This window comes from Flexivirga alba (genome assembly GCF_042661025.1).
GTDB classification, from domain to species: Bacteria; Actinomycetota; Actinomycetes; order Actinomycetales; family Dermatophilaceae; genus Flexivirga; species Flexivirga alba.
Genome location: NZ_JBHSWH010000001.1, coordinates 1 through 57,671, shown reverse-complemented (window position 1 = coordinate 57,671; position 57,671 = coordinate 1). Strand labels below are relative to the sequence as shown.

The window sequence follows — 57,671 nt, the reverse complement described above, 5'->3', positions numbered from 1 at the left end:
CGGTCCGGGCTGCGCTCGCGGGCACCGGCGTCCCGGGTCCCACGGGCTCGTCGGTCGGGTTGCTCGCGACTGGGCTGGCAGCCAGGTTCTCGGCGGCGGCCGATCCGATCAGTGTCGTCAGCTGCGACAACCTGCCGGGCAATGGGACCCAACTCGGTCGGCTCGTCCGCGAACTCGCTGACGCCGCGGGAGACGACGATTTCGCCGGCTGGCTCCGCCAGGACGTGACTTTCCCCTCGACGATGGTCGACCGCATCGTCCCGGCAACGACCGATCAGGATCGGGCCGAAGCGGCCGAGTTGCTCCGGTTGTATGACGCAGGCCTGGTCGTCGCCGAGCCTTTCGGGCAGTGGGTCATCGAGGACCGCTTCGCCGCAGATCGGCCGGCCTGGGAGCAGGCGGGAGCCACGCTCGCAACGGAGGTGGCGCCATACGAGAAGGCAAAGTTGCGGATGCTCAACGGGACCCACTCGTTACTCGCCTACCTCGGAGCGCTGCACGGGCACCGGACGATCGCCGACGCGATCGCCGACGAGCGGTTGTATGACGCCGCGCGCGGTCTGCAGCGCGAAGATGCGATCCCGACCCTCGAGGCGCCGCCGGGAGTGGACCTCGAGGCGTATGGCGAGCAGGTCCTGGCCCGCTTCGGCAATCCGTACCTGCGGCATACGACCGTGCAGGTCGCGATGGATGGTTCGCAGAAGTTGCCGATCCGACTGCTCGACACGGCCAAGGACCGCCTGCGGGCGGGTGCGACACCGCATCATTGCGCACTGGCGGTCGCGGCCTGGATCGTCTACGTCTCTCGTGGCCGAGACACCCACGGTCACGAGTTGCCGCTGAACGATCCGCTCGCGTCCGTCCTGCGGGATCGGGCCGCCGGGTCCGAGGAGGGTCTGGTGGACCGGATGCTCGGGGTCCGCGAGATCTTCGACGACGAGATCGCCGGGCAGGACGCGTTCCGGGACGCCGTGCGAGATGCGGCGGCGTCCCTGCAGCGAATGCGCTGACGCGTCCGGAACACCGGGTGCGGCCGTCGACGTTGACAAATATGTGGCGCATCCCCCTGTCCCATAGACTGCGGTCAGGCAACATCCGTCACAGCCGTTCGACAAAGGTTAGGGACTGACATGGCATCAAACCCGGTGTTCAACCGGTTCAACGACGACCTGTCCAAGGGTCGCGTGTCCGGGGCGCAGCCGCAGTACGGCCAGTTCAGCAGCCCCGAGCAGCAGCAGCAGGCCCGTTACGGCCAGCAGGGCGGCTACCCCGGCGCTCCCCAGCAGGGCGGCTACCCCGGTTTCCAGCAGGGTTACCCGCAGCAGCCGGCTCCCGACCTGGAGAAGGCGTATGACGCGCCGTCCGCCACCGCGACACAGTCCGGTCGGATGACGCTGGACGACGTCGTCACCAAGACCCTCGGTCTGTTCGGGATCCTGCTGGTCTTCGCAGCCATCGGTTGGTTCGTCGGCAAGGAGAACCAAGGCGCCGGTATGGCGCTGTGGCTCGGCGGCATGATCGTCGGCCTCGTCATCGGCTTCGTGATCTCCTTCAAGCGGGTCATCTCCGTCCCGCTGATCCTGCTGTATGCCGTCTGCGAAGGACTCTTCGTCGGAGCGGCCAGCGGCTTCTTCAACCGGGTCTACCCGGGCGTCGTCGCCGAGGCCGTGCTGGCGACACTGTGCGTCTTCGCCGGCATGTTCGCTGGCTGGAAGTTCGGCCTGATCCGCGTCACCGAGCGCTCCCGCAAGATCTTCGGCATGATGGCGATGGGCTACTTCCTCTTCGCCCTGGTCAACGTCGCACTGGTCTGGACCGGCGTGGTTCACAACCCGTTCGGCGTCGGCGGCAACGGCCCGCTCGGCATCATCATCAGCGTGATCGCGGTCGGTCTCGCGTCATACTCGCTCGCCGTCGACTTCGACTCGATCCAGCGCGGTGTCGAGGCGCGACTGCCGGAGAAGTATTCCTGGCTGATGGCGCACGGCCTGCTGGTCACGGTCGTGTGGCTCTACATCGAGCTGCTGCGTCTCTTCGCCCGCATCCAGAGCCGATAACCCTGGCTGCCAACAGCACCACACAGGTCGAGCACACCTTCCCTTCGGAGCGTGTGCTCGACCTCTTTGCTGTGCCCGGTGACCTGCACCGGCTACCCGGTGGGCAAGGACAGAGTGTGCTGGCCGGTGACCTGGTGCTCAGCCCGGGCCGAGACCACGGGATCGCCGACCAGCTCAATCCACGCCTGGCGCGTATGGCGGTCGAGCTGGACACCCGCTCCCGGCGGGACCTTCGCATCGCGATGCCGATCCCCGCTCGCGACGGGACCTGGGTCGTCGACGGCTGGACCGCGAGCCGCTACGAGCCCGGCAGCCGTGCCTGCACCGATGCCGCGGTCGTGCGCGCGACCGGCGCGTTGCTGCATGCCGAGTTCGCGCAGGCTTTCGCGCGGTGGCCGCTCGCGATGCAGCCGCCGCGTAGCCGGTGGGACCGTGCCGAGCGCATCGCGTTCGGAGACCAGGCACTCGATCCCGGTGAATTGAGCGACGCACAAACGACATTCGCGCGTGAGCTGCTCGATCGGTGCAACACAGAGCCGTTCGGCGACGACCAACTCGTCCACGGTGACCTGGCTGGCAACGTGCTGCTGGACGCCGTCGACGTGCCGGTGGTCATCGACGTCGCGCCCTACTGGCGGCCGGTGCGCTGGGCCGACGCGGTCTGCGTGCTCGACCTGGTGATGTGGTCGGGCGCGGATCCGATGCTGCTGCACGACTGGTCGGGCGGCTCGCTGCAGGCGATCTTGCGTGCGGCGCTGTTCCGCCTGCTGTCCGACCTCGAGCCGGACGCGGAGCACGTCGACCTCTACCGAGTGGCGCTCGCGCCACTGCTCTGAGCGCGCCGCCTCAGGGGAGTGCCCGGCGCAACTGTGTCAGGCCGTTCAGCGCGTACGACTCGAGCCCGACCCGGCAGGCGTCATACACCATCACCGTGAGTTGGTCGGCGAGCGCCGCCTCCCCGAGATCGGGTATGGCGAGGGCCGCCAGCCCCAACTGAGCACGTGTCCGGTCGGCCAGATCCTGCGCGAGTTCCCGCACCAGCCCTGCGTTTTCGTGTGCCGTGTCCGCGGGCAGCTGTTGCCACCGTCGGATCACCCGGCGCAGTTCGGTCGTGACGTCGTCCACCGGCACAGCGTATGGCGGTGTGCGACGGCACGATTCGGGGACGGCGCCGGGCGCGTTTAGGGTGGCCAGGTCGAATTTTTCCTCAGGAGGTTCATTTCATGTCCGCTGCGAGTCCCGCGGATCGGTCAGTAGTGCGGGAATTGACCATCCGCGGTGTCGTCATCGGCGGTCTGATCACGCTGGTGTTCACGGCGGCGAACGTCTATCTCGGCCTGAAGGTCGGGCTCACGTTTGCCACCTCGATCCCCGCCGCGGTCATCTCGATGACCGTGCTGCGCTATTTCGCCGACCACTCGGTGGTCGAGAACAACATCGTGCAGACCATCGCCTCGGCGGCGGGCACGTTGTCCGCGATCATCTTCGTGCTGCCCGGCCTGGTGATCGTCGGCTGGTGGCAGGGATTCCCCTACTGGACGACGATGGCTGTCTGCCTCGTCGGTGGCGTCCTCGGGGTCGCCTACTCGATCCCGCTTCGGCGGGCCCTGGTGACCGGCTCCGACCTGCCCTATCCCGAAGGCGTCGCGGGCGCCGAGGTGCTGCGGGTCGGTGACACCACGGAAGGTGCGGACGAGAATCGCCGCGGGATGCGCGTCATCATCGTGGGTTCGCTTGCTGCTGCAGGGTTTTCATTGCTCGCAGCGCTCAAGGTCGCGGCCGGTTCGTTGCAGAAGGTCTTCCATCTCGGCGGTGGCGGCACGATGGTCGGCTCGAGCCTGTCGCTCGCACTCATCGGTGTCGGCCACCTCGTCGGACTCGGCGTCGGCGTCGCCATGGTCGTCGGCCTGCTGATCTCGTTCGGCGTGCTGCTGCCGATCAAGTCCTCCGGTCATCTGCCCTCGCACGGTGACATCACCGATGCGGTGAGCGGAGTCTTCGCGACCGACGTGCGATTCATCGGTGCCGGCGCCATTGGGGTGGCCGCGATCTGGACCCTGCTGAAGATCATCGGCCCGATCATCCGCGGCATCAAGGATTCCATCCTCTCGAGCCGGACCCGGCAGGGTGGTGGCGAGGTCGACGTGACTGAGCGGGACATGCCGATCACTGTTGTCGTGGCGATCGTGTTGCTGTCGCTGATCCCGATCGCGTTGCTGCTGTGGGGCTTCGCGCACGACACGGCTCTGCACGGCAGCCTCGTCGGCATCATCGCGCTCAGTCTGATCTTCGTGCTGGTGATCGGTCTGGTCGTTGCTGCGGTCTGTGGCTACATGGCCGGCCTGATCGGCTCGTCCAACAGCCCGATCTCCGGCGTCGGCATCCTGGTCGTCCTCGCGGCGGCCCTGCTTCTCAAGGCGGTGCACGGAGGTGGCAGCGGCGCCCAGACGGAGGCGATGGTCGCCTTCACATTGTTCACGGCGTCCATCGTCTTCGGTGTCGCGACGATCTCCAACGACAACCTGCAGGACCTCAAGACCGGTCAACTCGTCGGCTCCACACCGTGGAAACAGCAGGTAGCACTGGTCATCGGTGTCGTGTTCGGCTCGCTCGTCATACCGCCGATCATGGACCTGATGAACAACAGCTTCGGCTTCCTCGGAGCGCCGGGCGCCGGCAAGAACGCGCTCGCGGCACCGCAGGCCTCGTTGATCTCGTCACTCGCCAAGGGTGTCTTCGGCGGATCGCTCGACTGGGGCCTCATCGGGCTCGGCGCGGCCATCGGCGTCGTCGTGATCATCGTCGACGAGATCCTGGGCAAGACCACGCGCAAGCTCCGGCTGCCGCCGCTCGCCGTCGGGATGGGCATGTACCTGCCGATCTCGCTGACCCTGATGATCCCGATAGGCGCCGTCATCGGCACGCTGTATGACGGCTGGGCCGACCGCAGCACCACGAATCCGCAGCGCGTCAAGCGGCTCGGGGTGCTGGTCGCGACCGGCTTCATCGTCGGCGAGAGCCTCTTCGGCGTGCTGCTCGCAGGAATCGTCGCGGCGACCGGCAAGGAGAGTCCGCTCGCGGTCGTCGGGGACGGCTTCCTGCACACGTCCGAATGGCTCGGAGCGCTCATCTTCGTGGTGCTGATCGGCGGCGTCTACCAGTGGACCCGCAAGATCTCCACCGCCGGAGACGACGTTGCCGAGGTCACGAACTGACCGGGCGTCATGCAAGGATCCGGCCCCGAACCGCTGCTGCGGTCCGGGGCCGGATCTTTATGTCTCAGAACGAGTTACGACGGCCATCAGGAGAGGCGCTCGTAGATGATCGCCATACCCTGGCCGCCTCCGACGCACATGGTCTCCAGGCCGAACGTGCCGTCGGCCTCCTGCAGGCCGTTGAGCAGCGTCGTGGTGATGCGGGCTCCGGTCGAGCCGAACGGGTGGCCCAGGGCGATGGCGCCACCGTGGACGTTCAGCTTGTCGAAGTCCATCCCGAGGTCGTCGGCCGACGGGAGCACCTGGGCGGCGAAGGCCTCGTTGATCTCGTAGAGGTCCAGATCGCCGATCGTCATACCCGCGCGCTTCAGTGCCTGACGGGAAGCCTCCACCGGGCCGAGACCCATGATCTCGGGGGAGAGGGCGGAGACACCGGTCGACACAACGCGGGCCAGCGGGGTCAGCCCGAGCTCCTTGGCCTTGGTGTCGCTCATGACCACCACCGCGGCGGCGCCGTCGTTGAGCGGGCAGCAGTTGCCGGCGGTGACGGTGCCGTTCTCACGGAAGACCGGCTGCAACGCGCTGACCTTCTCCAGTGTGACTCCCGGGCGCGGGCCGTCGTCGGTGCTGACGACGGTGCCGTCGGGCAACGTCACGGGTGCGATCTCACGTGCGAAGAAGCCGTCCGCGATTGCCTTCTCGGCGCGGTTCTGGCTGCTGACGCCCCACTCGTCCTGGCGCTCGCGGCTGATGCCGCGCAGTGTCGCGACGTTCTCGGCGGTCTGGCCCATCGCGATGTAGACGTCCGGCAGGTTGCCGGCCTCGCGCGGGTCCGACCAAGTGGAGTTGTCCTTGGCGGTCTGCTCTGTGCGTGCCTTGGCGTCCGCGAACTTCGGGTTCTGCCAGGTGACGTTGCTGCCGCCGGCGCCGGAGAAGTCGGCATAGCGGGAGACGCACTCGACACCGGCGGAGATGAAGACGTCACCCTCGCCGGCCTTGATCGCGTGCGCGGCCATCCGGGTGGTCTGCACCGAGGACGAGCAGAAGCGGTTGACGGTTGCTCCGGGCAGGTGGTCCCAGCCACCGAGCACTGCCACGACGCGCGCCATGTTGCTGCCGTGCTCGGCCCAGGGCTCGGCGCAGCCGAGGTAGAGGTCCTCGACCAGTGTCGGGTCGAGGTCCGGCACGCGGGCCAGGGCTGCCTGGATGACCTGCACACTCAGGTCGTCGGGGCGAATGTCCTTCAGGGAACCCTTGAAGGCACGACCGATCGGCGTGCGAGCAGTGGAAACGATGACAGCTTCAGGCATGGGTCCTCCGTCGTTGCAGAACGAGCGATGTTACTCACGGGTAATACTTTCGGTGTCGAGTGTATGGCGTGGGCCACAACGGCCCCGCGGCACCTCGTCGGACCGATGGTTCAGTCGCGCAAGAGCTTTGCGGTCTGAGCGATTTCGTCGGGTTCGCCGGGCGCCGGGATCCACGGCAGCTGTAGTGGATCGTCGACATACCGGGGCACGACGTGGATGTGGAAATGGAAAACGGTCTGCCATGCCTCCGAGCCGCAGCAGTTGAGCAGGTTGATGCCGTCGGCCTCGAGCCGCTCCATCGCCCGCCGGGAGACCGTCTGCGCTGACCGGGTGACCGCGGCGAGCTCGTCGGGGTCGATCTCGAGCAGGTCCTTGGTGTGGTTCTTCGGGATCACCAGCGCGTGGCCGCGGGTGCCCGGGTTGACGTCCATGAAGGCGATGGTGCGGTCGTCCTCGTGGATCTTCTCGGCGGGAAGGTCACCCGCCACGATTTTGCAGAAGATGCATTCAGGGTCGGTCGTCATACATCGACTCTAAGCCCGCCCTGTAGGCGCAATGCGGCGGCTAGCGCGACTCGGTCGGGTTGTCCCCGCCGTCGGGCAGTTCGGTCTCGGCCGCGGCCGTCTCCGGGGCTTCGACCGCGTCGGTCTCGGCCGCCTTGACGTCCTCGTCCGGGAGAGGCAACGGATGCCGGTGCCGGCGGAGCAGGACCGCCCATGGTCCGCGTGCGTTGCGCGCCATACCTTCGACCTCGGTGCCGGTGACCTCGGTGCCCGGGTCGCGCGCGGCTCGCCGGGCGGCGGAGGCTACCGGGCGCACTGCTTCACCACGCAGTCGCTCCGGCCTCCGACCCGTGTCGGGCGACACCTCACCGAGCGCATCCAGCACGCTGGGCAGCAACGCGGACGCGGCCCGTGCGTAACCGGCGGACGACGGATGGAAGCGATCCTTGGAGAACATCACCGCCGGGCTGTCGGAGAACTCGTGGCCCAGCAGATCACCGAGTGACACCGTGCGCCCGCCGAGCTCGACGACGACCCGCGTCTGCGCCGCGGCCAGGTGTCGCGACCAGCGGCGCGCCAGCTGGCGAAGCGGCTGGGGAACCGGCTTGATGACGCCCAGGTCGGGGCAGGTCGCCACGACCACCGGGCTGTCGGCGTCGCGCAGGCGGCGGACGGTCTCCGCGAGGTGTTCGACCGCGTCGGTCTGCGACAGGCGACTGGTGACGTCGTTCGCGCCGACCATGATCAGCGTGACGTCCGGGTGGGGGACGTGTGTCAGGACGGCGTCCAGCTGGCGGCCCAGGTCGGTTGAGGTCGCTCCCACGACGGCGACGTTGCTCAACTGCACCGGCCGGCCGGCGAATGCCGCGGCGGCTGTCGCGATGATCGCGCCGACGGTCTGCGTTGCGGCGTCGGCACCCATGCCCTTGGCGGTGGAGTCGCCCAGGACGACGAACTGGATCGGATCGCCGGGCCCGGCGCCATACACACCATTGTCGTCGGGTGCTCCGTCGAACGGCTGGCCCACGACCCGTCGCGCGATCGCGGCCTCACCCTTGAGCACGCCCCAGCCGCTGAGGAAACCGGCTGCGCTGACACCGGCGGTCCCTGCGGCATATGTCGCCGCCTTGCGAGCCATTGATGCCCGACTCATCGCTGGTTCACCCGCCCTCCGCCGCCGTTGGCCGTGCGCCCGTCTTGATCATTCACGGTCGGGACAATGTTCTCATTCCGGGGCAAACCGCCGCCGCCTGGGTGAGTCGCCGTGACACCGCACCACGGGTATCCGGCATCTGAGACGATCAGTGCATGAAGTTTGCTGAGCACATAGTCGATCTGGTCGGTGGCACTCCGCTCGTGCGGTTGTCGAAAGTCACTGAGGGGATCCAGTGCACCGTCCTGGCCAAGGTCGAATACGTCAACCCCGGCGGGTCCGTCAAGGACCGGATCGCGCTGCGGATGATCGAGGCCGCGGAAGCGTCCGGGGCGCTGCAGCCGGGCGGCACGATCGTCGAGCCCACCTCCGGCAACACCGGCGTCGGCCTCGCGCTGGTCGGTCAGCGCAAGGGCTACAAGTGCATCTTCGTGTGCCCCGACAAAGTCAGCGAGGACAAGCGCAACGTCCTCAAGGCGTATGGCGCGCAGGTCATCGTCACCCCGACGTCCGTCCCGCCGGAGCACCCGGACTCCTACTACAGCGTTTCGGATCGGCTGGCCGCCGAGACCCCCGGTGGCTGGAAGCCGGACCAGTACTCCAACCCCGAAGGTCCCAATTCGCACTATCACTCGACCGGCCCGGAGATCTGGGCGGACACCGACGGTGAGCTCACGTCGTTCGTCGCGGGCATCGGCACCGGCGGCACCATCACCGGCACCGGTCGCTTCCTGCGGGAGATATCCGCGGACCGGGCCGGAGGGCGCGTCAAGATCATCGGCGCCGACCCGGAGGGCTCGGTCTACTCCGGAGGCAGCGGGCGCCCGTATCTGGTCGAGGGAGTCGGCGAGGACATGTGGCCGCGCGCCTACGACCCGGCGGTGGTCGACGATGTGATCGCGGTGACCGACGCCGAATCGTTCGCGATGACCCGCCGGCTTGCTCGCGAGGAGGGCCTGCTCGTCGGCGGCTCCTGCGGTATGGCGGTCGTGGCCGCCCTTCGTCACGCGGCGACGTTGCCTGCCGAGGCGACGGTCGTGGTGCTCTTGCCGGACTCCGGTCGCGGCTATCTGTCGAAGATCTTCGACGACACGTGGATGGGCAGTTATGGCTTCCTGCCCGGGCAGGCGGAGGAGCAGACAGTCGGCAGTGTGCTGGCCGCGAAGGAAGGCTCCATGCCTGCACTGGTCCACACACACCCGAACGAGACGATTCGCGATGCGATCCAGATCCTGCGCGAGTACGACGTATCTCAGATGCCCGTGGTCAATGCCGAACCCCCGGTGATGGCCGGCGAGGTCGCCGGGTCGGTCAGCGAGCGTGAGTTGCTCGACGCCCTGTATGCCGGTCACGCGCATCTCGCGGACCCGGTCGAACGCCACATGGAGGCCGCGTTGCCGATGATCGGCGCCAATGAACGCGTGACCGGCGCCCGGGAGCTGCTGAACAAGCACGATGCGCTGATGGTGGTCCAGGACGGCAAGCCCGTCGGCGTCCTGACCCGCGCCGACCTGCTGAGCCTCTTGGTGGACTGAGTCGGACTCGGGAAGGGTCTCCGCGCTGTCGCACGACGCGGGGACCCGCGAGGTCTCGCCAGGGGCGCAGCGGGGAGCACTTCGAGGGGCGAAAAACCGCGGAATGGCCCCGATTTGGTAGTTCACGCATCGGTGGTCTACTGTTCTTCTTGTCAGCCCAACGGGGCGGCGAACGAAGAGCGAAAGCCCTTCGGGAGTGCCCACGGAAGACTGGCTGATCGGATTTTGAAGCCGCTCAGACAGTCTGCTAGGCTGACAACGTCGCTCGGAGCCAAGTGCGCGAGAGTCGAGATCTTCCAAGATCACCGACTTGCCGCCCAAGAGCCGAGTGGGCACAACCAAGAAAGCACAGTTCTTGTTGATGTGTGGTGCAAGCCGCACGGAGACAGGTGCCTGGTCGTTTTTTGAGAACTCAACAGCGTGTCGAATGATTGATGCCAATTGTTTGTTGGTTTGATCGTTTTTGTAGCATTTTTTGCTCTTGATCGATTTTTGCCAGTTTTGGATTCTTTTTTGGAGAGTTTGATCCTGGCTCAGGACGAACGCTGGCGGCGTGCTTAACACATGCAAGTCGAACGATGATGCTCCAGCTTGCTGGGGTGGATTAGTGGCGAACGGGTGAGTAACACGTGAGTAACCTGCCTTTCACTTTGGGATAAGCCTTGGAAACGGGGTCTAATACCGGGTATACACATATTGTCGCATGGTGGTGTGTGGAAAGCTTTTGTGGTGGAAGATGGACTCGCGGCCTATCAGCTTGATGGTGGGGTAGTGGCCTACCATGGCTTTGACGGGTAGCCGGCCTGAGAGGGTGACCGGCCACACTGGGACTGAGACACGGCCCAGACTCCTACGGGAGGCAGCAGTGGGGAATATTGCACAATGGGCGGAAGCCTGATGCAGCGACGCCGCGTGGGGGATGAAGGCTTTCGGGTCGTAAACTCCTTTCAGCAGGGACGAAGCTTTTGTGACGGTACCTGCAGAAGAAGCACCGGCTAACTACGTGCCAGCAGCCGCGGTAATACGTAGGGTGCGAGCGTTGTCCGGAATTATTGGGCGTAAAGAGCTTGTAGGCGGTTTGTCGCGTCTGCCGTGAAAGCCCAGGGCTTAACCCTGGGTCTGCGGTGGGTACGGGCAGACTAGAGTGTGGTAGGGGAGACTGGAATTCCTGGTGTAGCGGTGAAATGCGCAGATATCAGGAGGAACACCGATGGCGAAGGCAGGTCTCTGGGCCACTACTGACGCTGAGAAGCGAAAGCATGGGGAGCAAACAGGATTAGATACCCTGGTAGTCCATGCCGTAAACGTTGGGAACTAGGTGTGGGCCTCATTCCACGAGGTCCGTGCCGTAGCTAACGCATTAAGTTCCCCGCCTGGGGAGTACGGCCGCAAGGCTAAAACTCAAAGGAATTGACGGGGGCCCGCACAAGCGGCGGAGCATGCGGATTAATTCGATGCAACGCGAAGAACCTTACCAAGGCTTGACATACACCGGAATGTGCCAGAGATGGTGCAGCCTTCGGGCTGGTGTACAGGTGGTGCATGGTTGTCGTCAGCTCGTGTCGTGAGATGTTGGGTTAAGTCCCGCAACGAGCGCAACCCTCGTTCCATGTTGCCAGCACGTAATGGTGGGGACTCATGGGAGACTGCCGGGGTCAACTCGGAGGAAGGTGGGGATGACGTCAAATCATCATGCCCCTTATGTCTTGGGCTTCACGCATGCTACAATGGCTGGTACAGAGGGTTGCGATACCGTGAGGTGGAGCGAATCCCTTAAAACTGGTCTCAGTTCGGATTGGGGTCTGCAACTCGACCCCATGAAGTTGGAGTCGCTAGTAATCGCAGATCAGCAACGCTGCGGTGAATACGTTCCCGGGCCTTGTACACACCGCCCGTCAAGTCACGAAAGTCGGTAACACCCGAAGCCGGTGGCCCAACCCTTGTGGGGGAGCCGTCGAAGGTGGGATTGGCGATTGGGACTAAGTCGTAACAAGGTAGCCGTACCGGAAGGTGCGGCTGGATCACCTCCTTTCTAAGGAGCATTAACACTCTTCATCACCGACTGTGTGGTGGGGTGGCTCATGGGTGGAATCATCAATCATAATGCTTGGCACATGTGTGTTGGGCCGGCGGAGTACGAGCAGTGCCTCTTTTTGGGGTGGTGTTGTGGAAATGTTGGTTGAGCGTGGGTGTGTGGGGTGTCGACACGTTGTTGGGTCCTGAGGAAACGACTCTTTTTCCGCCGTCGATCGAGTGATCGTGTTGGTGGTGGGGAAGGTGGGTTGGTTTTCTTGGTGCTGCCCGTCATTGCAGGCCCGTGTGTGGTTTGTGGTGGTGGTGTTGGTGTGTTGTTTGAGAATTGTATAGTGGACGCGAGCATCTTTGTAGTTTTTAAGAATTTTACTGGTTTTTGTGTAAGTTTTTAAGGGCGCATGGTGGATGCCTTGGCATCAGGAACCGATGAAGGACGTAGTAATCTGCGATAAGCCTCGGGGAGCCGATAAACGGGCTGTGATCCGAGGGTTTCCGAATGGGGGAACCCCGCACCAGTTATGTGGTGTGACCCGTATCTGAATACATAGGGTACGTGGAGGGAACGTGGGGAAGTGAAACATCTCAGTACCCACAGGAAGAGAAAACAAAAGTGATTCCGTGAGTAGTGGCGAGCGAAAGCGGATCAGGCTAAACCATGGTTGTGTGATACCTGTCAGGGGTTGCAGTCATGGGGTTGTGGGATTTTGTCGTACCGTGTCTGACAGTGCGGTGGCGTGATGGTGTGCGTGTAGTCGAATCAGTGGTGAGTGCTGAACCGTAGAGGGTGGGAGTCCCGTAGGCGAAATGCGTAACACGGCGTTTGATGGAACACCCAAGTAGCACGGGGCTCGAGAAATCTCGTGTGAATCTGCCAGGACCACCTGGTAAGCCTAAATATTCCCTGATGACCGATAGCGGACTAGTACCGTGAGGGAAAGGTGAAAAGTACCCCGGGAGGGGAGTGAAATAGTACCTGAAACCATGCGCTTACAATCCGTCAGAGCTGGCCTGTGGGCTGGTGATGGCGTGCCTTTTGAAGAATGAGCCTGCGAGTTAGTGCTCAGTGGCGAGGTTAACCCGTGTGGGGAAGCCGTAGCGAAAGCGAGTCCGAATAGGGCGTCAGAGTCGCTGGGTCTAGACCCGAAGCGGAGTGATCTACCCATGGCCAGGTTGAAGCGACGGTAAGACGTCGTGGAGGACCGAACCCACTTAGGTTGAAAACTGAGGGGATGAGCTGTGGGTAGGGGTGAAAGGCCAATCAAACTCCGTGATAGCTGGTTCTCCCCGAAATGCATTTAGGTGCAGCGTTGCGTGTTTCTTGCCGGAGGTAGAGCTACTGGATGGCTGATGGGCCTCACCAGGTTACTGACGTCAGCCAAACTCCGAATGCCGGTAAGTGAAGCGTGGCAGTGAGACTGCGGGGGATAAGCTTCGTAGTCGAGAGGGAAACAGCCCAGATCACCAGCTAAGGTCCCTAAGCGTGTGCTAAGTGGAAAAGGATGTGGAGTTGCTGTGACAACCAGGAGGTTGGCTTAGAAGCAGCCACCCTTTAAAGAGTGCGTAATAGCTCACTGGTCAAGTGATTCCGCGCCGACAATGTAGCGGGGCTCAAGCACACCACCGAAGCTGTGGCAATCGCACAATACCCTAGCAAGAGCCTTCGGGTTGTTGTTCAGGGGTGTGGTTGGGTAGGGGAGCGTCGTGTCACCAGCGAAGCGGCGGCGTGAGCCAGTCGTGGAGGTGACACGAGTGAGAATGCAGGCATGAGTAGCGAATGACGGGCGAGAAACCCGTCCGCCGAATAACCAAGGGTTCCAGGGTCAAGCTAATCTGCCCTGGGTAAGTCGGGACCTAAGGCGAGGCCGACAGGCGTAGTCGATGGACATCCGGTTGATATTCCGGAACCGGCGAAGGACCGCCCATATTGAATCAGGGGATGCTAACCACCCGAACCACCGTGACTGTCAGCCTTCGGGTTGATGGCGTGTGTGGGGAGCGTGGGACCCTATCTTGTAGTAGATAAGCGATGGAGTGACGCAGGAAGGTAGCCTCCGCGGGGCGATGGTTGTCCCCGTCCAAGCGTGCGAGCCGACTGGTAGGTAAATCCGCTGGTCATGAGGCTGAGGCGTGATGGTGACCACGTAATGTGGGAAGTAGGGTGATCCTATGCTGCCAAGAAAAACTTCTAGCGAGGTTCGAGCCGCCCGTACCCCAAACCGACTCAGGTGGTTAGGTAGAGAATACCAAGGCGATCGAGTGAATCATGGTTAAGGAATTCGGCAAAATGCCCCCGTAACTTCGGGAGAAGGGGGCCCACTGCCCTGAGACTCTTTACGGGTTAGGGGTGGGGGCCGCAGAGACCAGGGAGAAGCGACTGTTTACTAAAAACACAGGTCCGTGCGAAGAAGTAATTCGATGTATACGGACTGACGCCTGCCCGGTGCTGGAACGTTAAGGGGACCGGTTAATCCACTTGTGGGTGAAGCTGAGAACTTAAGCGCCAGTAAACGGCGGTGGTAACTATAACCATCCTAAGGTAGCGAAATTCCTTGTCGGGTAAGTTCCGACCTGCACGAATGGCGTAACGACTTCTCCACTGTCTCAACCATGAACTCGGCGAAATTGCATTACGAGTAAAGATGCTCGTTACGCGCAGCAGGACGGAAAGACCCCGGGACCTTTACTACAGCTTGGTATTGGTGTTCGGTGCGGCTTGTGTAGGATAGGTGGGAGACTGTGAAGCGCACGCGCCAGCGTGTGTGGAGTCATTGTTGAAATACCACTCTGGTCGTTCTGGGCTCCTAACTTCGGACCATGATCTGGTTCAGGGACAGTGCCTGGTGGGTAGTTTAACTGGGGCGGTTGCCTCCCAAAGGGTAACGGAGGCGCCCAAAGGTTCCCTCAGCCTGGTTGGTAATCAGGTTTTGAGTGTAAGTGCACAAGGGAGCTTGACTGTGAGACAGACATGTCGAGCAGAGACGAAAGTCGGGACTAGTGACCCGACGGTGGCTTGTGGAAGCGCCGTCGCTCAACGGATAAAAGGTACCCCGGGGATAACAGGCTGATCTTGCCCAAGAGCTCATATCGACGGCATGGTTTGGCACCTCGATGTCGGCTCGTCGCATCCTGGGGCTGGAGTAGGTCCCAAGGGTTGGGCTGTTCGCCCATTAAAGCGGTACGCGAGCTGGGTTTAGAACGTCGTGAGACAGTTCGGTCCCTATCCGCTGCGCGCGTAGGAAACTTGAGAAGACCTGTCCCTAGTACGAGAGGACCGGGATGGACGAACCACTGGTGTGTCAGTTGTACTGCCAAGTGCACCGCTGATTAGCTACGTTCGGAAGTGATAACCGCTGAAAGCATCTAAGCGGGAAGCACGCTTCAAGATGAGGTTTCCAACAGGGGTCAACCCTGGTGAGGCTCCCAGCTAGACTACTGGGTTGATAGGCCGGATGTGGAAGCACAGTAATGTGTGGAGCTGACCGGTACTAATAAGCCGATAACTTACCTCAACTTTTTCTTAGAACCCGCAAGGGTACGCGTCCACTATACGATTCTGAAACAACACCCACACAGTGCGGCACAACCCCCACCTGCGGGTGGGTTTGTGAAGTGAATATGTGTGACCTTGTTTCACAGGGTTACGGCGGTTATAGCGAAGTGGGAAACGCCCGGTAACATCCCGAACCCGGAAGCTAAGCCCTTCAGCGCCGATGGTACTGCACTCGGTAGGGTGTGGGAGAGTAGGACACCGCCGAACAATCATTCAATGTGGCCCCGCCTGATTCAGGCGGGGCCACATTTTTGTTCCTGCAGTTGACTGAGAGCCGACTGAGCAGCCCACCGGATTCTCAGCTTCTCGACTGTAGGATCGGCCCGACGTTGGAAAGTCGTGCGATGTGGAAGGAGCATGAGTGATCGGCAGCGTGGCTCGGGTGCCGAAAGTGCTGAGAGGCTCCTTCAACCCCTATGGCGGACCATCCGTGCGGCAGCGGGCACACCTCCCGTGGCGCGAACACGTCGCACGCTGGATCGGCCGAACCTTCATGTTCGCCGCGGTCGTCTCGCTGCTGAGTGTCGCCCTGCACGGCAATATCGTTGTCTCGATCATCGAGGACGTTCTCGGCCTGGTGAACGTCCCCGCGGAGCCGAGCCTGTTCATCGTCTGCCTGCTGTTCGTGCTGGCCGGCGCCGTGCGCCGGCGGCTGCGTTTCGGGCACACCATCGTTGTCGCCCTGATGTTTCTGAGCGTGCTCAGCAGCTTCGTGCTGCTGCTGGGGTCGGTGTTTCGACAGGACTGGCTGCAGGACTCGCGGCTGTCCGGTTTCGACCGTGACTATCACTCGTTCGTGACGAGCGTTCCCATCACCGTGATCTCGTTCGTCGTGGGCCTGGCCGTGCTCATTGTTGTCGCTGCAAGCCGCCGTGGGTTCCCGGCGCGCCTCGCTCCCGGAAGCCGGGTCGCGGCGGCGGCAGTGTTGGTGGTCGGTCTGATCCTTTCCTTCCTGGTCACGCTCGCCATATCTATGACCGCTGACAACACGCTGCACGGCACCCGGGAGATCACCCGGTTCGCGGTGCGCTCGACCTTCGGCCTGACTTCCGACGAGACCACGCCCGGGTTGCACGGGCATGTCGGCCATACCTGGGTCTATGGTCTCGCCGGGATCATGTCGACGATCGCGCTGTTGTTGGCCAGCTTGGTCTTCATGCGATCGGGACGGGGGCGACAATTCCAGACCGCGGACGAGGAGCTCGCCATACGCCGGCTGCTGTTGCTGCACGGCGAGAACGACTCGCTCGGCTACTTCGCGACCCGACGGGACAAGAGCGTCGTCTTCTCCGCGGACGGGCAGGCGGCAGTGACCTACCGGAACGAAGGAAGCGTCAGCGTCGCGAGCGCAGACCCGATCGGACGAGCGACGTCGTGGCAGCCCGCCATACAAGCGTGGCTCGAGCAGTGCCGTGAGCTCGGTCTCTATCCGGCGGTGCTGTCCAGCTCCGAGCACGGTTCGCACGAGTATGTCGAAGCAGGACTGAAGGCGTTCGCACTCGGCGACGAGGCGATCATCGATGTCGAGACGTTCTCGCTGCGTGGCCGGTCGATGCGACCGGTCCGCCAGGCTGTCACGCGGTTGCGGCGGGCCGGCTACACCACGCGGGTGCGCCGGCACGCCGAGTTGTCAACCGAAGAGTTGCACGTGATCGAGGGACTGGCCGAAGAGTGGCGCGGCGAGGAGACCGAGCGCGGCTTCTCGATGGCGCTCAATCGGCTGGGCGATCCGGCCGACGGACGGTGCGTCATCATCACCGCGCACGATGCGCAGGGCACCATCCGTGGCTTCCTGTCCTTCGTCCCTTGGGGCGTGCGTGGCGCTTCGCTGGATCTGATGCGCCGCGATCGGGATGCCGAGAACGGCCTCAACGAATATCTCGTCTCGGAGCTGATCGAGGCGGCGCCCGAGCACGGCATACGACGACTGTCGCTGAACTTCGCGGTGTTCCGGGAGGTGTTCAGCAGCGCCGACCAGGTTGGCGCCGGGCCGATCACCAGGTTGAACGACGCGGCGCTTTCGTTCGCGTCGCGTTTCTTCCAACTCGAGACGCTCTACCGGTCCAACGACAAGTACAAGCCGACCTGGGTGCCGCGGCTGCTCTGCTACGACCCCGCACTGACGGTGCCACGCGCCGGGCTGGCGATGGGTATCGCCGAGGGCTTCGTGCCGGTGATAGGCCCCCGTGTGCTGACCGGACCACGTCCGTCCGACGTCCAGCCGCCTCGACCCGAGCCCTGGTTCGTCGATCGGGTCCAGGACCAAGAGAATGCGCTCCTGCTGACCGGTCCTCCCGCAGTCCGCCTGTCCGAGCAGCAGCGGGTTCGGCGCGACAAGCTGGAAGTGCTCGACGAAGTCGGCGTCGACGCCTACCCGGCGGCTGTGCCGCGGACCGAGCGGGCACTGGCCATTGCGCAGCGGTACGCCGACCTGCCCGCGGGCCAAGTCACCGACCACGTCGTCTCCGTCGCCGGGCGGGTCCGCGCATTGCGGGATCTCGGCGGGGTGTCCTTCGCCGTCATACAGGACGAGCGCGAGATGCTGCAGGTGATGGTGACCGCAGCCGACTCGCCGGACAGTGCACGGTGCCTCTGGCGCCGTGCCGTCGACCTCGGCGATCTGGTCAGCGTGACCGGTCCGGTCGCGACCTCACGCACCGGCGAGCTGTCGGTGCTGATGCACTCGTGGGAAATGGCGGCCAAGTGCTTGCGGCCTGTGCCGGGGATCGGCGTCCTCCAGCGTGAGGACACTCGGGCACGCAACCGGTCGCTCGAGCTCATTCTGGATCAACACGCGCGTGAGTTGCTGGTGCAGCGGTCCGCCGCCGTGCGGGCGATGCGGGAGACCTTTCAGGACCAAGGGTTCCTGGAGGTCGAGACGCCGATGTTGCAGCCGGTGCACGGTGGCGCGGCCGCGCGGCCGTTCGCGACACACATCAACGCCTACAACATGGAGCTCTTCCTGCGGATCGCCCCCGAGCTCTACCTGAAGCGACTTGCTGTCGGTGGTATGCAACGGATCTTCGAGATCGGTCGCAACTTCCGCAACGAGGGCGCCGACGCGACCCACAACCCGGAGTTCACTTCGCTGGAGGCGTATGCCGCCTACGGCGACTACACGATGATGCGCGAGCTCACCCGTGAGGTGCTGCTGAATGTCGCCACCGCGGTGCACGGGAAGCCGATTGCGTTGCGACCCAACGGATCCGGTGGGTATGACGACATCGACCTGACGCAGCCCTGGCCGGTGATCACCGTGCACGATGCGGTGTCGACGGCAGCCGGGACGCGCCTCACCTCTGCTTCGGGTCGCGACGAGGTGGCGCAGGTATGCCGGGACCACGGTGTGCCGGTTCGCTCGGATCAGTCGGCCGGCAAGCTGGTCATGGAGTTGTACGAAGCACTCGTCGAGAAGCAGACGACGTTCCCGACGTTCTACTGCGACTTCCCGGTCGAGGTGTCCCCCTCGCGCGTCGGCATCGCAGCGACGACCGGCTGACCGAGCAATGGGACCTCGTGGCGTTCGGTGCCGAATTGGGCACGGCATACAGCGAATTGACCGACCCTGTCGATCAGCGCCAGCGGTTCACGCAGCAGTCGCTTGCGGCGGCAGGCGGTGACGTCGAGGCCATGCAGCTCGACGAGGCGTTCCTCGCCGGGCTGGAGCTGGCAATGCCTCCGACCGGTGGACTTGGGCTGGGCGTCGACCGGGTGGTCATGATGCTGACCGGGCAGAGCATCAAGGCGACCCTTGCATTCCCCTTCGTGCGACCGCAGGCGTGACGCGTCAGCTGATCTCCGGCTGGCTCGACCACGGGAAGTCGATCCACTGAGCGGTGCGTTTCCAGACGTATTCGCACTTCACGACGGAGCGTGACTTCTCGTAGATGACGGCGGACCGCGTCTCCTTGACGTGACCCTCGCAGAACTTGCGGACCAGGTCGAGGGTGCCACCGGTGTCGGCGACGTCGTCGATGATCAGCACCGTCGCGCCCGACAGGTCGACCGGTTGCGGCACCGGCGGAAGCATCACCGGCATCGGCAGCCGTTCGTCGACGCCGGTGTAGAACTCGACGTTGAGCACGTGCACGTTCTTCATGCCGAGCGCGTAGCTGATGGCGCCGGCCGGGATCAGCCCGCCGCGGGCGATGGAGATGATCAGGTCGGGCCGGTAGCCGCTGTCGTGGATGGTCTGCGCCAGCTCGCGGCTCGCGGTGCCGAACAGGTCCCAGGTGAGTACCTCGCGGTCGTGTGTCATAGAAGTCCATTCTGAACAAGCACAGTGAGCTTGGGCTGCGTTGGCATGGCGGCAGCTTGCTGACGCTCTTGCCAGCGCAGGATAAGCCTCATGGGGACATTCAACTCCAGGGGCGCCAGTGGTGTTTCGTTAGGCTTGCGGCATGAGGACTCCTCGACAGGCGTCGACGTGACGACCCCCGGGCCCGCGACCGACGGTGACATCCCGGATTACCTGCGGTCATTGGGGATTCCGGGGCTTGCCGACATACATGTGCACTTCCTGCCGGAGCCGATGCTGCAGAAGGTGTGGGCTTACTTCGACGCCGCCGACCAGAACTACGGCGCTCCGTGGCCGATCACCTACCGGTTTGACGAAGCCACCCGGCTGGCTGTGTTGCGTGGCTTCGGGGTGCGCGCCATCCCGGCGCTGACCTACCCGCACAAACCCGGCATGGCACGGTGGCTCAACGACTGGAACGCGGACTTCGCCAGGCGTGTGCCGGACGCCGTGCACTGCGGGACGCTCTATCCGGAGCCGGATGCCGCAGCGTATGTCGGTGAGGCGCTGGCCTTGGGTGCGCAACTTTTCAAGATGCACGTGCAGGTCGGTGGTTACGCGCCGGACGGCGAGCAGCTGGACGGGGCATGGGAGGTATTGGCGGATGCTGGTGCGCCTGTCGTCATACATGCTGGATCTGCGCCGTTGCCAGGGGAATTCACCGGTTCGGAGCGTATCGCCCGTGTCCTGGCGAAGCACCCTCGATTGACGCTGGTGATCGCGCACGCGGGGATGCCGGAATATCACGAGTTCGCCGATCTGGTGGAGCGTTACGACAACGTGCAGCTGGACACCACGATGGTCGCCACGGACTTCACTGATCGGTTCGCGCCGTTGCCCGACGGGTATGTCGCACGACTCGCTGGGCTGGGGGATCGGGTCGTGCTCGGCTCGGACTTCCCGAACATTCCTTACCCGTATGCGCACCAGCTCGAGGCCTTGGCGAGGCTGGATCTCGGTGATGACTGGATGCGAAAGGTCCTGTGGGACAACGGTGCCCGCTTGCTCAGCGTCCACGCAACTGGTCGATGAGCTCGTCGCGATCGGTGACCGGCGCCTGGCAGACGAAGCCGTGACACACGTAGGCCGCTGAGCGGCCGCCGACCAGGGGGCGATCGGCCAGCAGGGGTGAGGTCGGGGCATCCGGCGCACCGTGGACGATCACGGCGCCCGAGGTGGGTGCGGCCCACGCAGTGCGCGTGAGACCGCGTGACGCGCGGTCCTGTCCGATGACCGCCACCTGCACCGGACCGGCCAGGACCGCTTCGGCCACGGCGAGGCCCCAACCGGCGAATCGTGGTGCCTGCGTGGCGATTTCGCCCATGGACGCAAGTGCCGCCGCTGCGCGGTCGCGGGCTGCCGGATCGCCAGTCAGCGCGCTGAGGGTGAGCAATGCGCCGGCGAGGCTCGAGGTCCCAGAAGGCTCGGCGTTGTCACCGGCACCACGCGGGGTGAAGAACAGCTTCTCTCCGTCGGAAGCGGCATCGTGGAAGCCGCCGGACGGACCAGTGAAGATCTGCTGCGCGGTCGCGAGCAGTTGCTCGCCGGCGGCGAGGTAGCGCTGTTCACCGGTCGCCTGGTGCAGGACGAGCAGCGCCTCCGCGAAGTTGCCGTAATCGTCGGCGACGCCGGGGGCGCCACTGACCCGGCCGCCCAGCGAGGTGCGCCGCAGCCTGCCGTCAACGAGGTGGCGATCGAGCGCGAACTCCGCGGAAGCCATTGCGGCATCGAGCCATTCGGATTCCTGCAGGATCATTGCGGCCTCGGCGAGTGCGCTGATCGCCAGACCGTTCCAGGACGTCACGACCTTCTCGTCGCGATCCGGTTGGGGCCGTCGGGAGCGACGGTCCATGAGCTTGGTCCGGATCAATTCCCACCGCGACTGGTCGTCCGGGTCGCGCAGCAGCTGGAGGGTCGAGGTGCCGTGCTCGAAAGTTCCTCCTCGGTCACGCCGAGCAGCTCGGCGGCCCACCGGCCGTCCTCGTCGCCGAGCGTCGCCCGCAGGTCGCTGGGTGACCAGACGTATGTCGTGCCCTCGATCCCCTCGGTGTCGGCGTCGAGCGCGCTGGCGAAGCCGCCGTCGGCCGTCCCGAGGTCGCGGATGATGAATTGCGCTGTCTCGGAGGCAATTCGGGCGACAAGCGGGCTTTGAGTGGCGCGCCACAGGTGCGCGTAGACACGCAACAATTGCGCGTTGTCGTAGAGCATCTTCTCGAAGTGCGGCACCGTCCAGGTCGCGTCGACGCTGTAGCGTGCGAAGCCACCGGCAAGCTGGTCGTAGATGCCGCCACGAGCCATTGCCTCGCAGCTGTGCTCGACCATGGCCAAGGCATCGCTGTCACCGGTGCGCGAGTGGTGGCGCAACAGAAACTCCAGCACCATGGACGGCGGGAACTTCGGCGCGCCGCCGAAGCCGCCATACCTGGCGTCATACGACTGGCGGAGGGTGGTGACGGCGTTGGCGGTGACCTCCGCAGTGAGCGCGGTGGACGCGCCGCGGGTCGCCGCCGCTGCCAGTTGGGTCGCGACGTTCTGCCCGGAAGCCCTGACCTCGTCCGGCTGGGTCTCCCAGGCATGCTTGGCCGCCGAAAGCAGTTGCAGGAACTGTGGTTTCGGCAGATAGGTGCCGGAGAAGAAGGGCTTGCCATCCGGGGTGAGCAGGCAGGTCATCGGCCATCCGCCACTTCCCGTCATTGCAGTCGTGGCGGTCATGTAGGCGGCGTCGATGTCCGGACGTTCTTCGCGGTCCACCTTGATCGCGACGAAGGACTGATTGATCGCAGCCGCAACCTCGAGGTTCTCGAACGACTCGTGCGCCATGACGTGGCACCAGTGGCAGGCGGCATACCCGACGGACAGCAGGATCGGTCGGTTGTTGTCGGCAGCCTCCTGCAGCGCTTCGGGACTCCACTCGCGCCAGTCGACCGGGTTGTCGGCGTGCTGGCGGAGGTAGGGGCTGAGGGAGTCAGCGAGTCGGTTGGCCATGGCTCCAGCCTTTCACCCCGGGGTGGTGGTTGTGGCAGTGGCGCTGGTCAGCTGACCGTGGCGCCGGCTTGCCGGAGTCTGGCCGCCAGCGGCTCGGTGTTGAAGAGCATCGCCTGACCCGAGCCGGCGCGCGAGGGTCTCATGGGCTTCGGGGGAGTCGGCGCACCAAGCTTGTCGAGGTGTGCAATCTGTTCGTCGGTGAACTGCGGCGAGATGTCGCCGCCCCGACCGACAAGCGCGTATGTCGTGCTGCCGCAGGTGATTAGCAAGGTGCCCCACCGGCTCCTGCGCAGGCTGATCTGCGATGCGGGGATCGAGAAGACGCGACTGCTCTTGTCGGACATCGTCAGCAGTCCGTCGGCGAGCACGAGTATCACCGGGATACATTTGCGGGCGTTGAGCAGGCTCTTTCGCCAGTAGAGACCGGTTGCGAATGGCGGCTCGGCGCTCGTCGGATACGACATCCACGACACCTTATGCCCGATTCCGGGACGCCGTCACCGCACGCGGCCTGCGGCGAGCGTCTCGGATTGCCCGGAGCGGCGCAGCGCCTCCGCGACGAAGCCGCCGGCGAGGAGTTCATCGAGCAGGCCGTCGAGCCAGGTCGTGGTGGCCGGGTGAGTGCTCGGCTTGGTGGCCAGCGCCTGCCGGATCTGCATGAACGGTTCGTCGAGGATGCGTAGGCCGGGGTTGGCGTCGACGTATGCAGTGACCGGCTCACGGATCCCAGCCGCGACGTCGAGGCTCTGCTCGGCGAAAACGGTGGTTCCGTCCACGCCGCGAACGATGGTGGCGTGCTCGAGGGTGCGGGTCAGGAAGAGGTCGTATGCCGAGCCCTCCTTGACGCCGATCCGGACACCGCCGGCGTCGACATCGGCCGGTGCCCGGTGGGGTGAGGCGTCGGGCACGGCATACACGCCGTCGATGAGGACGTAGGGCTCGGTGAACGTGACCTCGCGGGCGCGGGCCGGCTCGACGGCGAGGAACGCGATCGTCGCCGGTCCGGAGACGAGCGCGTCGAAGGACTTGCGCGCCGCGTCGAAGCAGACGAAGCGCAGGTCGGTGCCCAGCCGGGTCGCGATCTCGTGTGCGATGTCGACGGTGATCCCGCCCGGTTGTTGCGGATCGCCCTGCGCAAGGACCGGGTTGCCGAGGTTGATCGCTGCGGTGAGGTGCCCCTCGGGAGCGAGGTCGGCGCGTGCCTGGTCGGTCGCTCTCGTCATACCAACGATCGTAAGGAACGCATCCTCGCGCCGGGCCAGTTGGTCGCTCTCTCTGCTGACAGCAGCGAAAGCTAGCTGTTCACAGTGTTTTTCGCTGATCCTTGCAGCATGTCCGAAGAACAGCGCAGACCACCACACCCACTCAGCCGGCAGATCGCCGAACATCTCCTCGACGAGCGCATCATCGTGCTCGACACCGAGCTGGACGACGAGATCGGCACCCGGCTCATGTCTCAGCTCTACCTGTTGTCGGCAGCCGACCCGCGCGCCGACATCAGCTTCTGGATCAACTCGCCCGGCGGTTCGGTGCCGGCAATGCTCGCGATCATGGATGTGATGCGTGCGATCCCGAACGACGTGTCGACGCTGGCGCTCGGATTGGCTTGCAGCGCAGGGCAATTCCTGCTGACAGCGGGAGAGAAGGGCAAGCGCTACGCGTTGCCGCACTCAAGGTCCTCATGCATCAGGGCAGCGCCGGCTTCGGTGGCACCGCGGTCGACATCGAGTTGCAGGCCGACGATCTGCGCCAGACACGGGACACCGTGCTCGGCATCACCGCCGAACTCACCGGCCAACCGGTGCCGCGCGTGTTCGAGGATTCGCTGCGGGACCGCTGGTACACGGCGGAGCAAGCCGTTGCCTATGGACTCATCGACCAGGTCATCGACGACCTCAGCCGCATCAAGCCGGGCAAAAACCCTGTGGGACTTGGAGTTTGATGATCATGAGTGAGCGCAGCGAACGACCAATGGCGCAGTCGAATGACGGCACCCGACGAAGGAGGGAGGCGTCATGAGTGAGCGCAGCGAACGACCAATGGCGCAGTCGAATGATGGCACCCGACGAAGGAGGGAGGCGTCATGAGTAGTTACACGATTCCGAATGTGATTGCGTCGTCTCCGCGCGGCGACCGCGTCATGGACGTATACAGCCATCTACTCTCCGAGCGGATCGTCTACCTCGGCACCGAGATCGATGACGGAGTTTCGAACGCGCTGATCGCGCAGATCCTGCACCTGGAATCAGTGGCACCGGACCAGGAGATCAACCTCTACATCAACTCGCCCGGCGGATCCCTGACCGCCACGTTCGCCGTGTATGACGCGATGCGGTTCGTCCGGTCACCGGTCGCGACGACCTGTGTCGGGCAGGCGTGCTCGACGGCCGCGATCCTGTTGGCGGCCGGCGCTCCGGGTCGGCGGAGTGTCCTGCCGCACTCGCGGGTGTTGCTGCACCAGCCGTCCGGGAGCGGCCGTGGCGCCATACCAGACATCATCCTGGCGGCCGACGAGGTGATTCGGCTGCGTGCGGAGGCCGAGGAAGTGCTCGCGCAGCACACCGGGCAACCGCTCGACGTGTTGCGCAAGGACACCGATAGGGACCGGATCTTCGCGCCGCAGGCCGCCGTCGACTACGGGCTGGCCGACGAGGTGATGGCCTATCGGAGCTGATCCGGGTGTGTCAGGCGGCCAGCGCGACCGGGCCGCGCATGTTCGCCGGGGCGGAAGCCAGACCCAATCGGACGGACTCGCGGCGCAGCTCGCGAACGGTCAGGTCGGTGACTTCGGCGAGTGTGCAATCCAGCGCGCCGGCGATGGCCGCGACGATCTCCGAGGACGGGTCCTTGCGGCCGCGCTCGACCTCGGAGAGGTATTGCGCGGAGATCCCGGCCCGCTGCGCGGTCGTGGTGATCGTGCCGCGGCGACGCAGTCGGATCGCGCGCAACTGCGTGCCGAGAACCTCCCGCCAGAGAGGCTCGACCGTCGAACGCTGCCGGAGCTGCCGCACGTCACCCATGTGTCGACGCTAGCCCCGCCACCCGCCACTGCTCAACGGTTTCTGCTCTCAGCAGAAGGCGTCTCACTCGGGATGAGCCGGACTGTGGCAGAGCGCCGGATCGGAGGTGATTGGTGTTGACACGGCCTTCTCGGACTGCGGAATCTCCGGCTCGCGAACGGCGGGGACGAGCGCGAGTGCGACCATGGCCGCCGCACCGACAGCGAGCAGGGCGTGCAACACACCCACGTGTTCGCCGAGCAGCCCGAGCAGCGGGGGACCGGCGAGGAACGCGGTGTAGGCGACGGTGCTGATCACCGAGATGCGGGCGTGCGCGTGCTGCGGGTCGTCGGCGGCAGCGCTCATGCCGACCGGGAAGCCCAACGAGACACCGAGGCCCCAGATGACGACTCCGGCATACGCGAGTGCGGTCGGTCCGAAGACCACGACCAGGCAGCCGAGGATCGCCAGCGAGAAGCAGGCGCGCAACACCGGCACACGGCCGTAACGGTCCAGGAGCATGGTGCCGACGAGACGTCCGGCCGTCATACAGCTGAGAAAGGTTGCGAACGCTAGGATTCCGGCCCATTTCGGCACATGGTGGCCTTCAACGAAGCCGAGCGACAGCCAGTCGTTCGCGGTGCCCTCGGTGAATGCGGCGATCAGTGTCACGACCCCGATCAGCAGGACACGAGGATCGGTCCAGGCACTGCGCAACGTGGATGTCGGGCGGGCCTTCGCGTCGTCCTCGGTGGCAACTTCTCGGCCATCGGACAACGTCCCGAAGTTCTTGGCGCACCAGATGGCGACGGTGCCGATGACGGCCATGACGATGGCCAGGTGCACCCACAAAGGCACGTGTATGGCGGTCAGGCCCGCGCCGACGAGCGCCGCCACGACGGTGCCGCCACTGAACATCGCGTGGTAGCGAGGCATGATCGAGCGCTTCTGGTGACGCTCGACGACGGTGCCTTCGAGGTTCATCGCGACGTCCCAGGGGCCCATGCCCCAGCCGGCGATGAGCAGGCCGATCACGGTCAGCCACACGAGGTGTGAGGTGATGGCAACGGCAGCGAGCAAGTAACCCGCGGTGGCCGCCAGTGCGGCGACGCGCACGGTGGCGCGGCTGCCGAATCGGCCGATCACCCAGCCGGCCAAGGGCAGCCCGCTCACACTGCCGAGCGAACCGGCGAGAAGGAGAAGGCCGAGCTGGCCGGTCGAGAAGTGAAGCAGTGTCTTGACGTCGGGCAGCCGGGCGGCGAACGAGGCGAAGGCAGCGCCATTCAGCACGAACAGGACCGCGACCGACCGCGAGACGCGGCGGGACACGGTGGGGTCCGACTGCGAATCGGGAGCGGTGTTGGGCTTGTCCACCATCACCATGGAGTTCCTTCGGAGGAGCGCTTCGGGCCGTCGAATCGATTCGATCGAATCGATTCGATAGTCTGCTCCACATGCCTGTGGGTGGTCAAGTCGAAAACGTGCCTGCTGGGCGCGTCACGCTGCGTGACGTCGCTCACCGCGCCGGCGTCGCGATGTCCACGGCGTCGCTGGTCTTCAGCGGCAACAAGCCGGTGGCCACGGACACCGCCGAGCGCGTGCGGGCAGCCGCGGCGGAACTCGGGTATGGCGGGCCGGATCCGATGGCCTCGTCATTGCGACACGGGCGCAGTGGTGTCATCGCGGCCGTCGTCGAGCGCCGCATCCTGCACGCGTTCCGTGACCCGTATGTCGTGTCGGTGCTCGACGGTCTCTCCCAGGTGGTCGGTGAGATGGGTTGCGGATTGTTGCTGCTGCCGGACACAGCCGAGGGGTATGGCGACAGCGGACCGCAGGTGTCACGGGTTGCCGCGGACGCCGCCGTGTTCATGCTTTGTGGCGATGAGAACAACGTGCTGGCAAGGGAATTCGGCGCTCGCGGGGTTCCGATCGTGGGCACCGGCGCACCCGAGGGCGCCGACGTGCAGGTGACCGCGGACGAGCGGGCTGCGTCCCGTGAGCTGGCGCAGTTGCTGCACGACCTGGGGCACCGCCGGGTCGGTCACGTGATGATGCCGCTGCAGTGGGGTGGCACGACCGGGCGGCGCACCATCGCCCAGGTCCGGGCGAGCCATTTCCCGGACACGCGGGAGAGGGCGTTCGGGGTGCGGGACGTCTTCACCGCCGCGACGCTCGTTGAGGCGGAGGAGCCCGACTTCGACTCCGGTTATGCAGCGGCGAAGCTGCTCCTGGACAGCCACCGGCCGCCGACCGCGATCATCGCGCAGAGCGACCTGCTCGCCGCCGGCGCCGTGCAGTGCGCCGTGGACCGCGGCCTGCGCGTGCCCGAGGACCTGTCGGTCACCGGGTATGACGGTGTTTCCTTGCCGTGGTTCCCGAGGACACTCACCACGATCGACCAGCATCCGATCGAGAAAGGCCGAGCCGTTGGTGAGGTGGTGCGCGCGCTGCTGGCCGGTGAAGAGGTCTCGGACGTGACGGTGCCGGTGACTCTGCGTCTGGGCGACACGACCGGTCCGGTGCCGCGCCCATGACGTGCTGATCGCCGAGAGACGCACTTGATGCCGACTGACGCAGTTGCAAGTGCGTCAATCGGTATTTGCTGCGTCAGTCGGTAGGTTGACGGGCGATGGAGACTTCGACGTGGACCCACGAGCCGGTCGGCTACCGCTGCCCCTTCTGCGCGTTCCAGCGCGGCGAGGGGACGACCGCAACGCCGCGTCGGACCTGGTCGTGCAGCGCGAGTTGGTCTTCGCGCGGATCGCGCCCAAATGGTGGCCCGTGAACGACGGCGGGGCACTCGTCATACCGAATGAGCATGTGGAGAACCTCTACGAGCTGCCGACCGATGTCGGTCACGCATTGTGGGACCTGACCCGCGAGGTTGCCATCGCAATGCGGGAAACGTATGGATGTCAGGGTGTTTCGACTCGCCAGCACAACGAGCCTGCCGGTGACCAGGACGTCTGGCACCTGCACCTGCACGTGCTGCCACGGTATGACGGGGACGATCTCTACCTGCGGCATCGCGAGGCGCGCTACGTCGACGCAGCCGAGCGCGCAGATTTCGCTGCACGGTTGGGCGACGCGCTCGGCTAAACTGAAGGCACACGACTGGCGAAGGGTGGGTCACCACCGGGGAGTGTGAGTTCGTCGTATCGCCCGCCTGGGTGCGACTCCGATCGATTCAAGGAGTCCCCAAGATGTCCGTTGCACAATTGCTGGACGGCACAGCCGTCGCCCGCCGAAGCTTCGCCGAGACTGCCGAACGGGCCGCGGATTTCGCTGCGGCGCAAGGGCGTCCGGTATGCCTCGCCACTGTGCTGATCGGTGACGACCCGGCATCCCAAACCTACGTACGAATGAAGCAACGGCGTGCGGGACAGCTCGGGCTGGAGTCGCGGCGGGTCCAGCTTCCGGCGGAGACAACCACCGATACCGCCGTCGCCGCAGTGCGCGCCTTGTCCGAGGACGACACGGTCGACGGCATCCTCGTGCAGCACCCGGCGCCCGCCCAGGTCGACGAGCTTGCCGTCTTCGAGGCGATCGCGCCGGAGAAGGACGTCGACGGCGTGACGATGCACAGCTTTGCGGCAATGGGATTGTCCGCCAACGGCTTTCACTCCTGCACGCCGGAAGGAATCGTGCGGCTGCTCGACGCATACGACCTGCCGATTGCCGGCAAACGGGTGTGCGTCGTCGGGCGGAGCGCGATCCTCGGCAAGCCGGTGGGCCTGCTTCTCCTGGCTCGGGACGCGACCGTCACCTTCTGCCACTCCCGCACCACCGATCTGGCTGTGGAGGTGTCGGAGGCGGACATCGTGATCGCAGCCGTCGGTCGGCCGGAGCTGGTCCGGGGTGAGTGGGTCAAGCCGGGAGCGGTCGTCGTTGACGCCGGTTACAACCCGGGCAATGTCGGCGACGTGGAGACCGCGGCCGCGGCGGAGCGGGCGTCATACATCACACCGGTGCCCGGTGGCGTCGGTCCGATGACCATTGCGGTGTTGATGGAACAGACGGTAACTGCCGCGGAAAACCGGGTGCAGTAACCGGCGCGGTGCGCCTAGTGCGGTGCGTGCAAAGTTGCTTGACAGTCGCTTCGCGCCTGACCAGCAAATTTGCCCACATCCGTACCTGCTCTATTTCTGACTCACGGCACTAGCGTCGAGCCATGCGCCCACCCGATGCCGGCTTCGCCGACCCACGCCTGGCCGTCCTCTACGACTTCTTCGACGACGATCGCAGCGATCTCGATGTCTATGAGGCGATCGTCGATGAGTTGGGCGCCCGCAAGGTTCTGGACATCGGCTGCGGAACCGGTTCTCTCGCAGTCCGATTGGCCGCGCGAGGCATCGAGGTGGTCGGCATTGATCCGGCGGTCGCCTCGATCGAGGTCGCACGCACCAAGCCGTATGCCGACAAGGTGACCTGGATCGAGGGAGATGCGACGGCGCTGACCGGCCGCGTCGCCGACGGGGATCTTGCGGTCATGACCGGCAACGTCGCGCAGGTCTTCGTCGACGACGCGGACTGGTCGCAAACCTTGGGCGCCATACACGATGCTCTGCGGGAGGGTGGTTGGTTCGTCTTCGAGGCTCGGCGACCCGAGATGCGTGCCTGGGAGCAATGGACCACACCGCCGACCGAGGTCGCGTTGCCGGATGGTCGCCGGGGCACGGACTCGATGACAGTGACCGAGGTGGCATTGCCCCTGGTGACGTTCGAGTCGACACTTGTGCTGGCTGACGAAACGCTGAAATCAGTGTCGACACTGCGTTTTCGAGAGTATGACGAGATCGTGGCCGACCTCGAGGCGCACGGCTTCGAGGTCGTGGAGGTGCGCGATGCGCCGGACCGCCCGGACAAGGAATGGGTTTTCCTGGCGCGGACCCATCAGTGACGGTCGAATTCGCGATTGACGGTCGAATTGGACTGTCAATCGCGAATCGAACCGTCAGAGATCAGGACCTGCGTCACTGGAAGTCGCGGGACTTGGACCGCACGTGAATCGTGAGGTGCTCCAGACGATCCGCGAGCAGGTTGGTGACGCCGTCCTCGGATCGCTCGAGTATGCCGCGCACCACCATCGCCGGTGACGCGCGCGCGATGCGCCGGTAGCGGTGCCAAACACCGCGAGACACAATGACATTCAGGATCCCGGTCTCGTCCTCGACATTGACGAAGGTGATCCCGCCGGCAGTCGCCGGGCGCTGACGATGAGTGATCACGCCGCCTACCTGCACCCGTCGACCGCTCTGGAAACCCTTCAGCTGATCGATCGGCAGCACGCCACGCGCGTCCAGATCGGCCCGGACGTGCCGGATGGGGTGATCACCGGGGCTGATCCCGGTCGCCTGCAGGTCGTGCATCAGCAACTCGCCGATGGACAGCTCCGGCAACAGCGGCGGCTGGTAAGGCACCCGAACCGGCAACTGGTCGCTACGGATCGAGGCTGCCTCCGCCGAGCGCCACAGCGCATCCCGGCGCGATCCAGTCAGTGAGTCCAGTGCGCCGGACAGCGAAAGTGCCTCCATTTGCTCGGTATCCAACTCGGCGCGCCGTGCGAGGTCGGCTAGATCGGTGAACGGCCCGGACAAGTCACGGGTCTGCACGATGCGCTCGGCGGCAGCCTCGCCGAGGGCGGTGATGTCGGCCAGCCCGAGACGAACTGCGTGGTGCCAGTCGCGGCGGTGCTCCTGCCAGTCGGCGGGCGCATTGGTGTCGAAATCGCCGATCTCCTCCTGCGTGTGGTCCCGCATGCAGTCGTCGCTGCCACCACGCAGGTCCATTGCGTCGGGGGAGTCCGGCTCGAGGTCGGCGTGCACGCTGGAGCGCAGCAGATGCGGGGACAGCACTTCGACACCGTGCCGCCGCGCATCGCCGGTGAGCGTCTGCGGTGAGTAGAACCCCATCGGCTGGGAACGCAGCAAACCTGCCAAAAAGGCTGCGGGATAATGCAATTTGAGCCATGAGCTGGCATAGACCAGCACCGCGAAACTGAGCGCATGCGACTCCGCGAAACCGAAATTGGCGAAGGCCTCGATCTTGTTGTAGATCTCCTGCGCGGTCTCCGGCGGTATGCCGTTGCGGGCCATTCCGTCATACAGCTTGGTGCGCAGGGAGTCGATGCGCTCGACACCACGCTTGGACCCCATGGCCCGGCGCAGCAGGTCGGCGTCGGCCGGGCTGCAATCGCCGACCGCGATCGCCATCTGCATCAACTGCTCCTGGAAGAGCGGGACGCCGAGCGTGCGTTCGAGCACCGGCTCGAGCAGCGGGTGGGAGTAGGTGATGGGCTCCTTGCCGGTGCGGCGCCGGATGTAAGGGTGCACTGCGCCGCCTTGGATCGGACCCGGGCGGATCAGGCCGATCTCGACGGCGAGGTCGTAGAACGACCGCGGTTTGAGCCGGGGAGGGTGCCCATCTGTGCGCGACTCTCGACCTGGAAGACACCGATCGAGTCGGCGCGGCACAACATGTCGTAGACGCCCGGCTCGTTGCGCGGCAACGTCTCGATGCGCCACTGCTCGCCGGTATGACGCTCGACCAGGTCGAAGGTGTGCTGCAGTGCGGCCAGCATTCCGAGGCCGAGCAGGTCGAACTTCACCAGGCCCATCCACGCGCAATCGTCCTTGTCCCATTGCAGGACAGTGCGATCCGTCATCCGGGCTCGCTCGATCGGGCACACCTCGCTGACCGGCCGGTCGGTGAGCACCATGCCGCCGGAGTGGATGCCGAGGTGCCGTGGATAGCTCAGCACCTGCTCGGCCAACTCGATGACGGGCCCCGGTATGTCGTGGTCCGCACTCGAGATCTCCGCGCCCCAGCGTTCGACCTGCCGGGACCAGGCGTCCTGCTGCCCCTGGCTGGCGCCGAGCGCCTTGGCCATGTCGCGCACGGCGTTCTTGGGGCGGTAGGTGACGACGTTGGCGACCTGTGCGGCGTTGCGGCGCCCGTAGGTCTGGTAGACGTGCTGAATCACCTCCTCGCGTCGGCCGGAGTCGAAATCGACGTCGATGTCGGGTGCTTCCTCGCGCAGCTCGGACAGGAATCGCTCGAAGGGCAGCTCGTAGAAGATGGGGTCGATCACCGTGATGCCGAGGACGTAACAGACCGCCGACGCTGCGGCCGAACCCCGGCCTTGGCACAGGATGCCGCGGCCTTTGGCGAACTGCACGATCTCGTGCACGATCAGGAAATATCCCGGGAAGTCTTTCTTCTCAATGACATTCAGCTCGCGTTCGATGCGTGCGTATGCCGCGTGGTTGTCCTTCGGATAGCGTTCCGCAGCGCCGCGCATCGTCAGCTCGCGCAACCAGCTCATCGGGGTGTGGCCGGCGGGTACCTCCTGGCGCGGCAGCCGCGGCGACGCTGCCCGCAGGCTGAACGCGAGATCGTCGGCGATCTCGACCGTTCGCTCGACGGCACCCGGGAAGCGGTGCATGCGCTGCGCCATCTCCGCCCCGCTGCGCACGTATGCCGCGCCGTGCACCGGCAGCCAACTGTCCAGCTCCTCCAGGCTACGGCGTGAGCGGACGGCGGAAAGCGCTGTGGCCAGCGGGTATTGGTCCGAGTCGGCGTAGTGCACCGCGTTGGTAGCGACGGTCAGCGCGTCTCCGGACCGGGCTACCTCGGCGAGCCGGTCGCAGGTGGTGCTGTCTGCCGGGTCGCCGTGGTCGGTCAGCTCGACGAAGACGTTGTCCTTGCCGAAAAAGTCTTGCAGAGAACGTAGTTCGGTGACTGCGGCATCATGTCCGTGTCGAGTGAGCGCGCTGGGCACGCTGCCTTTACGGCAGCCGGTCAGGATCGCCCAGTGGCCGGCCGCCTCCTCGGCCAGCGCCGGCAGGTCGTAGAGCGGCTTGCCCTTCTCAGCGGTTTCGGCGAGCTGCCCCTCGGTGACGGCCCTTGCGAGGCGACGGTAACCCTCCGCCCCGCGCGCGAGCACCAGCAGGTGATTGCCCTCGGGATCGGGTACGCCGTTCTGCGGAGCAGTCAGGCCCAGTGACAGCTCCGCCCCGAAAATTGTTTGCAATCCATAGCTTTCGGCTGCCTCGGCGAAACGCACGATGCCGTAGAGGCCGTCGTGGTCGGTGATGGCCAGGCCGTGCAGGCGCTGTCGCGCGGCTTCGGTGACCAGGTCCTCGGGTGCCGCGGCGCCGTCGAGGAAGCTGTAGTGCGAATGTGCGTGCAGTTCGGCATACGGCACGACGGGTCCCGCCGACTCACCCAGCTCGGCCGGGCGGAAGGGGTGTCGCTTGCGCGAGAAGACCGGTCCGTCACCGCCGTCGGCAGGCTGGCCACGCACGCTGCGCTCCTCGGGCCGTATGCCGTGGGAGAGCGCCTGCTCCAGCTGCGACCACGGTATGGCGGGGTTACTCCAGCCCACGGCAACTCCGCAGGAACTCTTGGTCTCGATACGGCTCCGCTAGCGCTCCGCCTACTCGACCCGCGAGGGTTTCAGTCATAGCGAGCCTCGAGGAACCAGGTCTTGCCCTCGGCGAGCACCAACCAGGCGGTGGACTGGTTGTCGATCAGCTGAAAACGGTTGAGGTGCACGCGCTTTCGCCACCAACGCTGTTGGATCGGCCACGGGCCGGCCCACTGCGCGATGCGACGGTTTCCGTCCGGCACGCGCAACCATGCAGGTTCCCCGCTGACCGTGCCGCGATCGTCGACCGTCACTGACTCTCCTGCGTCAGTGAAGACCTGCACCTGACTCGCGCTGCTGAAAACAGTGGCCGGGGCAGGGCCGGGCACGGTGCCCGGCCAGGGCTGCTCGAGACGGCGCTCGCGAGTTGTCGGCAGCGCATCGCCCCAGGGGCGAAGAACACGGCGCTCGTGCAGCAGGCGACCTCCGGTTACGGTGCTGGTGAGGACGGCCTCATGGCCCAGCCGGTGCTGCAGGGTGGTGAGAGCGTGCTCCACCTTCTCGTCGGGACGATCGCCCCACAGCCCTTGCGCATGATGCTCGGCGTTGTCGACGGACTCCGGGAGCACCTGCACCGAGAGCACCGACGCACCCAGGGAGTCGTCGTCGACAGTTGCCGCCTCGGCCGCGAGATCCTCCAACTGCCAACGGATCCGGTCCAGAACCTCGACGCTGCCGAACTGCCAGGGGTGCCGCCAGAGCCGCTCGAAGAGAGCGTCCGGCTCGAGTTGCACGGTGACCCGGATCTCGGTGCAGATCAGCGCGGAGCGCGTGAGCAGTTGCGTGAACTCGCCTGCTGCCGGCTCGCAGTGAGCGATGATCTGCTCGACCCGATCGGTGGCCGGATCGAAGGTGACGTGCATGCCCAGCTGCGGTGGCACGGTGCGTGGGGTCAGGATCGGCGCATCCTCACCGCTGGCGAGCTGATGCGCGCGCAGGCCTGCTGCACCGAATCGGGCGTGCACCTGATCGCGCGGTAGTTGCGCCAGATCGCCGAGCTTGCGAATCCCCATGCGTTGCAACAAGTTTTCCAACTTCTTGTCGCAGGCGACAGCGACCGACAGGCCGGCCAGGAAGTCGGCCGAACCACCTGCGGGGACAATGTGCAGTGGCACAACCGTGGAGCTGGTGTAGGCAGCCTGCTCGGCGGCGAAGAGGCCGTCCGCGACGGCGACGCGCAGGTCGACCGGCAGGCGCAGCTCGTGCTCGGTGAAGTCGTGCAGATGCGTGAGCAGTGCATCCGCGGCGGCGCGTTCGCTGCCGTAGAAGCGGCCGGCTCCTTGCGCGCGAACCGCGGCGATGCCCGGACGCACGACGTGCACGTCGGGGATCTTCTCCTCGACGGCGTGCAACACCGACTCGAAAGCCCTGGCCTCGGCCACCACGTCATACGGCAGCACGATCAGCTCCGGGCAGCGGTGCTGCGCCTGGCGGATGCGCAGTCCGACGGTGACGCCCTCGAGTTTCGCAGCGGCGGAGCAGGCGACGACGAAGCCGCGGTCGGTGAGAGCAATCGCCTGGTCGGCGGCGATGCCCTGGGTGAGCCGTGCTGCCAGCACCGACCAGCCCGGGCACCAGAGCAGCATCACGCGGACCGGCGAAGAGCTGATCATGGCGTCTGTTCCAGGGTCTCGATACGCGGCTCGTTCCTCACCGCTACTCGACCACCTTGGTGGCTCATGGCCGGACCGGGATCGTGAGGTCGACGTGCCGGGTGCGGTGTCGCTCGGTCACCTCGAGGCGCAGGGCGCCGCCGGAGAGGTGGCCGTGCCCGGCATACAGGCCGTCCCAGCGCATGATCCGGCCGGCGAGCATCGCAGCTGGCCGCGGCCAGGAGCCCAGGACCACCAGCGTGCTGCCGCTGGCTCGCAGACGGGCGAGCAGCCGGGACACCTCACCGGGAGAGACGTGCTCCGGGGGCGCGGCGACGACCAGCGCGGTGACTTCGACCAGCGCCGCGATCACCGAGGTCCAGTCGTCGGGAGAGACCTGAGGGACCAGCGCCAGCCGCTCGAGCCAGACCCCCCACTCGACAGCGGCTTCGATGCCCAGGTCGGGCAGTCCGACGACACCGCACCACGAGCCCGCCATCGAGGGGCCGGCGAGCAGGGCGAGAGCCGCACTCATCGAGCCGTGCAGGGTGTAGACCCCGCCGGCACGCAGCCCGCGGGGGAACAACTCGGCGAGAGCCGGGAGCACCGGGACGCTGTCTGCTGCGGGGGACGTCTCGTGACGCTGCAGCAGCTCGTGCAACTCGGCAACCCGGGTCGCGGTGGTGGTGGTCATGACATCCATGATCGAACAGGTGTTCGACAAAGTCAATCGGGTGCACGACGTCTGATGCGGTGGCCGGCGATGTCGGCCGAACCGACATAATCGCCTGGTGATCGCTTCCGCCGCCTGGCGCACCCTGGCACGTGGCCTGGTCGAGCTGGCGTATGCCGAGACCGGCGCCGGCGATCACCCGGTGATCCTGCTGCACGGCTTGGCCGGCACTGCCCAGGAGTGGTCGGCGACACTACGTGCGCTCGGTGACACCCATCGAATCGTTGCACTGGAGCAACGCGGTCACGGGCACTCGACGCGTATGCCGCAGGACGTGACCCGGGCGGCATACGTCGCCGACGTGGTGGCGCTGATCGAGCAACTCGGCGGTGGACCCGCGACCCTCGTCGGGCAGTCGATGGGCGGTCATACGGCGATGCTCGTAGCAGCCGAAAAACCGCACTTGGTAAGGCAATTGGTGATGGTCGAAGCCGGTGTCGGTGGTGGTGGTGATGCTGCCACCGCACCGGTTGAGCAATGGCTGCGCAGTTGGCCGGCGCGCTTCCCGGACCGGGATGCCTTCATTGACTTCTTCATGAGTGCCGACCGAGGAGCGGCAAGAAGCACCGGAACCGCGATGGCCGGCGAGGCGTGGGCGGACGGCCTGCAATTCGACGCGGGCGGCCTGGTCCCGTGCTGGGACGCGGACGTGCTGATCGAGGCGCTGCGTGCCGTGCACGTCTTGCCCCGGTGGCGGGCATGGGAGTCCGTGAGCGTCCCGACACATCTGGTGGTGGCCGAGCACAGCGTCATACCGACCGAGCAGGTGGAGCGGATGCGCCGCGGTGCGCACGTCGAGCGCACCGTGATCGCCGATGCCGGACATGACCTGCATCTGGACCAACCGCAGGCGTGGCGGCAGACCCTGGAGCGCGTCCTGAACGCGAGCGGGCCGGTCACCGAAGATCGGTGACCGGCCCACTCGGGGTGCGTCAGTGCGTCAGCCGGCGGTGTTCTCGGTGGTGGCCACCGGGCGCTGGGCAAGCTCGTCATCGAGGCGCAGCAGGCCGGGACCGTCGTCGTTGATCAGCTTGACGCGTCCGACGATCTCGTCGACCGACGACTCCTCTTCGACCTGCTCGCTCAGGAACCACAGCAGCAGCGGACGGGAGTCGAGATCGCCGGCCTTCTCGGTCGCGGCGTAGAGGTCACGGATCGATGCAGAGACCTTCTGCTCGTGCCCGAGCGCCGCCTCGAAGACCGCGAGCACGGTCTTGGCGTTGACCTTCGGGGCGGCGATGGCGCCGATCACCGGGTGGTTGGCGCGATCGCTGAGGTGGTCGATGAACTTGTTGGCGTGGACGATCTCCTCGTCGGCCTGGTGTCGCAACCACGCGGCGATGCCCGGCAGGTCTCGGTCCTCCATCTCGATCGCGAGCTGGCGGTAGACCATCGAGGACTCGAACTCCAGGGTGATCTGGGCGTTGAACTTCTTTTCAAGTGCGGCGCTCATCTTCATGCGACCAAGAGTAGGTGGCTACGGCGTGCGCCACCAGCAAAGTTTGCCTACCCACAGTTGGGAATGCCTCACCTCGTTGAGGATTCGTATGGCGCTCGCGCGGGGTGGCTCAGCACATGAGATCAGCTCTGCTGGACCAACGATTGATAGTCGGGGTGCCGGTCGATCCAGGCCTTGATGAATGGGCACAGCGGTATGACGGAGAGCCCGCCGCGGTCCGTTACGTCGTCGAGTGCATGGCGCGCGATCGCAGAGCCGACGCCTTTACCCTCGAACTTCGGGTCGACCTCGGTGTGCACGAAGGTGATCTGATCCGCGGCGAGCCGGTAGACCGAGAAACCTGCGAGAGCACCACCGATGCGTGCCTCGTAGCGATTCTGGTCGGGATTGTCGGCCACTGTGATGTCGTCACTCATGAGTCCATCTTGAACCTTGTCGGTGGCGGGTCCTAGCGTCAGATCCGTGTTGGGCAGTGATCTCACGTTTCTGAGCCTTGTCCAGCACGAACTTCGTTGAGAGGTGACACGGATGAGTGACGTGGAGAGTTGGCTGCTCGCGGGAGATGCGTCGGTCCGGTGGCAGGTGATGCGTGATCTGACCGACGCTTCGTCCGATGAGGTGACGGCCGAGCGCGCGAGAGTCGCCTCGTCGGGACAGGGGAAGCGACTGCTCGATCTGTATGCCGACGGGGCGTGGGCCGGTGGCGCGTGTTTCCCCGGGTCCGACTGGCGGCCACCGGACGGACCCGTGGGCGATCCCGATGGCCAACCGTGGACCGCGACGCTTCCCACCTTGCGGTTGCTGCGCGAATTCGGTGTGGATCCTCAGGATTCGCGCGTGACTGCCGCAGTCGACGGCGTTCGCACCGGTTGTCGTTGGGAGTATGACGGGTCGGCGTTCTTCGACGGTGAGGTCGAGCCGTGCATCAATGGCGGGACAGTCTCGATCGGCGCCTACTTCGGGCAGAACGTCGACCGGGTCGTGCAGCGCCTGCTCGGTGAGCAACTCGCGGACGGTGGCTGGAACTGCGAGGCGGAGAACGGCTCCACGCGGTCGTCGTTCCACACGACGATCTGTGTGCTGGAGGGCTTGCTCGACTACGAGCGCGCGGGCGGCGATCTCGAGGTGGCGGACGCGCGGCGGCGTGGTGGGGAATATCTGTTGCAGCGCAAGCTCTTTCGACGAGCGAGCACCGGCGAGGTCGCGGATGAGGATTGGCTGCAGTTCTCGTTCCCGACGCAGTGGCACTACGACGTGTTGCGCGGTCTCGACCACTTCCGCGCCATCGGTGGCCCGCCCGATCCACGACTGGCAGACGCCATCGAGCAGGTGCGCTCCAAGCGACAGACGGACGGCAGCTGGCTGCAGGAGAATACCCACCCCGGGCTGATCCACTTCGAGCTCGAGGACGGCGACGGCAAGCCGAGTCGCTGGAACACCCTTCGTGCCTTGCGGGTGTTGCGCTGGACTGACGGGGCGAGTGCCTGATTGCGGTGATCGGTGACTCGCGCCGACTTGAGCGGTCGAAAATCCGCTGACAACGGTTCCAGGAGCACCCGGAGGGGATTCCGTTGTGTTCGACGACGGCAGCAGATAAACAGGGGCAGTGACCGACGACCAACGCGACCACTTCGTCCATGTCCGGGGCGCCAGCGAGCACAACCTCAAGAACGTCGACGTGGACCTGCCTCGGGACGCGATGGTCGCCTTCACCGGCGTCTCGGGCTCCGGCAAGTCCTCCCTGGCCTTCGGCACCCTGTATGCCGAGGCGCAGCGCCGCTACTTCGAGTCGGTGGCGCCATACGCTCGCCGCCTGTTGCAGCAGGTGGGTGCTCCGCACGTGCAGGAGATCACCGGGCTGCCCCCGGCCGTGGCGCTACAGCAGCGCCGCGGTGCCGCCAGCTCGCGCTCGACGGTCGGCACGCTCACCACGTTGTCCAATCTGCTGCGGATGCTCTACTCGCGCGCCGGCACCTACCCCGAGGGCGCGTCGCGACTGGCCGCAGAGGCGTTCTCACCGAACACAGCCGCAGGAGCCTGTCCACGTTGCCACGGGCTGGGTGAGGAGCACGACGTCAGCGAGGAGCTGATGGTGCCGGACCGGTCGTTGACGATTCGGGAGGGGGCGATCGCCGCCTGGCCGGGTGCCTGGCAGGGCGCAAATCTGCGCAGCATCGTGTCGGGGCTGGGCATCGATCTGGACACCCCCTGGAGCAAGTTGCGGGCGAAGGATCGTGAGTGGCTGCTCTTCACCGAGGAGCAGCCGAAGGTGATGATCGAGCCCGAGCCGGGCCGTGTCGACCACGGCTACTACGGCTTGTTCCGCAGCGCCCGCACGCACGTGCACCACGTGCTTGCGAACTCCCAGAGCCAGATGATGCGCGACAAGGTGATGCGTTTCGTCCAGAGCGTGTCCTGCCCGGAATGCGATGGCACGGGGCTGCAGGCGGACTCGCTGGCGGTCACCTTCCGCGGGCAGAACATCGGGCAGCTCAACGCGTTGTCGTTCAGCGAGCTGGTCGCGCTGCTGCGTCCGGTGGCCGAGCTCGAGGAGGCCGCGGCGGCGACGTCGTCGGCCGGCTCGGGGAGGCGACCGAGGTCGCGGTGCGCATCTGCGCCGACCTCGTCGCGCGGGTCCAGGTGTTGCTCGACCTGGGGCTGGGCTATCTCTCGCCGGGACGCAGCTCCACCACGCTCTCACCGGGAGAGGCACAGCGGTTGCGCATCGCGACCCAACTGCGCTCGGGCCTCTTCGGAGTCGTCTACGTGCTTGACGAGCCGTCCGCAGGTCTGCACCCCGCCGACGCCGAGCCGCTGCTGGACGTGCTGGACACCCTGAAGGCCTCGGGCAACTCGCTGTTCGTGGTCGAGCACGATCTCGACGTGGTGCGCCGAGCCGACTGGATCATCGACATCGGCCCGGGCGCAGGCGAGGGCGGTGGCGAGGTGCTCTACTCCGGGCCGGTCGCAGGCCTCGAGCAGGTTGCGGGGTCGGTCACCGGGGACTACATCTTCGGTCGTGCTGAACCCCTCGTCCGCCCGCAGCGCCCACCCCACGGTTGGCTGCATCTGCGCGGAGTGAACCGCCACAACCTGCAGGATCTCTCGGTCGAGATTCCGCTGTGCGTGCTGACGGCCGTGACCGGGGTCTCCGGGTCGGGCAAGTCCACGCTGGTCACGCAGGTGCTCTCCGAGCTGGTGCGCCGCCATCTCGGTCAGGCGCCCGATGACACCGAGGACAGCGACTTCGAGGTCGACGTCGACGACGCCACCGGACTCGAGTCCTTCGACCGGCTCGTGCGGGTGGACCAGCGGCCGATCGGGCGCACGCCACGTTCCAACCTGGCCACCTACACGGGGCTGTTCGATGCCGTGCGCAAGCTGTATGCCGCCACGCCGGAAGCTCGTAGCCGCGGGTATGGCGCGGGTCGCTTCTCCTTCAACGTGGCCGAGGGCCGCTGCGAGACCTGCCAGGGGGAGGGGTTCGTCTCGGTGGAGCTGCTCTTCCTGCCCGGCACCTACGCGCCCTGCCCGGCCTGCCACGGTGCGCGCTACAACGCGGAGACCCTCGAGATCGACTACCGCGGCAGGACCATCGCGGACGTGCTTTCCCTGTCCGTTGACGAGGCTGCGGAATTCCTGAGCGACGTGCCGGCTGCCGCGCGCAGCCTGACCACGTTGCGGGAGGTCGGCCTGGGCTACCTGCGGCTGGGGCAGCCGGCGACCGAGCTCAGCGGCGGAGAGGCGCAGCGGATCAAACTCGCGACCGAGCTGCAGCGAGCCCGTCGCGGGCACGCGCTCTACCTGCTCGACGAGCCCACCTCCGGGCTGCACCCCTCCGACATCGCACTGCTGGTCCGCCAGCTGCACCGGTTGGTGGATGCCGGCAACACCGTGGTGCTGGTCGAGCACGACCTCGACACGATCGCCAGCGCCGACTGGGTCATCGACCTCGGTCCAGGGGGTGGTGACCAGGGTGGTCGGGTCATCGCGACCGGCACGCCCGAGACGGTTGCCCGGGCGAAAGGAAGTGCCACGGCGCCCTACCTGGCCAAGCATCTCGCGGCGGGCTGACGTCGCTGCCCGTGGTTGAGGCTCAGCTGTCCGACGCGGCCGCCGAGCAGACCGTGCTGAACGCGTACCTCGGCATCGTTCTCTTCAAACTCAGGCCAATGCGGAACTGAGTGGAGCGCGCAACGCGTATCAGGTCGCGCCATACGGCCCTCCTGTCAGTGAGAGGTCGATCCGTGGGCTCAGCCAGCAACCGGCCGGCTCTCGCGGCAGCTCGCATCCGCGCGCCGCCGATCCGCTGTTGCGACAGCCAGAATCAGGAGGCCGGCGATGGCCATTGAGCTTTCCCAGTTGCAGGCACGCGTCCGCGAGCTCGAGTTGCCGTGGACACCGGGGGTCACCGCGAACTCCGGACATTCGTTGTTGCAGGCGCAGTCCCGCCTGGGTGCGGTGCCGCCGGCAGGAGTTGCTTCGCTCGAAGAGCGGCAAGCCACCGCGGCTGCGCGGCCACGGGTCGCGGGGGCGCCGGCCGGCGTGCCGGCAACGTTCGACTGGCGGACGAGCGGTGGCAATTACGTCACCCCGATCGAGGACCAGGGCGGCTGCGGTTCATGTGTCGCGTTCGGCGCGATCGCGGCACTGGAGTCGATGGTCCGCATCCGGGCACACAACCCGGGCTTGACCGTCGATCTGTCCGAGGCGCAACTGTTCTTCTGCTACGGCCCGCAGCACGGCGCCGGAGCGTGCCCGGGCGGCGGCTGGTGGCCGGACCAGGCCTACGCCTGTATGGCGGACGGCATCGTCGACGCGACCTGCTTCCCCTACACGGCGGCCAATCAGGCGTGCAACCTCTGCCCCGATTGGCAGACGAGGCTGACGAAGTTCACGTCGAGCACCACTTGCAACTCGATCACCGCCATGAAGCAGTTCATCGCCTCCACCGGGCCGATGACCACCTGCTTCACCGTCTACGAGGACTTCTACTACCACTACGCCGGCGGGGTCTACACCTACAACGCGTCGACGAGCGGCAACGTGATCGGCGGGCACTGCGTGTGCATCGTCGGGTATGACGACGCGCATGGCTGCTGGATCGCGAAGAATTCCTGGGGGACCGGCTGGGGCGAGCAAGGCTTCTTCCGCATCGCCTATGGCAGCGCCGGGATCGATGCGGAGATGTGGGGCATCGACGGAACGATCACGTCTCCGCTGATCCCGCTCACCCAGTCCGGTAAGGCGACAACGCCGATGAGCGTCGTGGCGCGCTACCCGCAACACCTCGACGTGTTCGCAGTCGCGCCGGACGGCAAGACGGTCAGCACCTGGTGGGACGGCTCGTCCGGTTGGGGACGCTGGTTCTGGGTCGGCGGCGGAGTCGCATCGCCGGGCGGAGAAGGGTCGCCGGTGACGTCGGTGTCGCGGTTCCCAGATCACCTCGACCTGTTCACGGTCGGCACCGACAACCGGGTCTACTCGTGCTGGTGGGACGCGTCGTCCGGGTGGGCTTCCTGGTTCGTTATTCCAGGCCTCACCGCGCGACCAGGCTCGAGTGTCGAGGTGGTCAGTCGCTTCAAGGATCACCTCGATCTGTTCACCACCGACAGCTCGGGAAAGACGATGTCGACGTGGTGGGATGCCTCGTCCGGTTGGGCGAACGGCTGGTTCCAGCTCGCAGGGGGCGTCGCGGCGGCCGGTTCGCCGGTCACCGCGGTCTCCCGATTCACCAATCACCTCGACGTTTTCACCGTCGGCACCGACAACCGGGTCTATTCGTGCTGGTGGGACGCATCGTCCGGGTGGTCGAACTGGTTCGCGTTGCCGGGTGTCACCTGCGGCGCGGGCGCCCGGGTCTCGGTGGTTTCTCGGGCCACGGGGAACCTCGACCTGTTCACGACGGACACCTCGGGCCGGATCATGTCGACCTGGTGGAACGACCAGGGCGGTTGGGCGAACAGTTGGTTCCAGGTCAGCGGCGGTGTCGCCTCACCGGGCTCCGATGTCACGGTTCTCGCTCGCTACGCAACGCATCTGGACCTGTTCGTGGTCGGCACCGACAACCGCGTCTACAGCACCTGGTGGGACGGCTCGAGTGGCTGGGCGAACTGGTTCAACGTGTCCGGCGGGGTGAGCACGAGGGGTGGTCAGGTCGCGAGCATCTCGCGCACGCAGAACCACATCGACGTCTTCACCACCGGCACCGACGGCCTGGTCTACAGCACCTGGTGGGACGGGTCGAGCGGGTGGGCCGGCTGGTTCCAGGTGACCTGACCGATGGCCAGCCGCGAGGAGGGGGACGTGGACGTCCCGGAGCAACTGATCCTGCGGGTCGGGCAGTCGATGGCGCTTCGCCTGCCCGGCCTCGGGACCGCCGGTTATCGGTGGGAGTCGCTGGCCGGCTCGGATGTCGTTGAGGCACAGTGGCATCGCGGACTCGAGGGCAGTGGCGGTTCGCAAGCGGCACCGGGGGTGAGCGCACCGGAGACGGTGACGCTCACCGGCCTACGCATCGGGACGACCACGGTCGAGCTGGTGCAGGCTCGACCGTGGGAGGCGCCGGACGCTGCACTGCAGCGACGACGCATCACCGTCGTCGTGGTCGATTAGACCGCGTTACTCCTGCGCGCGCAGCACCGACTCCTGGCTGGGCAGCTGGTCCTGGCGGAGTATGCCGACAGGACAGGTCATGCCGTTCGGGCCGTGATTGCAATAGCCAGCCGGGTTCTTGTGCAGGTACTGCTGGTGGTAGTCCTCGGCGTAGAAGAACGGCCCCGCTTCGGCTGCAGGCCGGATCTCGGTGCTGATCTCACCGAAACCGTTGTCGTGCACTTTTTGGAACGCATCTCGCGTCGCGATCGCGGCCTGTTCCTGCTCCGGCGTCGTCCAATAAATCGCTGAGCGGTACTGGGTGCCGAGGTCGTTGCCCTGCTGATTTGCAGTGGTCGAGTCGTGGTTCTCCCAGAACGCCTTGAGCAGCAGTTCCGGCGAGGTCTTCGCCGGGTCGTAGGCGACCAGCACCGCCTCGGTGTGTCCAGTGCGCCCGGTGCAGGTCTCTTCGTAGGTCGGGTTGGGCGTGTAGCCGCCCATGTAACCGGCCGCCGTCGACACGACGCCCGGCTGCTGCCAGAAGATCCGCTCCGTGCCCCAGAAACAACCCATTGCGACATACAGCAATTGAGTGCCGTCGGGCCACGGTCCCTGCAACGGGCTGCCGAGCACTTCGTGCTTCTCGGGTATGCCGGGCAGCTGCGCCTGGCGACCGGGCAGCGCTTCGTCGGGGGACACCATGGACGTCTTACGGCCGAAGAGGAAACTCATGCTCACCACAACGAAAAGGTGAGCGGAAGCCTTCCCGGGTCAGCAGTTCTTGTAGCCGGTCTTCGCGGCAAGCTGCGCCCTGATCGGCGTGTAGGTGCAGCTGGTGATCTTCGTCGAACCCTTCATCAGGTATGCGGTATCGCCGGTGTTGTTCCACGCCATCGAGCGCAGTCCCCAGTAGAGGTTGGCGGAGGTGTTGGTGCCCCTCCCGGTGTGCACCGTGACCGTCTTGCCCGCGCCGAGACGGAAGGTCTTCGGGAAGCGGTAGACGTGGTAGTTCTTCCGGTCGTGGATCAGGTAGCCGTTCAAGCTGAGCGTCGCCCGGGTGATGTTCTTGACCTGGATGTACTCCCGGTTGAGCCGCGTCGTCGTGTACGGCGTGTCCGACCCGGGCTGGTCGGCGTAGAAGCGGGCAAATTTCAGCGTGGTGGCTGCGTGGGCCGGTGCCGCAAGGGGCACCGTCAGTCCCACGGCAACGGAAACGGCGACAACGGTGGGTGCAAGACGACGCATGAGGATCGATCTTTCGGCGAGGAGGGTTCTACGGCGCGCTCGCCGGGTAAAGAAAGAGTAAAGGAACCCGTCGGCCGATGCTCAGCGATTCGGCAGAAACGACGACAGCGGTACGTCTACATTGGCAAGTCGTGCGGGGTCGACCCGGACGCGACTTGTTAGCAGCGGCTTGATCTCGTCGATGACGTCCCAGACGTTGACGTTCATCGCTGCGGTCAGGTGGTCGTCGCCGTCCATCCAGAACGCGATGAATTCGCGCCTGGGCAGATCGCCACGCACGACGAGGCGGTCCTGCGGTGACGGGTGTCCGACGTACTCCATGCCGAGGTCGTACTGGTCGCTGAAGAAGTATGGAAGATCGGTGAATTCCGTTGTCTCACCGAGCATTGACGCAGCTACCGCGGTCGGTTGGTGCAACGCTGTCGCCCAGTGTTCGACCCGGATGCGACAGCGCAGGAACGGGTGGTCGTGTGCTGCGATGTCTCCCACCGCATAGATGTCGGGGTCGCTGGTGCGCAGCGAGGCATCGACGAGCACGCCACCGTCAACGGCCAGACCGGCGTCCTTCGCCAACTCGACGTTTGGCGCTGCGCCGACACCGATGAGCACTGCGTCGGCCGGCACGATGCTGCCGTCCGCCAGGCTCACGCCGACTGCAGCGCCGTCCTGAGTCTGTATGGCGGTGACGCTGACACCGAGCCGGAGGTCGACTCCGTGCTCCCGGTGCAGCCCGGCAAAGACCGCACCCAGCTCCGGGCCGAGCACGGCCAGGAGAGGCAGCTCGGCCGCTTCCAGCACGGTGACCTGGGTGTCGGCCGTCCGTGCAGCCGCAGCCACTTCCAAACCGATCCAGCCGCCGCCGATGATGACGAGTTGCCTTCCTGCGCCGAAGGATTCGCGGATGACGTCGGCGTCCTGCCTGGTGCGCAAGGTCAACACCCGCTGCGCGTCGGCACCCGGCAGCGGCAACAACCGCGGGGTGGACCCGGTCGCGAGCACGAGCTTGTCGTAGCCGGCGACGTCCCCGCCCTCAGTGCGCACCTCGTGCCGTGCAGGGTCGATCGCGGTGACTCGGGTGCCCAGCTGCAGGTCGATCCGCTCGTCGTCATACCAACTGCGTGGGTGCAGGACGGCTTTGTCGAACGTGCCGGCATCGCCGAGGTAGCCCTTGGACAGCGGCGGCCGTTCGTAGGGAAGCTCGGATTCGGCTGCAAACAGGGTGATTTCACCGGTGAAGCCGCGCTTGCGCAGTGCCTCGACGGTCTTGGCGCCGGCGAGTCCGCCACCGACGACGACGAACTTCTCGGGGTCAGGCATGGTCCACACGTCCTTGGTTGCGTAGGTCGGTCAGGGCGGTGTCGATCTGGCCCTGCAGCGCGCTCCATGCGTCCTGGAATTTCGCCACACCACGGGCCTCGAGAGTGGAGACGACGTCGTCGTAGTCGATGCCGATCGCGGACAGCTGCTCCAGCGTCTGCTGGGCGTCCCGGTACGTGCCGCGGATCGAGTCCTTCGGGACCCTTCCGTGGTCAGCGACCGCTTGCAACGTCGACTCGGGCATGGTGTTGACGGTGTCCGGCGCGACGAGCTCGACGACATACCTCGTGTCGTCGTATGCCGGGTCCTTGGTCGACGTGGATGCCCACAGCGGCCGTTGGGGCCGGGCGCCCGCCGCTGCGAGCGCGGCCCATCGAGCAGACTGCAGCATCTCTTCGTAGCGCTGGTAGGCGAGACGGGCGTTGGCGATCGCCGCCCGGCCGCGCAGCTCCGGTGCGCGCCCATCCCCGAGAGCGTCCAGCCGGGCGTCGATCTCGGCGTCCATCCGGGAGACGAAGAAGGACGCCACGGAGGTGATCACGTGCAGGTCGCGACCGGCTCGCTGCGCCTGCTCCATCCCGTCCAGGAATGCATCAATGACCTGCTGATAACGCTGCAGCGAGAAGATCAGCGTGATGTTGATGCTGATGCCCTCGGCCAGGCAGCGGGTGATTGCAGGCAGGCTCCGCAACGCGGCCGGGATCTTGACGAACAGGTTCGGCCGGTCCACCTGTTGCCACAACTCGCGCGCCTCCGCGATCGTCGCGTCGGTGTCGTCCGCCAGCCGCGGGTCGACTTCGATCGACACCCGCCCGTCGACCCCGTCGGTCGCGTCGAAGACAGGTCGCAACACGTCGCACGCCAACTGCACGTCGCGAGTGGTCATCGCGCGCAATGCCTGGCTCGCCGTGGCATCCGCCGTCGCGAGCTCGGCGAGCTGTTCGCCGTGCCGCGCCGCGGCCGATGGCCGCGGCGAAGATCGACGGATTGGTGGTGACTCCGCTGACCTGCTGGTCGCGGACGAAGTCGGCGAGCCCACCCGAGGCCAGCAGGTCGCGGCTCAGGTCGTCCAGCCAGATGGACACGCCTGCCTCCGTGAGCGCGACGAGCGGCTCGGGATCGGTGTTCGGCAAGCTCATCGAACGGTCTGCCGTGTCGTCGCCGTGACCTGCGTATGACGGGCAAGCGGCCGGTCGTAGACGGACGCCAACAGAGCCAATACCAGCGCGGCGAGCAGCAGACCGAAGTCACGCAATGCGATGTCGTAGAAGCCGGAGAAGGTCAGCAGATTGATGATGATGCCGGCCAGCCAGAGCGCGACGACATAGGTGGCATACCGCGGCTTGAGCGCCACCATGATGCCCGCGAGGATCTCGATCGCGCCGACGACATACATCGCGGTCTGGGCCGAGAACGGCAGTAGGTCCACGATCCAGGAGGCCAGGTAGCCGGGCCAGTCCGGGTTGAGCACCTTCATGAACTTGTCCAGGCCCATCCACAGCGGCAGGACCACGAACCCGATCCGCAGGATCCAGAACGCGGCATACGCGGGCTCCCGACGTGCGCGGTCCAAGACTGACGATCGGACCCCTGATCTGTCGGACGGAGCGGTTGAGGTGTTCATGACGGTTCCCTTCTATCGTGCAAATGTGCTTCTTTTAGAAGACTGCTCCTGGTTCTCCCTTTTGTCAATCAAACTTGTTTATAGAAATTTGGCCGTGACGTGAGTGGATCGCCCCGCGCTCGGTAACCTGTCCCGGTGCTGACCGTGCAAGATGCCCTCATCCGCCTCCAGAAGTTCTGGACCGACCGCGGCTGCATGGTCGTGCAGCCCAACAACACCGAGGTCGGAGCGGGAACCATGAACCCCGCCACCCTGATGCGGGTGCTCGGGCCGGAGCCGTGGCGGGTCGCCTACGTCGAGCCGTCGGTTCGTCCCGACGACAGCCGGTATGGCGAGAACCCCAACCGCCTGCAGACCCACACGCAGTTCCAGGTCGTCCTCAAGCCGGAGCCGGGCAACCCGCAGGAGCTCTACCTCGAGTCGCTCGAGGCGCTCGACATCGACATCCACGCGCACGACATCCGCTTCGTCGAGGACAACTGGGCGCAGCCGGCGATCGGCGCATGGGGTCTCGGCTGGGAGGTCTGGCTGGACGGCATGGAGATCACCCAGTTCACCTACTTCCAGCAGGTGGGCGGGCAGAACCTCGACCCGATCCCCGTCGAGCTGACCTACGGCATCGAGCGCATCATGATGGCGCAGCAGGGTGTCTCGCACTTCAAGGACATGCAATACGCACCTGGCATCACGTATGGCGAGGCCTTCGGCCAGCAGGAGTACGAGATGTCGCGCTACTACCTGGACGACGCCGATGTCGCGGTCAACCAGGAGTTCTTCGACCGCTACGTGGCCGAGGCGACCCGGATGATCGAGCAGCGGCTGCCCGTCCCGGCATACAGCTATGTGCTGAAGTCGTCGCACGCGTTCAACGTGCTCGACGCGCGCGGAGCCATCTCCACCACCGAGCGGGCCAAGGCGTTCTCCACCATGCGCGGGCTGGCGCGGGACGTGTCGCAGCTGTGGGTCGAGCGCCGCAAGGAGCTGGACTTCCCGCTGCTCAAGACCGAGGCACCCAAGGTGCTGGCCGGTGCTGCCGTGCGGCATCCCGCGGACGACCCGGAGGACGTCGACCTGGCCGCGTTGCCGACCGACGACCAGACGCTGGCCGTCGAGATCGGTGTCGAGGAGTTGCCGCCGCACGTGGTCGATCAAGCCATCGATTTCGTCCGCACGTCGCTCACCGAGCGCTTCGGCGCGAGCCGGCTGACGCACGGCGCCATCGACGTCGTCGGCACCCCGCGACGCATCGTCGCGACCGTCGCCGGCCTGGCCGCGCACGAGCCCGACGCAGAGAGCTTGCGCAAGGGACCCAAGGTTGCCGCTGCGTATGACGAGAACGGCGAACCCACAAAGGCCGCACAGGGATTCGCGCGTGGACAGAAGGTCGACCCGAGCGAGTTGGTGCGTGCTGAATTCGACGGTGCCGAGCACGTCGCGGTGAAAATCACCGAACAGGGCCGCGATGTGCTGGCCGTGGCCGGCGAGATCATCGGCGGCATCGTCGACGCACTGCGCGCCGACAAGAACATGCGCTGGGACGACCCGCAACTGTCCTACAGCCGTCCGGTCCGTTGGATCGTTGCGCTGTGGGGCAACGTGGTCGTGCCGGTGCACGCGTCCGAGCTGACCTCGGGTCGCACCACCTACGTGCATCGCACCGATGCGACGCCGCTGGTCCGGGTCGATTCCGCCGACCAGTTGCGCAACGTACTGGAGACACATGGGCTGGTCATCGACCCGGCGGCGCGTCGCCAGCAGGTCATCGACCAGTCGCGTGCGCTCGCCGAATGCGTCGGCGGGACAATCGATTTCGAGGGTGAGTCGGCGCTGGTCGACGAGATCACCAACCTCGTCGAGCAGCCACACGCCATACTCGGTGGTTACAGCGAGAAGCACCTCGAGCTGCCGGAGCAGATCCTGACGACGGTGATGCGCAAGCACCAGCGCTACCTGCCGGTGCGGGATTCCAGTGGCGCATTGTTGCCCTACTTCGTCACGGTTGCCAACGGTGATTGCGACGACGAGCTGGTCAAGCTCGGCAACGAGACCGTGCTGCGGGCGCGCTACGAGGATGCGGCGTTCTTCTATGACGCGGACCTGAAGCAGCCGCTGGCCGACCTGCGGTCGGGCATCGGCAAGCTGACCTTCGAGAACCGCCTCGGCTCGGTGGCCGACCGCGCCGACCGGATCAATGACGTTGCGCGCGAAATCGCCTCACAGCTAGAGCTTTCCGCCGAAGACGAGAAGACCCTCGCCCGTGCCGGTGAGCTGGCGAAGTTCGACCTGTCGTCGCAGATGGTGATCGAGCTGTCGTCGCTGGCCGGCTTCATGGCCAGGGACTACGCGACCAAGGCGGGGGAGACCCCGCAAGTCGCACAGGCCCTCTGGGAGATGGAGCTGCCCCGCTCGGCCGGCGACGCGCTGCCCGAGTCGTTGCCCGGCGCAGTGCTGGCGCTCGCCGACCGCTTCGACCTGCTCGCTGCGATGTTCGCCATCGGCGCCAAGCCATCTGGCTCGTCGGATCCCTTCGCGTTGCGTCGCGCGGCACTCGGCTTGGTCTCCATCCTGCGTGGTCACCGCGAGCTCGGTGCCATCACCGTCGACGCCGGCCTTTCGGCTGCGGCGACTCGATTGCGGCAGCAGGGCATCGAAGTTTCCGACGAATCCATCGCAGCAGCAAAGGAATTCATCGTCGGTCGCTTTGCGCAGCAGTTGCGCGACGAAGGTGTGCCGGTCGGCCTGGTTTCCGCGGTCACGCCGTTGGCCGAGGCCCCTGGTGTTGCCACGCAGGCACTCGCCGACATCGACGCAGCGCGCAAGGACGACCGCTTCGAGGCCCTGGTCGAGGCGGTGCAGCGCATCACCCGCATCGTGCCGGTCGGCACGGCTGCGTCATACGACCGGGCGCTGTTGGCCGGTGATGCCGAGAAGGCGCTCGTCACGTATGTCGATGAGCTGCCCAATCACGCGAACGACGCTCTGCGGCAATGGATCCCGGATGCGTTGCCGTTGGTTGCGCCGCTGGCGAAGTTCTTCGACGACGTCATGCTGATGGCGGACGATGAAGTGCTGCGCGCCTCCCGGCTCGGCCTGGTGCAGACGATCGTCGAGCGGGCGCCGCGCGGCATCGACTGGCGGGCGTTGAACTCCGCCCTCGGCTGAGCCCGAGCGCCTACTCGGTGCGGGCGAAGATGAGCGCGGTGTATGGCGGCAACGTCACCTGGGCGATCGCCGCACCGCCGTGATCCTGCGCGTCGGCATCACCGACCCATGTGCCGGTGAAGCTGCTGCTGTAGACCGTGGCGTCGGTGTTGAGGACAAGTTTCCAACGCCCGGCGGATGGGAACTGCACGCCGACGTTCTCGTGCGTGGCGCCACTCAGATTGACCACGACCGTGACGTCGTCACCTGGCCCGCCGTCCATCCATCGGTGGTACGCGATCACCTTGGCGGCCTCGTCGGCGTCGAGCACCGCGACGTGCTGGCCGGACAACCCGCGCGTCGTGTTGTCCGCGTTGCGGCGGAGCCGGATCAGGTCCTGGTGAAGCACCGCGATGCCGTGGAACTCGCCCAGGCCGGACCAGTCGAGAGGCACGTTGTCACGGAACCACTCGTCCTGCAGGAACTCCTGGCCCATGAAGAGCATCGGGATCCCCGGTGAAGTGAGGGTGAGCGCTGCGCCCAGAACCGATGCCTTCTGGGCTCGTGCGCTGGTGGGATCGTTCGGGTCGGCCTCCTGGGGCACGCGGGCATGTCCGTTGGCGACTTCGTCGTGGGACTCCGTGTAAATGACGCGGTCGAACGCGTCGCCATACGACCAGGTGACGGCGTCGGCGACCGACGCCATCGAGCGTGCGGCATCATCTGCGGGGATGATCGCGTCCCGTATCGGATGGACGAAGTGGTTGTCCCATTGCGAGTGGAACCCGGCACCGCCCTCCGCGATGGAGGTCACCGTCGGATCGCCGTGCAGGTCCTCCGCGATGGAGACGCAGTCGGGGAAGTCGCGGCGGATCTCGTCGTTGATCTCGCGGCACATGACGCGTCCTTCGGGGATGTTCTCCACGGTCGCGTCGACACTGCGGATGTATGGCGTCATGTCCCACCGCAAGCCGTCGGCGTGGTAGTTGGCCAGCCACATGCGCGCGTTGTCGGCGATGAACTGGCGCACCTCATGACGGCCGTAGTCCGGTCGGGTGTCGCCCCACGGTGTCGTCGACCGCCAGTCCTCGAAGAAGTAGATGCCGCCCTTGTCGTTCTCGCTCCAGCCGTCGAACTGCCACATGTCGAGGTCGGAGGGGCCGAAGTGGTTGTAGACCACGTCGATGATCACGGCGATCCCGTGCTCGTGGGCGGCCTTGACGAGTCGCTTGAGTGCGTCGGGCCCGCCATACGCTGACTCGACCGCGAACACGTGAGCGGGGTTGTACCCCCATGAATAGTCGCCTGCGAACTCCATCAGGGGCATCAGCTGAATCGCGTTGATGCCCAACGACTTCAGGTAATCGAGCTTCGTGGCAACCTCGCCGAGTCGGCCGACGCCCTGGCCGTCGGTGACGAACGATCCGACATGCGTCTCGTAGATCACGAGCTCATTCATCGGTGGGCACCGGAAGCTGTCGTCGCCCCACTCGAAGGTGCTGTCGGCATAGATGATCCCGTTGCCGACCGAGTTCGTGCACTGGCGTGCGTAGGGGTCGATCCGTTGGGACATCTTGCCGCCACTGCTGATCGCGAACTTGTACTCGTGCCCAGGTGCCGCGTCGGCGACGTCTGCACTCCAAACATCACCGTCACGGGTGAGCGGACTCGTTGCGTCGTTCCAGTCGTTGAAGTCACCGACCACGGAGACAGACTCGGCGTGCGGAGCCCACACTCCGAATCGGGTTCCTCCATCGTGCGGGTGGGCACCGAGCCCACGGAAGTCGACATCACTCGTCATGACCGTCACGATGCCAGATCGACGTGACCGTAGGGTTGGATCATGACGAATGATCAGCACGGCTTCTCCACACGCGCCATCCATGCCGGGCAAGAGCCCGATCCCCGCACCGGCGCCGTCGTTCCCGCGATTTACCAGACCTCCACCTACAAGCAGGACGGTGTCGGCGGACTGCGGGACGGCTACGAATACTCCCGTTCGGGCAACCCCACGCGCACCGCGTTGGAGGAGTGCATCGCCGCATTGGAAGGCGGGGCAAAGGGATTCGCGTTCTCGTCCGGCCTGGCCGCCGAGGACTGCGTCATGCGCGCGATCCTGCGACCGGGCGAGCACATGATCATTCCCACCGACGCGTATGGCGGCACGTTCCGTCTCGTCGACAAGGTGCAGAAGGTGTGGGGCGTCGACTACAGCCTGGCGAAGGTGTCGCAGGCGGACTCCATACGCGGTGAGATTCGTCCGGGCGTCACAAAGCTGGTCTGGCTGGAGACGCCGACCAACCCACTGCTCGGCATCGCCGACATCGCGGCGATCGCCCAGATCGCCCACGAGGCGGGCGCGCTGCTCGCGGTTGACAACACGTTCGCGTCGGCATACCTGCAGCAGCCACTCAGCCTCGGTGCGGACATCGTCATGCACTCGACGACGAAGTACTCCGGTGGGCACAGCGACGTCGTTGGTGGCGCGGTCGTGGTGGCCGAAAACATTGGTGTCAAAGAGTTCTCGGACGCTGCCGAGCGCGTCGACTTCCACCAGAACTCGATGGGTGCGATCGCCGGGCCGTTCGACTCGTGGCTCGTGCTGCGTGGCCTGAAGACGCTCGCCGTCCGCATGGAGCGACACTGCGACAACGCCGAGAAGGTCGTCGAATATTTGCGCGGCCGCAAGGACGTCACGCACATCTACTACCCGGGCCTGGACAGTCATCCGGGGCACGACATCGCGGCGAAGCAGATGCGCCGGTTCGGTGGCATGGTCAGCTTCCAGCTCGACGGCGGCGAGCAGCATGCCGTTGACGCGATCGGTCGCACCAAGATCTGGACGCTGGGCGAGTCGCTCGGTGGCGTCGAGTCGCTCATCGAGCACCCCGGTCGTATGACGCACGCCAGCGTCGCCGGCACGGAGCTCGAGGTGCCGAACGACCTCATCCGGCTGTCGGTCGGCATCGAGGACCCGGACGACCTGATCGCCGACCTCGCGCAAGCCCTCGACGGATGACCCTCATCTGATCGAGAGGACCCCTTCTGAACGAGCGGACCCGCAATCGCCATGATTTGCGGGTCCGCTCGGTGCGTTACGGGTCCGCTCGATCAGAACGGCTATGGCGTTGACGCAACGCACAACGCGATATATCGTCGTCTCGAACTCGCGATATGTCGCGACTAAATGATCGGCCGGATGTCAGTGGTCCGTGAGACCGTTGTTTCGGGTAGTTGGGACGAGGGAGACAAGATGACCGACGCGGTCACAGCCGAGGGGCTGGTCAAGCATTACAAGGACGTGAAGGCGGTCGATGGCGTGAGCCTGCGAGTGCCTGAGGGCAGCGTGCTGGGGGTGCTCGGGCCCAATGGTGCGGGCAAGACGACGACCGTGCGGATGCTCACCACGCTGATCCGCCCAGACGCGGGCGCGGCGACGGTCGCGGGTGCCGATGTGCTGCGCGACCCGCAGGCAGTGCGGCGCCAGATCGGGGTGTCGGGCCAATACGCGGCCGTCGACGAATACCTCACCGGCCGCGAGAACCTCGAGATGATCGGGCGGCTCTACCACCTGTCGTCCAAGGACGCCAAGGCGCGCGCGGCCGAGCTGCTGCGGCAGTTCCGGCTCGACGAGGCGGCGAGCCGACCGGCCAAGACCTACTCCGGCGGCATGCGACGCCGGCTCGACCTCGCAGGTGCGTTGGTCGCCCGGCCTCCGGTGATCTTCCTCGACGAGCCGACTACCGGGCTCGACCCGCGGGGTCGCGGCGACATGTGGGACGTAATCAACACCCTCGTCGGCCAGGGCACCTCGGTTCTGCTGACCACCCAATACCTCGAGGAGGCCGACCGGCTGGCCGACAACATCGTGGTCATCGACCGCGGTCGGATCATCGCCGAAGGCACCGCCGACGAGCTCAAGGCACAGGTCGGCGGCGAGCGGCTCGAGGTCACCGTTGCCGACGGCGAGCGACTGCCCGAGGCCGGTGAGATCATGGCGACGGTCGGTGCCGGGGCGGTCGAGACCGACGCACACACCCGCAGGTTGATCGTGCCGGTCACCGGCGGCACGCAGTCACTCCTGCAAGCGGTCCGCAGCTTCGACGAGAGCTCGATCACCGTGCAGGACATCGGGATTCGTCGACCCACTCTCGATGACGCCTTCCTCAGCCTGACCGGTCACAAGGCAGAGTCCGACGAGGACGACCTCGAAGCGCTCGTGGGGAAGCCGGCATGAGCGAGCGCAGCGAGCGAGCAAACGGGCTCAAGGTGAATGCCGACACCCGAGGAACGAGGGGATCGGCATGAGCGAGCGCAGCGAGCGACCAAACGGGCTCAAGGTGAATGCCGACACCCGAGGAACGAGGGGATCGGCATGAACCCGCCGCTGGAAGCGAAGACCGCGGTGTCGGCATCGCCCGCCACGCGAGAGGAGCCGCGCACTGGCACCCTGATCGGTGATGGACTGACCGTCGCCAAGCGAAACTTGATCAAGATCCGACGGGTGCCGGACCTGCTGATCTTCACCACCTTGCAGCCGATCATGTTCGTGCTGCTCTTCGGTTACGTGTTCGGTTCGCTGGCCGGATCGGGTGCTTCGGTGCAGTCCGGCTATCGCGAGTTCATGATGGCCGGCATTTTCACCCAGACCATAATTTTTGGCGCGACCATCACCGGCTACATGATGGCCGAGGACATGCAGAAGGGCGTGATCGATCGCTTCCGGACGCTGCCGATGCACCCCAGCGCGGTCCTTTTCGGCCGGACGCTGACCGACGTGGTCAACAACATCGTCGTGCTCGTCGTCATGTCGCTGACCGGGCTGCTGATCGGCTGGCGGCTGCACAACGGACCGCTGCATGCCTTGTGGGCCTATGCGCTGATGCTGTTCTTCGCCTACGCCCTGTCGTGGGTGTTCGCTTACATCGGCATGCGGGTGCGCTCGCCGGAGGTCGTCAACAACGCGTCGTTCATGGTCATCTTCCCGGTCACGTTCATCGCCAACACCTTCGTTCCTTCGCAGAACATGCCCTCGATTCTGAAGGCCATCGCCGGCTGGAATCCCGTTTCGACGATCACCCAGTCCGCCCGCCAGAATTTCGGCAACCTCTACTCGATGCAGGCGCCGGGACAGACCCACGCAGACATCGACAAGCAGACGGCATACACCTGGGCGCTGCAGCACCCTGACCTCTACACGCTGATCTGGTCTGTCGTGCTGCTGGCGATCTTCCTGCCGTTCGCGACGGCGGCATACAAGAAGGCTGTCGCCAAGTAGCTCGGGGAGAAAAGAGGGGCTGCCCGCGAAATTGTTTCGCGGGCGGCCCCTCTCATCGTGCGAGGAGTAGAGCCAAACAGCTCAGCTGCTGTAGGGCGTTGCCTCGAGCACCTTGACACCGATCGTCTTGCCGTTGGGCGCATCGTAGGAAACGCTGTCGCCGACCTTGGCGCCGTTGATCGCGGCGCCGAGCGGGGACTTCTCGCTGTAGACGTCCAGGGCGGAGTCGCCGGCGATCTCCCGGCTGCCGAGGAGGAACTTCTCCTTGTCGCCGAACATCTCGACGGTGACGACCATGCCAGGGCTCACAGTGCCCTCGGTCGCGCTGGAGTGGCCGACGACCGCATTGCGCAGCAACTCCTCGAGCTGGCGGATGCGGGCCTCCATCTTGCCCTGCTCCTCCTTGGCGGCGTGGTAGCCGCCATTCTCCTTCAGGTCACCTTCCTGGCGAGCCTCTTCGATCTTGTCGGCGATGTCGGTGCGTCCTTCGCCGGACAGATGGTCGAGTTCGGCCTTGAGGCGGTCGTAGGCTTCCTGGGTCAGGAAGCTGGCTGAAGTCTCAGCAGTGCTCATAACGACATCTCTCCTTAGGTCGATGGACCTGTCAAACCGTTGGTCAAAC

40 protein-coding genes, 3 rRNA genes, 5 pseudogenes and 1 riboswitch (1 of these 49 running past the window's edge) are annotated in these 57,671 nt (G+C 65.6%); of the genes and pseudogenes, 25 read left to right on the top strand and 23 right to left on the bottom strand.

Going from position 1 to position 57,671, the window contains the following annotated elements; genetic code table 11:
* The 3 genes from ACFQDH_RS00240 to ACFQDH_RS00230 all read left to right on the top strand — a co-directional run.
* Positions 1-1,010 carry the 3' portion of a mannitol dehydrogenase family protein gene (locus ACFQDH_RS00240; RefSeq protein WP_382397368.1) on the top strand. It extends 466 nt beyond the left edge of the window, so the window shows 1,010 of its 1,476 coding nt (coding positions 467-1,476); its start codon lies off the left edge, out of view; its stop codon occupies positions 1,008-1,010.
* A gap of 120 nt (positions 1,011-1,130) precedes the next feature.
* Positions 1,131-2,057 (top strand): Bax inhibitor-1/YccA family protein, encoded by a 927-nt coding sequence (locus ACFQDH_RS00235; RefSeq protein WP_382397366.1) that lies wholly within the window; start codon positions 1,131-1,133, stop codon positions 2,055-2,057.
* A gap of 53 nt (positions 2,058-2,110) precedes the next feature.
* The gene (locus tag ACFQDH_RS00230) at positions 2,111-2,893 is read left to right on the top strand and encodes an aminoglycoside phosphotransferase (protein WP_382397364.1); all 783 of its coding nucleotides are present in this window, start codon (positions 2,111-2,113) and stop codon (positions 2,891-2,893) included.
* 10 nt (positions 2,894-2,903) lie between these two features.
* On the opposite strand, the gene ACFQDH_RS00225 is transcribed toward ACFQDH_RS00230, so the two are convergent.
* A complete protein-coding gene (locus ACFQDH_RS00225) occupies positions 2,904-3,182 on the bottom strand; it encodes a hypothetical protein (protein WP_382397362.1) in 279 nt (92 codons plus the stop codon).
* Between the two features lie 98 nt (positions 3,183-3,280).
* On the opposite strand from ACFQDH_RS00225, the gene ACFQDH_RS00220 reads away from it, so the two are divergent.
* Positions 3,281-5,272, top strand: coding sequence for an OPT family oligopeptide transporter (locus tag ACFQDH_RS00220; protein ID WP_382397360.1), 1,992 nt, complete (start codon positions 3,281-3,283; stop codon positions 5,270-5,272).
* 86 nt (positions 5,273-5,358) lie between these two features.
* Here ACFQDH_RS00220 and ACFQDH_RS00215 read toward each other — a convergent pair whose 3' ends face one another.
* The 3 genes from ACFQDH_RS00215 to ACFQDH_RS00205 form a co-directional block, all read right to left on the bottom strand.
* Positions 5,359-6,582, bottom strand: a complete 1,224-nt coding sequence (locus ACFQDH_RS00215; protein WP_382397358.1) for an acetyl-CoA C-acetyltransferase — start codon at positions 6,580-6,582, stop codon at positions 5,359-5,361.
* 110 nt (positions 6,583-6,692) lie between these two features.
* Positions 6,693-7,106 (bottom strand): HIT family protein, encoded by a 414-nt coding sequence (locus tag ACFQDH_RS00210; RefSeq protein ID WP_382397356.1) that lies wholly within the window; start codon positions 7,104-7,106, stop codon positions 6,693-6,695.
* A gap of 40 nt (positions 7,107-7,146) precedes the next feature.
* Positions 7,147-8,238, bottom strand: a complete 1,092-nt coding sequence (locus ACFQDH_RS00205) for an SGNH/GDSL hydrolase family protein (RefSeq protein WP_382397354.1) — start codon at positions 8,236-8,238, stop codon at positions 7,147-7,149.
* 155 nt (positions 8,239-8,393) lie between these two features.
* Here ACFQDH_RS00205 and ACFQDH_RS00200 point away from each other — a divergent pair, with 155 nt between their 5' ends.
* The 5 genes and pseudogenes from ACFQDH_RS00200 to lysX all read left to right on the top strand — a co-directional run bounded on the left by ACFQDH_RS00200 (position 8,394) and on the right by lysX (position 19,140).
* On the top strand, positions 8,394-9,773 hold the full coding sequence (locus ACFQDH_RS00200) for a cystathionine beta-synthase (protein ID WP_382397352.1): 1,380 nt from the start codon (positions 8,394-8,396) through the stop codon (positions 9,771-9,773).
* Positions 9,774-10,283: 510 nt separating this feature from the next.
* Positions 10,284-11,805: ribosomal RNA gene (locus ACFQDH_RS00195) — 16S ribosomal RNA — on the top strand.
* Positions 11,806-12,185: 380 nt separating this feature from the next.
* Positions 12,186-15,316 (top strand): 23S ribosomal RNA (locus tag ACFQDH_RS00190).
* A 130-nt stretch (positions 15,317-15,446) separates the two neighbouring features.
* Positions 15,447-15,564: ribosomal RNA gene (gene rrf, locus ACFQDH_RS00185) — 5S ribosomal RNA — on the top strand.
* The 16S, 23S and 5S rRNA genes sit together here, the layout of an rRNA operon.
* Positions 15,565-15,718: 154 nt before the next feature.
* Positions 15,719-19,140, top strand: a pseudogene (gene lysX, locus ACFQDH_RS00180) (bifunctional lysylphosphatidylglycerol synthetase/lysine--tRNA ligase LysX).
* 4 nt (positions 19,141-19,144) lie between these two features.
* Here lysX and ACFQDH_RS00175 read toward each other — a convergent pair.
* The gene (locus ACFQDH_RS00175; RefSeq protein ID WP_382397350.1) at positions 19,145-19,615 is read right to left on the bottom strand and encodes a phosphoribosyltransferase; all 471 of its coding nucleotides are present in this window, start codon (positions 19,613-19,615) and stop codon (positions 19,145-19,147) included.
* A 168-nt stretch (positions 19,616-19,783) separates the two neighbouring features.
* Here ACFQDH_RS00175 and ACFQDH_RS00170 point away from each other — a divergent pair, with 168 nt between their 5' ends.
* On the top strand, positions 19,784-20,686 hold the full coding sequence (locus ACFQDH_RS00170) for an amidohydrolase family protein (protein WP_382397348.1): 903 nt from the start codon (positions 19,784-19,786) through the stop codon (positions 20,684-20,686).
* Here the strand turns inward: ACFQDH_RS00170 and ACFQDH_RS00165 are convergent.
* From ACFQDH_RS00165 to ACFQDH_RS00150, 4 genes are read right to left on the bottom strand one after another with little or no spacing between them, the layout of a single operon-like run.
* On the bottom strand, positions 20,661-21,506 hold the full coding sequence (locus ACFQDH_RS00165) for a YyaL domain-containing protein (protein ID WP_382397346.1): 846 nt from the start codon (positions 21,504-21,506) through the stop codon (positions 20,661-20,663). The two genes, ACFQDH_RS00170 and ACFQDH_RS00165, sit on opposite strands and share 26 nt — an antisense overlap.
* A 14-nt stretch (positions 21,507-21,520) precedes the next feature.
* Positions 21,521-22,639: a thioredoxin domain-containing protein gene (locus ACFQDH_RS00160; RefSeq protein WP_382397344.1), complete on the bottom strand. Its 1,119-nt coding sequence runs from the start codon at positions 22,637-22,639 to the stop codon at positions 21,521-21,523.
* Positions 22,640-22,686: 47 nt separating this feature from the next.
* Positions 22,687-23,103, bottom strand: coding sequence for a hypothetical protein (locus ACFQDH_RS00155; protein ID WP_382397342.1), 417 nt, complete (start codon positions 23,101-23,103; stop codon positions 22,687-22,689).
* 33 nt (positions 23,104-23,136) lie between these two features.
* Positions 23,137-23,862: a transporter substrate-binding domain-containing protein gene (locus ACFQDH_RS00150; protein ID WP_382397340.1), complete on the bottom strand. Its 726-nt coding sequence runs from the start codon at positions 23,860-23,862 to the stop codon at positions 23,137-23,139.
* Positions 23,863-23,970: 108 nt separating this feature from the next.
* On the opposite strand from ACFQDH_RS00150, the pseudogene ACFQDH_RS00145 reads away from it, so the two are divergent.
* Together ACFQDH_RS00145 and ACFQDH_RS00140 are read left to right on the top strand one after the other, a co-directional pair.
* Positions 23,971-24,581: pseudogene (locus tag ACFQDH_RS00145) on the top strand (ClpP family protease).
* A gap of 141 nt (positions 24,582-24,722) precedes the next feature.
* The gene (locus ACFQDH_RS00140; RefSeq protein ID WP_382397338.1) at positions 24,723-25,313 is read left to right on the top strand and encodes a ClpP family protease; all 591 of its coding nucleotides are present in this window, start codon (positions 24,723-24,725) and stop codon (positions 25,311-25,313) included.
* 10 nt (positions 25,314-25,323) lie between these two features.
* Here ACFQDH_RS00140 and ACFQDH_RS00135 read toward each other — a convergent pair whose 3' ends face one another.
* A complete protein-coding gene (locus ACFQDH_RS00135) occupies positions 25,324-25,659 on the bottom strand; it encodes a helix-turn-helix domain-containing protein (RefSeq protein WP_382397336.1) in 336 nt (111 codons plus the stop codon).
* Between the two features lie 63 nt (positions 25,660-25,722).
* Complete coding sequence (locus tag ACFQDH_RS00130; protein WP_382397334.1) at positions 25,723-27,021, bottom strand: MFS transporter; 1,299 nt, start codon at positions 27,019-27,021, stop codon at positions 25,723-25,725.
* Positions 27,022-27,092: 71 nt separating this feature from the next.
* On the opposite strand from ACFQDH_RS00130, the gene ACFQDH_RS00125 reads away from it, so the two are divergent.
* The 4 genes from ACFQDH_RS00125 to ACFQDH_RS00110 all read left to right on the top strand — a co-directional run bounded on the left by ACFQDH_RS00125 (position 27,093) and on the right by ACFQDH_RS00110 (position 30,538).
* A complete protein-coding gene (locus ACFQDH_RS00125) occupies positions 27,093-28,172 on the top strand; it encodes a LacI family DNA-binding transcriptional regulator (RefSeq protein WP_382397332.1) in 1,080 nt (359 codons plus the stop codon).
* A gap of 109 nt (positions 28,173-28,281) precedes the next feature.
* The gene (locus tag ACFQDH_RS00120) at positions 28,282-28,737 is read left to right on the top strand and encodes an HIT family protein (protein ID WP_382397330.1); all 456 of its coding nucleotides are present in this window, start codon (positions 28,282-28,284) and stop codon (positions 28,735-28,737) included.
* A 1-nt stretch (position 28,738) separates the two neighbouring features.
* Positions 28,739-28,817: riboswitch (ZMP/ZTP riboswitch) on the top strand.
* Positions 28,818-28,841: 24 nt separating this feature from the next.
* Positions 28,842-29,687: a bifunctional 5,10-methylenetetrahydrofolate dehydrogenase/5,10-methenyltetrahydrofolate cyclohydrolase gene (locus tag ACFQDH_RS00115; RefSeq protein ID WP_382397328.1), complete on the top strand. Its 846-nt coding sequence runs from the start codon at positions 28,842-28,844 to the stop codon at positions 29,685-29,687.
* A 122-nt stretch (positions 29,688-29,809) separates the two neighbouring features.
* Entirely contained in the window at positions 29,810-30,538 is a 729-nt protein-coding gene (locus ACFQDH_RS00110) for a class I SAM-dependent methyltransferase (protein WP_382397326.1), read from the top strand.
* Positions 30,539-30,611: 73 nt separating this feature from the next.
* Here ACFQDH_RS00110 and ACFQDH_RS00105 read toward each other — a convergent pair.
* From ACFQDH_RS00105 to ACFQDH_RS00095, 3 genes and pseudogenes are all read right to left on the bottom strand, one after another.
* Positions 30,612-34,024, bottom strand: a pseudogene (locus ACFQDH_RS00105) (error-prone DNA polymerase).
* A 71-nt stretch (positions 34,025-34,095) separates the two neighbouring features.
* Positions 34,096-35,679, bottom strand: coding sequence for a DNA polymerase Y family protein (locus ACFQDH_RS00100; RefSeq protein WP_382397324.1), 1,584 nt, complete (start codon positions 35,677-35,679; stop codon positions 34,096-34,098).
* A gap of 64 nt (positions 35,680-35,743) precedes the next feature.
* Entirely contained in the window at positions 35,744-36,352 is a 609-nt protein-coding gene (locus ACFQDH_RS00095; protein WP_382397322.1) for a hypothetical protein, read from the bottom strand.
* 97 nt (positions 36,353-36,449) lie between these two features.
* Here ACFQDH_RS00095 and ACFQDH_RS00090 point away from each other — a divergent pair, with 97 nt between their 5' ends.
* On the top strand, positions 36,450-37,304 hold the full coding sequence (locus ACFQDH_RS00090) for an alpha/beta fold hydrolase (RefSeq protein ID WP_382397320.1): 855 nt from the start codon (positions 36,450-36,452) through the stop codon (positions 37,302-37,304).
* A 27-nt stretch (positions 37,305-37,331) separates the two neighbouring features.
* Here the strand turns inward: ACFQDH_RS00090 and ACFQDH_RS00085 are convergent, their stop codons facing one another.
* Positions 37,332-37,850 (bottom strand): ferritin, encoded by a 519-nt coding sequence (locus ACFQDH_RS00085; protein ID WP_382397318.1) that lies wholly within the window; start codon positions 37,848-37,850, stop codon positions 37,332-37,334.
* Between the two features lie 122 nt (positions 37,851-37,972).
* Positions 37,973-38,266 (bottom strand): GNAT family N-acetyltransferase, encoded by a 294-nt coding sequence (locus ACFQDH_RS00080; RefSeq protein WP_382397316.1) that lies wholly within the window; start codon positions 38,264-38,266, stop codon positions 37,973-37,975.
* Positions 38,267-38,378: 112 nt separating this feature from the next.
* On the opposite strand from ACFQDH_RS00080, the gene ACFQDH_RS00075 reads away from it, so the two are divergent.
* The 4 genes and pseudogenes from ACFQDH_RS00075 (at position 38,379) to ACFQDH_RS00060 (ending at position 44,465) form a co-directional block, all read left to right on the top strand.
* Entirely contained in the window at positions 38,379-39,338 is a 960-nt protein-coding gene (locus ACFQDH_RS00075) for a prenyltransferase/squalene oxidase repeat-containing protein (protein ID WP_382397314.1), read from the top strand.
* A 118-nt stretch (positions 39,339-39,456) separates the two neighbouring features.
* Positions 39,457-41,924: pseudogene (gene uvrA, locus ACFQDH_RS00070) on the top strand (excinuclease ABC subunit UvrA).
* Between the two features lie 267 nt (positions 41,925-42,191).
* Positions 42,192-44,129, top strand: coding sequence for a C1 family peptidase (locus ACFQDH_RS00065; RefSeq protein WP_382397312.1), 1,938 nt, complete (start codon positions 42,192-42,194; stop codon positions 44,127-44,129).
* A gap of 3 nt (positions 44,130-44,132) precedes the next feature.
* Positions 44,133-44,465 (top strand): protease inhibitor I42 family protein, encoded by a 333-nt coding sequence (locus tag ACFQDH_RS00060; protein ID WP_382397310.1) that lies wholly within the window; start codon positions 44,133-44,135, stop codon positions 44,463-44,465.
* Between the two features lie 6 nt (positions 44,466-44,471).
* Here ACFQDH_RS00060 and msrA read toward each other — a convergent pair whose 3' ends face one another.
* From msrA to ACFQDH_RS00035, 5 genes and pseudogenes are all read right to left on the bottom strand, one after another.
* On the bottom strand, positions 44,472-45,176 hold the full coding sequence (msrA, locus tag ACFQDH_RS00055; protein ID WP_382397308.1) for a peptide-methionine (S)-S-oxide reductase MsrA: 705 nt from the start codon (positions 45,174-45,176) through the stop codon (positions 44,472-44,474).
* A gap of 39 nt (positions 45,177-45,215) precedes the next feature.
* A complete protein-coding gene (locus ACFQDH_RS00050; RefSeq protein ID WP_382397306.1) occupies positions 45,216-45,689 on the bottom strand; it encodes a lamin tail domain-containing protein in 474 nt (157 codons plus the stop codon).
* A gap of 81 nt (positions 45,690-45,770) precedes the next feature.
* Positions 45,771-47,006 carry an NAD(P)/FAD-dependent oxidoreductase gene (locus ACFQDH_RS00045; RefSeq protein WP_382397304.1) on the bottom strand — a complete coding sequence of 412 codons (1,236 nt, stop codon included), beginning with the start codon at positions 47,004-47,006 and terminating at the stop codon, positions 45,771-45,773.
* A pseudogene (tal, locus tag ACFQDH_RS00040) lies at positions 46,999-48,145 on the bottom strand (transaldolase). The gene ACFQDH_RS00045 and the pseudogene tal overlap by 8 nt, the downstream one beginning before the upstream one ends.
* Positions 48,142-48,630 (bottom strand): hypothetical protein, encoded by a 489-nt coding sequence (locus ACFQDH_RS00035; RefSeq protein ID WP_382397302.1) that lies wholly within the window; start codon positions 48,628-48,630, stop codon positions 48,142-48,144. The pseudogene tal and the gene ACFQDH_RS00035 overlap by 4 nt, the downstream one beginning before the upstream one ends.
* Before the next feature lie 135 nt (positions 48,631-48,765).
* On the opposite strand from ACFQDH_RS00035, the gene ACFQDH_RS00030 reads away from it, so the two are divergent.
* Positions 48,766-51,792, top strand: coding sequence for a glycine--tRNA ligase (locus tag ACFQDH_RS00030; RefSeq protein WP_382397300.1), 3,027 nt, complete (start codon positions 48,766-48,768; stop codon positions 51,790-51,792).
* 10 nt (positions 51,793-51,802) lie between these two features.
* On the opposite strand, the gene ACFQDH_RS00025 is transcribed toward ACFQDH_RS00030, so the two are convergent.
* Positions 51,803-53,572 carry an alpha-amylase family glycosyl hydrolase gene (locus ACFQDH_RS00025; protein ID WP_382397298.1) on the bottom strand — a complete coding sequence of 590 codons (1,770 nt, stop codon included), beginning with the start codon at positions 53,570-53,572 and terminating at the stop codon, positions 51,803-51,805.
* A 42-nt stretch (positions 53,573-53,614) separates the two neighbouring features.
* On the opposite strand from ACFQDH_RS00025, the gene ACFQDH_RS00020 reads away from it, so the two are divergent.
* From ACFQDH_RS00020 to ACFQDH_RS00010, 3 genes are all read left to right on the top strand, one after another.
* Entirely contained in the window at positions 53,615-54,790 is a 1,176-nt protein-coding gene (locus ACFQDH_RS00020; protein ID WP_382397296.1) for a cystathionine gamma-synthase, read from the top strand.
* Between the two features lie 234 nt (positions 54,791-55,024).
* A complete protein-coding gene (locus ACFQDH_RS00015; protein ID WP_382397294.1) occupies positions 55,025-56,008 on the top strand; it encodes an ATP-binding cassette domain-containing protein in 984 nt (327 codons plus the stop codon).
* A gap of 138 nt (positions 56,009-56,146) precedes the next feature.
* The gene (locus ACFQDH_RS00010) at positions 56,147-57,049 is read left to right on the top strand and encodes an ABC transporter permease (RefSeq protein WP_382397292.1); all 903 of its coding nucleotides are present in this window, start codon (positions 56,147-56,149) and stop codon (positions 57,047-57,049) included.
* Positions 57,050-57,130: 81 nt separating this feature from the next.
* On the opposite strand, the gene greA is transcribed toward ACFQDH_RS00010, so the two are convergent.
* Positions 57,131-57,622 carry a transcription elongation factor GreA gene (gene greA, locus ACFQDH_RS00005; RefSeq protein WP_382397290.1) on the bottom strand — a complete coding sequence of 164 codons (492 nt, stop codon included), beginning with the start codon at positions 57,620-57,622 and terminating at the stop codon, positions 57,131-57,133.
* Positions 57,623-57,671: the final 49 nt, after the last annotated feature.

Excerpts from the sequence above, each read along its gene's own strand:
- ACFQDH_RS00235 (WP_382397366.1), top strand. The coding sequence starts at position 1,131 with ATGGCATCAAACCCGGTGTTCAACCGGTTCAACGACGACCTGTCCAAG.
- ACFQDH_RS00220 (WP_382397360.1), top strand. The coding sequence starts at position 3,281 with ATGTCCGCTGCGAGTCCCGCGGATCGGTCAGTAGTGCGGGAATTGACC.
- ACFQDH_RS00215 (WP_382397358.1), bottom strand. The coding sequence starts at position 6,582 with ATGCCTGAAGCTGTCATCGTTTCCACTGCTCGCACGCCGATCGGTCGT.
- ACFQDH_RS00210 (WP_382397356.1), bottom strand. The coding sequence starts at position 7,106 with ATGACGACCGACCCTGAATGCATCTTCTGCAAAATCGTGGCGGGTGAC.
- ACFQDH_RS00205 (WP_382397354.1), bottom strand. The coding sequence starts at position 8,238 with ATGAGTCGGGCATCAATGGCTCGCAAGGCGGCGACATATGCCGCAGGG.
- ACFQDH_RS00200 (WP_382397352.1), top strand. The coding sequence starts at position 8,394 with ATGAAGTTTGCTGAGCACATAGTCGATCTGGTCGGTGGCACTCCGCTC.
- ACFQDH_RS00175 (WP_382397350.1), bottom strand. The coding sequence starts at position 19,615 with ATGACACACGACCGCGAGGTACTCACCTGGGACCTGTTCGGCACCGCG.
- ACFQDH_RS00165 (WP_382397346.1), bottom strand. The coding sequence starts at position 21,506 with ATGGACCGTCGCTCCCGACGGCCCCAACCGGATCGCGACGAGAAGGTC.
- ACFQDH_RS00160 (WP_382397344.1), bottom strand. The coding sequence starts at position 22,639 with ATGGCCAACCGACTCGCTGACTCCCTCAGCCCCTACCTCCGCCAGCAC.
- ACFQDH_RS00155 (WP_382397342.1), bottom strand. The coding sequence starts at position 23,103 with ATGTCGTATCCGACGAGCGCCGAGCCGCCATTCGCAACCGGTCTCTAC.
- ACFQDH_RS00150 (WP_382397340.1), bottom strand. The coding sequence starts at position 23,862 with ATGACGAGAGCGACCGACCAGGCACGCGCCGACCTCGCTCCCGAGGGG.
- ACFQDH_RS00140 (WP_382397338.1), top strand. The coding sequence starts at position 24,723 with ATGAGTAGTTACACGATTCCGAATGTGATTGCGTCGTCTCCGCGCGGC.
- ACFQDH_RS00135 (WP_382397336.1), bottom strand. The coding sequence starts at position 25,659 with ATGGGTGACGTGCGGCAGCTCCGGCAGCGTTCGACGGTCGAGCCTCTC.
- ACFQDH_RS00130 (WP_382397334.1), bottom strand. The coding sequence starts at position 27,021 with ATGGTGATGGTGGACAAGCCCAACACCGCTCCCGATTCGCAGTCGGAC.
- ACFQDH_RS00125 (WP_382397332.1), top strand. The coding sequence starts at position 27,093 with ATGCCTGTGGGTGGTCAAGTCGAAAACGTGCCTGCTGGGCGCGTCACG.
- ACFQDH_RS00115 (WP_382397328.1), top strand. The coding sequence starts at position 28,842 with ATGTCCGTTGCACAATTGCTGGACGGCACAGCCGTCGCCCGCCGAAGC.
- ACFQDH_RS00110 (WP_382397326.1), top strand. The coding sequence starts at position 29,810 with ATGCGCCCACCCGATGCCGGCTTCGCCGACCCACGCCTGGCCGTCCTC.
- ACFQDH_RS00100 (WP_382397324.1), bottom strand. The coding sequence starts at position 35,679 with ATGATCAGCTCTTCGCCGGTCCGCGTGATGCTGCTCTGGTGCCCGGGC.
- ACFQDH_RS00095 (WP_382397322.1), bottom strand. The coding sequence starts at position 36,352 with ATGACCACCACCACCGCGACCCGGGTTGCCGAGTTGCACGAGCTGCTG.
- ACFQDH_RS00085 (WP_382397318.1), bottom strand. The coding sequence starts at position 37,850 with ATGAAGATGAGCGCCGCACTTGAAAAGAAGTTCAACGCCCAGATCACC.
- ACFQDH_RS00080 (WP_382397316.1), bottom strand. The coding sequence starts at position 38,266 with ATGAGTGACGACATCACAGTGGCCGACAATCCCGACCAGAATCGCTAC.
- ACFQDH_RS00075 (WP_382397314.1), top strand. The coding sequence starts at position 38,379 with ATGAGTGACGTGGAGAGTTGGCTGCTCGCGGGAGATGCGTCGGTCCGG.
- ACFQDH_RS00065 (WP_382397312.1), top strand. The coding sequence starts at position 42,192 with ATGGCCATTGAGCTTTCCCAGTTGCAGGCACGCGTCCGCGAGCTCGAG.
- ACFQDH_RS00060 (WP_382397310.1), top strand. The coding sequence starts at position 44,133 with ATGGCCAGCCGCGAGGAGGGGGACGTGGACGTCCCGGAGCAACTGATC.
- msrA (WP_382397308.1), bottom strand. The coding sequence starts at position 45,176 with ATGAGTTTCCTCTTCGGCCGTAAGACGTCCATGGTGTCCCCCGACGAA.
- ACFQDH_RS00050 (WP_382397306.1), bottom strand. The coding sequence starts at position 45,689 with ATGCGTCGTCTTGCACCCACCGTTGTCGCCGTTTCCGTTGCCGTGGGA.
- ACFQDH_RS00045 (WP_382397304.1), bottom strand. The coding sequence starts at position 47,006 with ATGCCTGACCCCGAGAAGTTCGTCGTCGTCGGTGGCGGACTCGCCGGC.
- ACFQDH_RS00035 (WP_382397302.1), bottom strand. The coding sequence starts at position 48,630 with ATGAACACCTCAACCGCTCCGTCCGACAGATCAGGGGTCCGATCGTCA.
- ACFQDH_RS00025 (WP_382397298.1), bottom strand. The coding sequence starts at position 53,572 with ATGACGAGTGATGTCGACTTCCGTGGGCTCGGTGCCCACCCGCACGAT.
- ACFQDH_RS00020 (WP_382397296.1), top strand. The coding sequence starts at position 53,615 with ATGACGAATGATCAGCACGGCTTCTCCACACGCGCCATCCATGCCGGG.
- ACFQDH_RS00015 (WP_382397294.1), top strand. The coding sequence starts at position 55,025 with ATGACCGACGCGGTCACAGCCGAGGGGCTGGTCAAGCATTACAAGGAC.
- ACFQDH_RS00010 (WP_382397292.1), top strand. The coding sequence starts at position 56,147 with ATGAACCCGCCGCTGGAAGCGAAGACCGCGGTGTCGGCATCGCCCGCC.
- greA (WP_382397290.1), bottom strand. The coding sequence starts at position 57,622 with ATGAGCACTGCTGAGACTTCAGCCAGCTTCCTGACCCAGGAAGCCTAC.